Genomic DNA, 57671 nt, shown 5'->3' on the forward strand with positions numbered 1-57671 from the left:
CGTCTTCGACCGCGTGCAGTCGTTCTCGGCGCGTGAGGTGGGCCACTTCGGCGCGCCGTCGCTGATCACGCGCACCACCAATGACGTCCAGCAGGTGCAGATGCTCGCGCTGATGACGTTCACCCTGCTGGTGTCGGCGCCGATCATGTGTGTGGGCGGCATCATCCTCGCCCTCGGCCTGGACGTGCCGCTGTCCGCGGTGCTCGTCGCCGTGGTGCCGACGCTCGGCATCTGCGTGACGCTCATCGTGCGCCGGCTGCGCCCGCTGTTCCGGACCATGCAGGTGCGCCTGGACACCGTGAACCGGGTGCTGCGCGAGCAGATCACCGGCAACCGCGTGATCCGCGCGTTCGTGCGCGACGGCTACGAGAAGGACCGCTTCAAGGGCGCCAACACCGACCTCACGGAGACGTCGCTGGCCACCGGCCGGATGCTGGCCCTGATGTTCCCGATCGTCATGACGGTGGTGAACCTGTCGTCCATCGCGGTCGTCTGGTTCGGCGCCCACCGCATCGACAGCGGCGAGATGCAGATCGGCGATCTGACCGCGTTCCTGGCCTACCTGATGCAGATCGTGATGTCCGTGATGATGGCCACCTTCATGTTCATGATGGTGCCGCGCGCGGAGGTCTGCGCCGAGCGCATCCAGGAGGTCCTGGACACCGAGAGCAGCGTGGTCCCGCCGGTCGCGCCCGTCCTGGAGCTGCGCCGGCACGGCCACCTGGAGATCCGCGAGGCCGGGTTCCGCTACCCCGGCGCCGAGGAGCCGGTCCTGAGGTCCGTCGACCTGGTCGCGCGGCCCGGTGAGGTCACCGCGGTCATCGGTTCGACGGGCAGCGGCAAGTCGACGCTGCTCGGCATGATCCCCCGCCTGTTCGACGCCACCGACGGCCAGGTGCTCGTCGACGGCGTGGACGTCGCGACGATCGAGCCGAAGCTGCTGGCCAGGACGGTCGGACTGGTCCCGCAGAAGCCCTATCTGTTCGCGGGGACGGTCGCCACGAACCTGCGGTACGGCAACCCGGAGGCGACCGACGAGGAGCTGTGGCACGCGCTGGAGGTGGCGCAGGCCAAGGGCTTCGTGGAACAGCTCGAGAACGGGCTGGACTCGCCGATCGCGCAGGGCGGCACGAACGTGTCCGGCGGCCAGCGCCAGCGCCTGGCGATCGCCCGCACGCTCGTGCAGCGCCCCGAGATCTACCTGTTCGACGACTCCTTCTCGGCCCTCGACTACGCGACCGACGCGGCGCTGCGCGCGGCGCTCACCGAGGAGACCGCCGAGGCGACCGTGGTGATCGTGGCCCAGCGGGTGTCGACCATCAGGGAGGCCGACCGGATCGTGGTCCTCGACGAGGGCCGGGTCGTCGGCACCGGACGCCACCACGAACTGATGGCGGACAACGAGACCTATCGGGAGATCGTGCTCTCCCAGCTGACGGAAGCGGAGGCCGCCTGATGGCCGGGCCGATGGGGCGCATGATGGCCGGGGGCGGCCCTGACCAGCGCTCGATGGATTTCAAGGTGTCGGGCCGACGGCTCCTCACCCAGTTCAAGCCCGAGCGCGCCACGCTGTACGTGATGCTCGTCGCCGTCGTGCTGAGCGTCGGCCTCTCGGTGGTCGGCCCGAAGATCCTCGGCAGGGCCACCGACCTGGTCTTCGCGGGGATCGTCGGCCGCCAGATGCCGGCCGGGACCACCAAGGCCCAGGCTCTCGACTCGCTGCGCGCGAGCGGCAAGGGCGGCGTCGCCGACATGCTCTCGGGGACGGACTTCACCCCCGGCCAGGGCATCGACTTCACCGCCGTCGGGCACGTCCTGCTGTTCGCGCTCGGCACGTTCCTGCTGGCCGGACTGCTGATGGCGGTGGCCACACGGCTCGTGAACCGGGCCGTCAACAAGACGGTCTACCGCATGCGCGAGGACCTCCAGGCGAAGCTGTCGCGGCTGCCGCTGTCGTACTTCGACAAGCGCCAGCGCGGTGAGGTCCTCAGCCGCGCCACCAACGACATGGACAACATCCAGCAGACCCTCCAGCAGTCGATGGGCCAGCTCGTCAACTCGCTGCTGACCATCGTGGGTGTGCTCGCGATGATGTTCTGGGTGTCGCCGCTGCTGGCGCTCGTCGCGCTGGTCACGGTGCCGCTGTCGTTCGTCGTCGCCACTCGGATCGGCAAGCGCTCGCAGCCGCACTTCGTGCAGCAGTGGCGCACCACCGGCAAGCTCAACGCCCACATCGAGGAGATGTACACCGGCCACAACCTGGTGAAGGTGTTCGGTCGGGCGGAGGAGTCGGCGGCGCAGTTCGCCGAGCAGAACGACAAGCTGTACGAGGCCGGTTTCCGGGCCCAGTTCAACAGCGGCGTCATGCAGCCGCTGATGATGTTCGTGTCGAACCTGAACTACGTGCTGGTGGCGGTGGTCGGCGGGCTGCGGGTGGCCTCGGGCTCGCTGTCGATCGGTGACGTGCAGGCCTTCATCCAGTACTCCCGCCAGTTCTCGATGCCGCTGACGCAGGTCGCGTCGATGGCGAACCTGGTGCAGTCGGGTGTCGCGTCGGCGGAGCGGGTCTTCGAGGTCCTGGACGCGGACGAGCAGGAGGCGGACCCGAAGGTGTCGGCCCGTCCCGAGGAGCTGCGCGGGCGCGTGGCGCTGGAGCACGTCTCCTTCCGGTACGACCCGGAGAAGCCGCTCATCGAGGACCTCTCGCTGAAGGTGGAGCCGGGCCACACCGTGGCCATCGTCGGCCCGACCGGCGCCGGCAAGACGACCCTGGTGAACCTGCTCATGCGGTTCTACGACGTCACGGGCGGCCGGATCACCCTCGACGGGGTCGACGTGACCTCCATGTCCCGGGACGACCTGAGGTCGAGGATCGGCATGGTGCTCCAGGACACCTGGCTGTTCGGGGGCACGATCGCCGACAACATCGCGTACGGGGCCTCGCGGGACGTCACCCGCGGGGAGATCGAGGAGGCGGCGCGCGCGGCACACGCCGACCGGTTCGTCCGCACGCTGCCCGAGGGCTACGACACGGTGATCGACGACGAGGGATCGGGGGTCAGCGCGGGTGAGAAGCAGCTGATCACGATCGCCCGGGCGTTCCTGTCGGACCCGGTGATCCTGGTGCTCGACGAGGCGACCAGCTCCGTCGACACCCGCACCGAGGTGCTGATCCAGAAGGCGATGGCGAAGCTGGCGCACGGGCGGACGTCGTTCGTGATCGCCCACCGTCTGTCGACGATCCGGGACGCGGACACGATCCTCGTGATGGAGGACGGGTCCATCGTGGAACAGGGCGCCCACGCGGACCTGCTGGAGTCCGGCGGCGCCTACGCCCGCCTCTACCAGGCCCAGTTCGCGCAGGCGGTAGCCGAGGTCGACTAGGCCCCGCCTCCCCTTGGACCCCCGCTGGAATTCACCCGTCCGGCGAGAAATCAGCCCCTCCGGTGTTTGAGGAGCGGGGGTCCGGGGGCAGCGCCCCCGATACGGCCCCGGCGAGCCCCCTCAGTCCAGATAGCCCCGGAGCTGGTCGGCAAAAGCGTGGTCCCTGAGCTTGTTCAGGGTCTTGGACTCGATCTGCCGGATGCGCTCGCGCGTGACACCGAAGATGCGGCCGATCTCCTCCAGCGTGCGCGGACGCCCGTCCGCCAGCCCGTACCGGAGCTGGACCACCTTGCGCTCCCGCTCGCCGAGCGTGGAGAGCACCGCTTCCAGATGCTGCCGGAGCAGGAGGAACGCGGCGGACTCCACCGGAGACGTCGCGTCACCGTCCTCGATGAGGTCACCGAGGGCCACGTCGTCCTCCTCGCCCACGGGGGCGTGCAGGGACACCGGCTCCTGGGCCAGCCGCAGGACTTCGCTCACCCGTTCGCCGGGCAGGTCGAGCTGCGCCGCGACCTCTTCGGGCGTGGGTTCGTAGCCGCGTTCCTGGAGCATCCGCCGCTGGACGCGGACCACCCGGTTGATCAGCTCGACCACATGTACGGGGACGCGGATGGTGCGCGCCTGGTCGGCGAGCGCGCGCGACATGGCCTGCCGGATCCACCAGGTGGCGTACGTGGAGAACTTGTAGCCGCGGGCGTAGTCGAACTTCTCGACGGCCCTGATCAGGCCGAGGTTGCCCTCCTGGACCAGGTCGAGCATGGTCAGGCCGCGGCCCACGTACCTCTTGGCCACGGAGACGACGAGCCGCAGGTTCGCCTCGATGAGCCGGCGCTTCGCCATCCGGCCCATGACGACAATCTTGTCGAGGTCCAGGGCGAGCTGGCTGTCCAGGTCGGGCGTGAGCCGGAGCTTCTCCTCGGCGAACAGCCCGGCCTCGACGCGCCGGGCGAGGTCGACCTCCTCGGCCGCCGTGAGCAGCGGGATCCGCCCGATCTCCCGCAGATACTGGCGGAACAGGTCGGACGAGGGGCCACCGGTGTCGGCGGCGCGGCTCCGGGCCGGTTCCACGGGTTCGGGGGCCTCGGTCTCCACCTCCACCTCGGCCTCCACCTCGGCCTCCGGAGCCTCTCCGAGGGCCTCGGGAGGGCTTTCCGGGCCGCCCTCGGGATGGTGCGCGGCACGCCGCTGCGCGGGGACCGCCCCGACGACGCCGGGATCCGCGTCCGTGTCGGTGGCGTTGTCGGTCTGGGCGAGGGTCTGGGTCTGCACGGGGGCGACCTCCAGGAATGTCGCTGCTGAGGCGTGCGGCAGCGGTACGTCGGGGATGGGGTCGACGGCCTCGCCGCTGTCCATCCCGCAGTCGTTTGGCGGAACCGCGGGAATCGGGAACCCGTCGCGTGCGGGTCGGCCGCGCTCCGAGGACTCAGGCACCGGAACCCAGTGTGGAGTACGACACATCGCCGCCACGAGGGGCGTGCGGTGACTTTTTGCGTCCGGTCCGTGACCGCGCGGTTACTGTCCAGGACGAGTGCGCAGCTCAGCGGAGACGAAACCTTCAAAGGGGGATGCGGTATTGGCATGTGCGCCGACCGCTCCGGCCGCCCGTCACGCCCCGCCGGGCCGCTCGCGGACCCTCCCCGAAGGCCCGTGGTGCGGCCTCAGAGGGCTTCGGCGCCCCGCTCGCGCAGTGCCTGGCCGTACTGCTGAAGCACCCACAGCTCGTTCTGTACGGCGGCCAGTTGGGCCGGGTCGCCGCCCGCGCTGAGGCGGGACAGGGAGCCCTGGACGTCCCGGATGCGGCGGTCGACGGCGCGGCGGCGGACCGCGACGAGCTGGTCGCCCGCGTACATCTCGTCGACGGTCCTGCGCATGATCGCCTCGACGGCCAGCTCGGTGACCATCGCGCGCACCACGTCGTCCGGGGCGGCGTCGCGGACCCGGATCAGATACTCCTGGGGGTCCTGGACGCCGTACTCGGTGCCGCCCGCGTCCATGACGGCCTGGCGCACGGCCGCGTAGGGCGCGGCCGTGAACTCGTCCATGCCGTACGCGTCGAACGCCGGGGCGACCAGCTCCGGCCGCTGGAGGGCGAGTTTGAGCAGCTCGCGCTCGGTGGCGAAGACGGGGTTGCGCAGGGTGAGAGCAGGGCCGCCGCCGGTGGGCGCCTGGGTCGCGGTGTAGGTCTGCTGGGGGCGGCCGCCGGCCGGGGCCGGTCCCATGCCGCCTCGGTCACGGGCCCAACGGGCGAGCTGGGCAACCCTCTTGACGACGAACTGGGTGTCGAGGATGCCGAGCATGCCGGCGAGCTGCACGGCGACCTCGTGCTGTGCGCCGCTGTTCTTGATGCGGGCGACGACCGGGGCGGCCTCGTCGAGCGCGGCCGCGCGTCCGGCGGGGGTCTCCAGGTCGTAGCGCAGGACGATCTGGCGCAGTGCGAACTCGAAGAGGGGGGTGCGGGGTTCGACCAGGTCGGCGACCGCCGCGTCGCCCTTGGCGAGACGCAGCTCGCAGGGGTCCATGCCGTCGGGCGCGATGGCGATGTAGGTCTCGGCGGCGAACTTCTGGTCGTCCTCGAAGGCGCGCAGGGCGGCCTTCTGTCCGGCCGCGTCGCCGTCGAAGGTGAAGATCACCCGGGCCGAGCCATTGTCCATCAGGAGACGGCGGAGGATCTTGATGTGGTCGCCGCCGAACGCCGTGCCGCAGGTCGCGATGGCGGTGGTGATCCCGGCCAGGTGGCAGGCCATGACGTCGGTGTAGCCCTCGACGACGACCGCCCGGCTGCTCTTGGCGATGTCCTTCTTGGCGAGGTCGATGCCGTACAGCACCTGGGACTTCTTGTAGATCGCCGTGTCGGGCGTGTTCAGGTACTTCGGGCCGTTGTCGGACTCGTACAGCTTGCGGGCGCCGAAGCCGACGACCTCGCCGCCGATGTCGCGGATCGGCCACATGAGACGGCCGCGGAAGCGGTCGATGGGGCCGCGGCGGCCCTCCTGGGCGAGGCCGGAGAGGACCAGCTCCTTGTCGGTGAAGCCCTTGCCGCGCAGATGGCGGGTGAGGTGGTCCCAGCCCTGGGGGCTGTAGCCGACTCCGAAGTGGGCGGCGGCGGCCTGGTCGAAGCCGCGCTCGGCGAGGAACGTACGGCCGGTGTCGGCCTCGGAGCTGGTGCCGAGCTGCTCGATGTAGAACTGGGCGGCCGCCTTGTGCGCCTCGACCAGGCGGATGCGCTCGCCGCGCTGGTGGGCGGGGTTGTACCCGCCCTCCTCGTAGCGCAGGGTGATGCCGGCCTGGGCGGCGAGGCGCTCGACCGACTCCGAGAAGGTGAGGTGGTCGACCTTCATCACGAACGTGATGGTGTCGCCGCCCTCCTGGCAGCCGAAACAGTGGAAGAGGCCCTTGCTGGGGCTGACCTGGAACGACGGTGACTTCTCGTCGTGGAAGGGGCAGAGGCCCTTGAGGTTTCCGCCGCCCGCGTTGCGCAGCTGGAGGTACTCGGACACCACGGCGTCGATCGGGACCGCGTCCCGAACAGCCTTCACGTCCTCGTCATTGATCCTGCCTGCCACGTGGTGATTCTACGGGGCCGCGCCGACACTCCCGGGGCAGGTGGACGGCCACCGTGCCGGGGTCCGGGGCGCACCCCCGGAAATCCCGGCACGGCGGACGGCCCGCGAGCCGGCCGGCGCGGCCCTCGCGGAGCCGTCCGGCGGCGTCACGGGGCCAGGCTCTCCAGCGGGACGTGCGGGTCGGCGAGCGCCTCGATGTCCACCTGGGACCGGGAGCGGATGAGCCGCTGGATCGGATCGGTGACGTCCCACACGTTCACGTTCATCCCGGCGAGCAGTCTGCCGTCCTTCACCCAGAAGGCGATGAACTCCCGCTTGGCCGCGTCGCCGCGGATCACCACCTGGTCGTACGTCCCCGGGGGTGCCCAGCCCGAGTACTCCAGGCCCAGGTCGTACTGGTCGGAGAAGAAGTAGGGCACGCGGTCGTACACCGCCCCGCGGCCCAGCATCGAGCGGGCGGCGGCCGGTCCGCCGTTGAGGGCGTTGGCCCAGTGCTCGACGCGCAGCCGGGTGTCGAAGAGGCCGTGGTGGAAGGAGGCGACGTCACCGGCGGCGTACACGTCGGGGTCGGAGGTCCGCAGCTGCTCGTCGACGGCGATGCCGCCGCCGTGCGCGCGGTCGGCCATCTCCAGGCCGGCGGCCTCGGCGAGGCCGGTGCGCGGGGCGGCCCCGATGGCCGCGAGGACGTCGTGGGCGGGGTGCTCCTCTCCGTCGTCGGTGCGGGCGGCCAGGACCATGCCGTCCTGCCCGACGATCTCGGTGAGCTGGACGCCGAAGTGGAAACGCACCCCGTGCTCGCGGTGCAGTTCGGTGAAGAGCTCGCCCAGCTCCGGGCCGAGCACGTTGTGCAGCGGGGTCGGAGCGGGTTCGATGACGGTGACCTCGGCGCCGTACTCGCGGGCCGCGGCGGCGACCTCCAGGCCGATCCAGCCGGCTCCGGCGATGACGAGGTGGCCGTTGTCCCGGCCGAGCGCGGCGAGGACGCCCTTGAGGCGCTCGGCGTGGGCGAGGCGGCGCAGATGGTGGACGCCTGCGAGGCCGGTGCCCGGGATGTCGAGGCGGCGCGGCTCGGCGCCGGTCACGATGAGCAGTTTGTCGTAGTGGACGAGGGTGCCGTCGTCACCGAAGCGGACGGTCTTGGCCGCGCGGTCGATCGCGTCGACGGTCTGGCCGAGGTGCAGCTCGATGTCGTTCTGCGCGTACCACGCGGGTTCGTGCACGAAGACGCTGTCGCGTCCCTCCTTGCCGAGGAGGTAGCCCTTGGACAGCGGCGGACGTTCGTAGGGGTGGTCGCGCTCGTCGCAGATCAGTATCACGCGGCCGGTGAAGCCCTCCGCTCGGAGCGTCTCGGCCGCCTTGGCGCCTGCCAGGCCTCCTCCGACGATGACGAATGTCTGATCCGCGTCGACCACTTGATGCCTCCTCGTAAGGATGTCGCCATATGCGAGCCTCCCGCACGGAGCGTGATGCGGGAAGGGGTAGTGGCCCGATCAGGCCACGCAGGGTCACACTTGTCCGCCCCCATGGGAACGCGTGGTGAGTCTGAGGTGCAGGGAACGCGCCGAGGCATCGGTGAGCGATGCGATCTGGTCCACGATCACGCGCTTGCGGGCACGGTCGTCGGCCGCCTGGTCGAACAGCGCCCGGAACTGCGGATCCAGCACCTCGGGGGCGCGGGCGGTGAGCGCCTCGGCCAGTTCGGCGACGACGACCCGCTGGTCGGCGCGGAGCAGCTCCTGTTCGGCGCGCTGCATCACGTACCGGTCGGCGACCGCCTTGAGGACGGCGCACTCCAGCCTGGCGGCCCGCGGGACGACGAGTTCCGCCGCGTACCGGGTGAGGCGTCCGGAGCCGTACCGGGCGCGGGTGGCACCCTCCGCGGCCAGGCAGAACCGGCCGATGAGCTGGCTGGTGGCGTCCTTCAGGCGGGCCTGCGCGACGGCCGATCCGTCGTACCCGTGCGGCCACCACTCCTGGCCGAGGAGCCGGTCGAGGGCCTCGGCCAGCTCGGCGGGATCGGTGTCCGCGGGCACGTACCGCCCGACGGCCACGGCGAAGATCTCCCGGCGTTCCGGTCCGGCGTACAGGCTGGCGGGGTCGATGTGGCCCGCGTGCAGGCCGTCCTCGATGTCGTGCACCGAGTACGCGACGTCGTCGGCCCAGTCCATCACCTGGGCCTCGAAGCACGTACGGGTGCCGGGTGCGCCCTTGCGGACCCAGTCGAACACCGGCCGGTCGTCCTCGTAGACCCCGAACTTCGGCGACTTCGGATCGGCTGGACGGGCGCCTCTCGGCCACGGGTACTTGGTGGCGGCGTCGAGGGCGGCGCGGGTGAGGTTGAGGCCGACGCTGACGAGGTCGTCGCCCGCGCCGGCGAAGGCCGAGGTGACCATGCGGCTGCGCACGAAGCGCTTGGGCTCGATCCGGGTGAGCAGGCGCAGCGACTGGGCGTTGCCCTCGAATCCGCCGCAGTCCTCGGCGAATTCGTTGAGCGCCTGTTCGCCGTTGTGTCCGAAGGGAGGGTGGCCCAGGTCGTGCGAGAGGCAGGCCGCCTCGACCAGGTCCGGGTCGCAGCCCAGGGCGGCTCCCAGCTCGCGGCCCACCTGGGCGCACTCCAGGGAGTGGGTCAGCCGGGTGCGCGGGCTGGCATCCCACACCTGGATGGGCGCGCCGCCGGATCCGGAGGCGCCGAGCACCTGGGGAAGGGTTCCGGGCGTGACGACCTGGGTCTTGCCCGCGAGGCGGCGCAGGGCCGCGGAGTGCAGCACGCGTGCGCGGTCGCGCTGGAAGGCGGTGCGGCCCGGTCGTTTGTCGGGCTCGGCGGCCCAGCGCTCGACGGCCGACAGGTCGTACTCGTCGTGGGCCGTTTGGTTCTCATGGGCCGTTTGGTTCTCGTGGGCCGTGTGGTTCTCGTGGGCCTGTGGTGCGGTGTCTTCGGGTGTCTGCCGTGCGGTGTCTTCGGTCCTCGGTGCCATGCCTTCCATGCACCGACCCTAGACGCAGGCGGTGACAATCGGGGCGGGGGCGACGTCGGCGCGGTGCCGGGCGCGGGGAGACGCGCCGGGTTCAGGCCGGGACCAGGGTGCGCTCCGGGGAGGGCTCGGGGGCCGCTACGGCCTGGTCGTAGCGGTGCAGGACGAGGCGGGCCATCGCCGGGTGGTCGCCCAGCGGTCCGGCGCAGATCCAGGGGGCCTGCTCGGCGCACTGCGTGGCGAAGCGGCCGGGGGCGGTGAAGTACGAGGCGACGGCGATCCGGTGGCGGCCCCGGGCGGCCAGCGCGCGCATGGCGGCGGGGACGGTGGGCGCGGCGGCGGAGGCGTAGGCCGGGACGACCGGGACGCCGAGGCGTTCGGCGAGGAGCTGGGCGGTGCGGCGCGTGTCGGCGGCCGAGTCCGGGGCACGGGATCCGGCGGACGCGAGGACGACGGCGCTCGCGCGGCGGGCCGCGTCGCTCATCCGGGTGCGCCATCCGGCCTCCACGAGGCGGGCGTAGAGGGTTTCCACGAGCAGCGGGTGCGGACCGAGCGGGCCGGCGACACGGGCGTTCAGGCCGGGGACGGCGGCGGCGGTCTCGGGGATGTCGCGCCGGACGTGGTAGCCGCGGCCGAGCAGCAGCGGTACGAGGACGGTGTCCTGCCGGCCGGCCAGGGAGGCGAGCGTGTCGCCGAGGAGGGGCTCGTTGAGCTCGATGTGGCCGAGGTGCACGGGCAGGTGCGGGCGCAGCTCGCGGACGCGTTCCATCAGGGTGCGTACGGTGGCGAGCGCGCGCGGGTCACGGCTGCCGTGGGCGACCAGGACGAGGGCGGGCGGCGGCGGGCGGCGGGTGCCGTCGGGCGAGACGAGAGCGAGGCTGCTGCCGAGCTGGCCGGCGATCCGGTTCAGGAGCTGCGCCGCGTTGCCGAGGTGGCCTTCGAGGTCGGCGCCGCGGGGCGGCGGGCCGCCGAGGCCGTGGGAGAACGCGTCGCGAGCGGGGTTCGAGGCCGTCATACGTCGATCCTGGCGGGAGGAAGTTGCCGGGCCGTTGCGTGGGTATGTCGGACGTTTTCCAGCGTTCCACCGAACGGCGGAGGCGCGCTGTGAGGGTTCCCGCCTGCGGCTCTCTCCTGCGGGAAAGCCCAGGCCGGGGCATCCGGGCGAACCGAACGGTCCTACGATGCGTCTTCATCTGCTGAACGGGCACGCGGGCCCCGGCGCGGAATCCGGCGCCGGCCCTCCCGGGGACACGGGCCCGCGCCGTCGCGAGTGACGACACCTGGGGGACATCGATCATGCCGCGTCTGCCGCGCCCGAAGCGCCCGAGCTTCCGCAGGCCCCGTCTGCCGCGCCTGCCGCGTACGCACAGGGGGCAACGGCGGGCCGTGCAGGCGCTGATGCTCCTGTGCGTACTGGCGCTGCTCCCGGCGACCTGGCTGTACGTGTCGACGGGCGACCGGCTGCGGACGACGGCGGACGCCCCGCGCACCGAGGTCGCGATCGTGTTCGGCGCGGGCCTGTGGGACGGCGAGCCGTCCCCGTATCTCGCCCACCGCCTGGACGCCGCCGCGAAGCTGTACCGGGCCGGCCGGATCCAGGTCGTCCTCGTCACCGGCGACAACAGCCGCGAGGACTACGACGAGCCCGACGCGATGCGCGCCTACCTCACCGCGCACGGGGTGCCCGGCCGGCGGATCGTCAGCGACTACGCCGGCTTCGACACCTGGGACTCCTGCGTCCGTGCCCGGAAGATCTTCGGTGTCCACGAGGCCGTCCTGATCAGCCAGGACTTCCACATCCGCCGGGCTCTCGCCCTGTGCCGGGCGGCGGGGGTGCGCTCGTACGGCGTCGGCGTGGCCGCCAGGCACGACGCCACCTGGTACTACGGCAACACCCGGGAGATCTTCGCGGCGGGCAAGGCCGCGCTGGACGCGGTGTTCGAGCCGGATCCGCATTTCCTCGGCCCGAAGGAGCACGGGGTGACCCGGGCTCTGGCGGCGGCCCGCTAGGGCGTGTCCACCGGGAGATTCTCACCGCGGGCACGGCGCCGGCGGGAGGTCTCCGCCCCGGTGGCGTAACGCCTGCCTCCCCGGCGCGTAACACGCCCGCCGCAGGCTGGGGGCCATGACGGCCTCCGTGACGCCCACCCACTGCCCGTACTGCGCCCTGCAGTGCGGGATGAACCTGACGCCCGCGCCGGGCGGCGGCGTCACGGTGACCGAGCGTGCGGACTTCCCGGTGAACCGGGGCGCGCTGTGCGGCAAGGGGCGCACGGCGCCGGCGCTGCTGTCGTCCCGGGTGCGGCTCACCTCGCCGCTCGTGCGCACCGGGGGCGTCCTCAGGCCCGCGGGCTGGGACGAGGCCCTGTCCCGGATCGCCGGGGGCCTGGCCCGCACGCGCGCGGACCACGGGCCGGACGCCTGCGGGGTGTTCGGCGGCGGCGGACTGACGAACGAGAAGGCCTACGCCCTCGGGAAGTTCGCCCGCGTCGTCCTCGGCACCTCGCAGATCGACTACAACGGCCGCTTCTGCATGTCGTCCGCGGCGGCGGCCGGCATCAGGGCCTTCGGTCTCGACCGGGGACTGCCCTTTCCGCTGGAGGACGTTCCGCGGACCGGATGTGTGATCCTCGTCGGCTCCAACCTCGCCGAGACGATGCCGCCCGCGCTGCGGTTCGTCACCGAGCTGAAGGAGAACGGCGGCACGCTGATCGTCATCGACCCGCGCCGCACCCGCACGGCCGAACAGGCGGACCTGCACCTGGCACCGCGCCCGGGAACGGATCTGGCGCTCGCGCTCGGGATGCTGCATCTGGTCGTCGCCGAGGGACGTACGGACGAGGAGTACATCCGGGACCGTACGAGCGGCTGGGAGGAGGCGCGGGCGGCCGCGATGGTGCACTGGCCGGAGTACGTGGAACGGATCACGGGGGTGTCCGTTCCCCAGCTCCGCCACGCCGTGCGGATGTTCTGCGAGCCCGAGAACGCGATGGTCCTGACCGCGCGCGGGCCCGAGCAGCACTCCAAGGGCACCGACACGGTGGGCGCCTGGATCAACCTGTGCCTGGCCACCGGGCGTTCGGGCCGGCCGCTGTCGGGATACGGCTGTCTCACCGGGCAGGGCAACGGGCAGGGCGGGCGCGAACACGGCCAGAAGGCCGACCAGTTGCCCGGCTACCGCAAGCTCACCGATCCGGCCGCGCGGCGGCATGTGGCCGAGGTGTGGGGCATCGACCCCGCCACGCTGCCCGGACCCGGGCGCAGCGCGTACGAGCTCCTCGACGCGATGGGGACGGACATCCGCTCCCTGCTGCTGATGGGGTCGAACCCGGTGGTGTCCGCGCCCCGCGCCGCGCACATCGAGGAACGCCTGAAGTCGCTGGACTTCCTCGCGGTCGCCGATGTCGTCCTCTCCGAGACCGCCGCCCTCGCGGACGTCGTCCTGCCGGTCGCCCAGTGGGCCGAGGAGACCGGCACGACGACGAACCTGGAGGGCCGTGTGCTGCTCCGCCGGCGCGCGCTCACCCCTCCCGAGGGGGTGCGCAGCGATCTCGAGGTGCTGCACGGACTCGCCGCGCTCCTCGGCGTGGAGAAGGGTTTTCCCGCCGACCCGGAGGAGGTCTTCGAGGAACTGCGCCGGGCGAGTGCGGGTGGTCCGGCGGACTATTCGGGGATCACCTACCGCCGGCTGGCCGAGGAGAACGGGGTGTTCTGGCCCTGCCCGGCCCCGGGGATTCCGGACGCGGGCACGGAAGCCCGGGGCACGGGCCCAGGGGCCCCGGACGCCTTCCGGAAGACCCCGGACGGGACTCCGGCGGTCGCGGACACCTCGGCGGCGGGCGGTTCCGGCTCCAGCCCCAGCCCCAGTTCCGACCCCAGCCCCGGCTCCAGCCTCAGTTCCGACCCCAGCCCCAGGCAGCATCCGGGCACGCCGCGCCTCTTCCTCGAACGGTTCGCCACCGAGGACGGCCGGGCGCGGTTCGTCCCCGTGTCGCACCGGCCCGCCGCCGAGGAGCCGGACGACGAGTACCCGGTGCTGCTGACCACCGGGCGGGTGGTGGCCCAGTACCAGTCGGGGGCGCAGACGCGGCGCGTGGACGAACTGAACGCCGCCGCGCCCGGCCCGTACGTGGAGATGCATCCGCGGCTGGCCGAACGGCTCGGCGCGGCGGACGGGGACGCCGTGACGGTGGTGTCGCGGCGCGGCCGGGCCGTCGCACCGGCCCGGCTCACCACGGCCATCCGCCCCGACACCGTGTTCATGCCCTTCCACTGGCCCGGAGAGGGCCGCGCCAACACCCTCACCAACCCGGCCCTGGATCCGGTCTCCCGGATGCCGGAGTTCAAGGCGTGCGCGGTACGGGTGGAGGCGGCGCGGAAGGACTGACGGGGTGGGCGCTGCGCCGCCCGGGCCCGTCAGCGGGCGCTCGGGCCTTCCGGCCCGGACTTCCCGGCGGTCCCGGGTGCTTCCGTCGAGCCCGAGCCGGGGTGCTTGCCCGGTTTGGGAGCCTGCGTCGAGCAGGAGCTGATTCCGATGCCCAGGGTGGCGCCGACGGCCGCCCCGCTGAGCGCGAGGAGACGTCGTCGGGTCAAGTCGCGGTCGGCCATGGCCGCACCCTAGGGGCGGGACGGGCCACGGCTCCGGGGGCGCACGGAACGGCCACCCGCACGGGCGCACCCGGGGAGCAGCGGGCACACCCCGTCCCCGCCCAGCCGCACAGGTGCGTCAGGCGCGGCGAGCACGCCCCGGACCCTCTCCCCCGCCCACGCGCGCCGGGGCACGGTCGGCGCATCCCGCCCGCTCCCCCGCCGCACAGGCGCGCTTCAGCCGGCCCCGCCCGCCGAACCGTCTCCCCCGTCCCCGTCCCCGCCCTCCTGCCCGTGGCAGTCCCCGTCCCCGTCCCTGCCTCCGCGCCAGTCCCCGTCCTCGATCAGCTTGCCGCCGGACCGCAGGCGGGCCGCCACCGCGGGCGCGGCGACGTACACCCAGGCCCGCACGACCGTGACGCCGTCCGCCCGCACAGCGTCACGTGCGACGCGTTCGTACAGACTGCGCGCGTCGCCCGGCACGTACTCCTCCAACTCATCCAGCTCAAACAGCAGTTGCTCGTAGGCTTCGGCCCGGGCGGTCACGATCTCGCCGCACACCGCGCCACCGGGTTCGTCGACGGCGTACGGGTATCCGGGCCCCGCGTACAGCGCGAGCCCGCGCATCCGTCCGGGCTCCTCGGAGCGGGTACGGCCGCGCAGGAACAGGTCGTGGTTGTGCTCGCCGGGCCGCAGGGTGCCGTAGACGAAGAAGGGCAACTCCGCTTCGCCGCGGGGGCCGACCGGGCTCAAGGGGCCGTCTCCTCCTCCAGCCAGCGCAGATAGTCCGGGCTTCCCGCCGCGACCGGGGTCGCGATGATCTCGGGTGTGTCGTAGTCGTGGGCGTCCAGGAGATACGCCTCCAGCGCCGGGTAGCGCGCCACGGTCGTCTTGAACTGGATCCGCCATTCGGAGGCCGTCTCCACGGCGCCCTCCCAGCGGTAGACGGAGGTGACCGGCCCCGAGATCTGGGCACAGGCCGCGACCCGCGCCGCCACCGCGCCCCGGGCCAGCGCCTCGGCCTTCTCCGCCGCGTCCGTCGTGGTCAGGACGGCCAGGCAGGCCGGCAGTTCCATGATCGCCTCCATTCGTGAGGGTACGGAAACGATTCTCGCCGCATCCCGCACGCACTCGGCAATCTCTATGGACATGACATGTCATGCACCTTTAAATCGGTTCGGACTTCCAGCGCCTCCCCCACAGGCCCCTCCCCCCACACGCCCTCCCCAAGGCACCTTTCCAAGGAGACCGATGAGTCGAATACGGCACATCCGAGGTTCCTCTCTCGCCACCGCAGGCGCCGCCGTGACCGCGGCCACCCTGCTGGCCGCCGCGCTCGCCCCGGCCGCGAACGCCGACAGCGGGCCGACCCGGGCGACCGCCGTCGAGAACGCGGCCTCGGTACTGGCGGCCCACGCCGCGAACCTGGGTCTCACCGCGGCTCAGCACACCACCGTCCGGGATGTCGTCGTCGACAAGGACGGCACCCAGCACGTGCGCTACGACCGGACCTATCGCGAACTGCCCGTACTGGGCGGCGACTTCGTGGTCCACCTGGCTCCGGACGGCTCGTACCGAGGCGCGAACCGCGCGACGAGCAAGGCCATTTCGCTGGCCGACGTCACTCCGGAACTCTCCGGCGCCAAGGCGGCCGGCCTGGCGGTGAACGCGCTGCGCGCCGCCAACCCCGGTGAGGCACTGAAGAAAGTGACGGCGAGACCGCGGCTGATCGTCGACGCCCTGCACGGAACTCCGAGGCTGACCTGGCGCACCGACGCGGTGGGCCAGGACCGGCTCGGCAACCCGGTCGCGCGCACGGTGCTGACCGACGCCCGCACCGGCGCGCGGATCGACGCGTGGGACAGCGTCGAGACGGCGACGGGCGACGGCAACTCGCTCTACGGCGGCACGGTTCCGCTGGAGACGACGCAGTCCGGATCGACGTACCAGCTGAAGGACCCGACGCGCGGGAACACGTACACGGGCGACGCGGCGAACAAGACGGACCTGTGCATCTTCGGGATCTGCATCAGCCGGGCGCCCGCGACGCTCTTCACCGACGCCGACAACCACTGGGGCACGGGCGCGACTTCGGACCGCTCATCCGCCGCGGTGGACGCACAGTACGGCACGAACGAGACCTGGGACTACTACAAGAACGTCCACGGGCGGAACGGCATCGCGGGCGACGGCAAGGGCTCGTACAACCGCGTGCACTACGGCAACAACTACAACAACGCCTTCTGGGACGACAGTTGCTTCTGCATGACGTACGGGGACGGGGACGGCTCGACGTTCGGGCCGCTCGTCGCGCTGGACGTCGCCGGGCACGAGATGTCGCACGGCGTCACCTCGAAGACGGCCGCGCTGACCTACTCGGGCGAGTCCGGCGGCCTGAACGAGGCGACGTCCGACATCTTCGGCACCATGGTGGAGTGGTACGCGAACAACCCCTCGGACGCCGGTGACTACCTGATCGGCGAGGAGATCGTCCGCTCCGGCTTCGGCAAGCCCGCCCTCCGCTTCATGGACAAGCCCTCCAAGGACGGCAACTCGGCCGACTGCTGGAGCAGTTCGGTCGGCAACCTGGACGTCCACTACTCCTCCGGCGTCGCCAACCACTTCGCCTACCTCCTCTCGGAGGGCAGCGGGGCGAAGACCGTCAACGGCGTCGGCTACGACTCCCCCACCTGCAACGGCTCCACGGTGTCCGGCATCGGGCACGACAAGGTGGGCAGGATCTGGTACCGCGCGCTGACGGTCTACATGACCTCGTCGACGAAGTACGCGGGCGCGCGCACCGCCACACTGAACGCGGCCAAGGACCTCTACGGAGCGGGCAGCGCCGAGTACGCGGCCGTGGCGGCGGCCTGGTCGGCGGTCTCCGTGAGCTGACCCGCGCCGGACGTCTTCCGGCCGCGAAGAGTCGCGAAGGGTCCGGAGCTTCCCCGGTCGCCGTGGGCAGGCGCCGTCAGGTTCGCCTGCCCACGGCTCCCGGGGAGCATGTCCGTCCCCTGCGGCCGATAGTCCTCCCGCACCGACCCGTGCGCACTCACTTCCCCTCCCGTCTTCGCGGTGACGGTGGAAACGTGTTCGAGCGGGCGTTTCGTCCGGCCCTCGGGAAGATCATCCCCCTCGACCGACAGGCGGGCCGACGAGCGGGCCGCCGGGCCGAGGGCAGCTGCGGGCCGCCGACCGGGGCCACCCGCAGGCCGGCCCGTGGGTGCCGCCGGCGGACGATCCCGGACTCCTGACGGACAGGCCCGTACTCCCGGCGGACGAACTCGGACTCCCCGGCGAACGAGCCCGCACCCTCGCCGAACAGCCCCGGCGGACAACGCCTGGGTCACCCATTCACACCCCCGCCCCGGCTCCTTCGGATTCCCGTGCGCGGCACAAGGGGTTCACACCGGTGACCTGCCGGAATGCCGGGGCTCCCGCCCCGCCCGGCGTCCCGCCTGACACCCGTTCACATCATTTCTGACGACCCATCAGAGAGCGGTCGCGGTCATGTGCCACTTACCTCGGAAGCGCAGGGGTGCGACCGACGCTGCGGCACTTGGGGGTGCCGCGGGCCGCGCCCCCTCGGAGGAGCTGGCACGATGCGACGTACCGCCCGTCTGCTGACCGGTACCGCGCTCGCCGTCGCCGTCGCGGGGCTGGCCGCCGCGCCCGTGTACGGCGGGGACACCGGAAGTCTGGAAGTGTTCCCCTCCAGCGTCGTCCCCGGCGAGGACGTCACCGTCAACACGGCCGCGTGCGGCTCGGACGGCACCGCGAGCGGGGACGCGGGCGCGGTGGGCGGCGGTTCCTTCACGCTCGCCGCCAGCGCGCACGAGCACGACGCGATCGGCCAGTTCCAGGTGCCGCCGAGCGCGCAGCCGGGAACGTACGAGATCGTCGCGACGTGCTCCCACGGCCGGCGCGTCACCGGCGACCTCCTGGTGACCCTCGCCGCCACGCGCGAGCAGGTCCAGCCGCGCGGGCATGTGGACACGGGTGTCGGCGGCGCGCTGGGCCCCGACCCCGTTCAGACCGCGGCGGGAGTGGCGGCACTGGCCGTCGCCGCCGCGGGCGGTACCTGGCTCCTGCATCGCCGGGCGAGAGGCGACGGGATCTGACGGACACCCTCCGCTGTCCGTCCGCCGGTACCGCCGTCCCTCCCCCTCCGTGGCCCGACGCCCCTCGCGGCCCGGAGGGGGAAGGGACCGGCATCGTCGAACACCCCACGGCCGTCGCGGGCGCCGGCCGGTCCCACCCCGGAAGAGAACCCGTGAGGAGGGTCGCGTGCGCCGGGTCAGCAATGCCGTCATAGCGTCGGTCACGGTCGTCGCCCTGTGCTCGGGTGCCTGGCTGCTGGGCAGCGGCGCCGAGGCGCACCCGCCTCCCCAGCCGTCCGCGGCGCAGTCGGCGACCGCCGGAGACAGTGCGCGGTCCACCGGCCCCGCGATGCCCCACTCCCCGCCGGACCGCATCCGCATCCCCGCGATCGGCGTGGACGCCCCCCTGATCGGCCTCGGCCTCACCCCGCAGGGCAGCCTGGACGTGCCGCCCGCGCGGAAGAAGAACCTGGCGGGCTGGTACGAGGCCGGGACCAGTCCCGGTGAACGCGGCACCGCGATCGTGGCCGGCCACGTCGACAACGCGGAAGGCCCCGCCGTCTTCTACGACCTGGGCTCGCTCCGCACGGGCAGCAAGGTCGAGGTGGACCGGCTCGACGGCAGAACGGCCGTCTTCACCGTCGACGCGGTCAAGGTGTACGACTCCCGCTCCTTCCCCGACGCGAAGGTGTACGGCGCCGCGCGCCGGCCCGAACTGCGGGTCATCACCTGCGGCGGCGGCTACTCGCCGACGACGGGCTACCAGGGGAACGTGGTCGTCTTCGCCCATCTCACCGGCAGCAGCCGGTAGCCCGGGACGAGCCGCGAAGCGTCGCCGGGTGTCGCGCAGGCCGTGGGCCGCAGGCCGCCGTCGGCAGTCCGGGCGAACCACGGACTACCGCCGTGGGCTCGGGCGGGCCGCTGACGACTGCCGAGGCCGGGTTCGGGCGGGCCGCTGACAGCCGCCGAGGTCCGGGTTCAGCCGGGCCGCGAACGGCTGCCGAGGTCCCGGGTTCAGGCGAGCCACTGCTGGTACGCCATGTTCGCCACCAGCGCGAACACCACCGTCAGCAGGACCGCCCGGACGAACCCGCTGCCCTGCTTGAGCGCGGTCCGCGCCCCCACCATGCCGCCCGCCAGATTGAACACGGCCATCAGCGCGGCCAGCTCCCAGAACACCGTGCCCTTCCAGGCGAAGGTCGCGAGGGCGCCGGCGTTGGTGCAGCAGTTGACGATCTTTGCGGTGGCGGAGGCCGTCACCAGGTCGAGGTGGAGCAGCGCGGTGAGGGCGAGGACGAGGAACGTGCCCGTGCCGGGGCCGATGAGCCCGTCGTAGAAGCCGATGCCGAGGCCCGCCAGGCCGATCGCGGCGAGGACGCGGCGCGCGCTGACCGGGGTGGTCGGCGGCGCCGTGCCGAAGGCGGGCCGCAGGATCACGAAGGTACCGACGGCGAGCAGGACGACCATGACGACCGGCTTGAGCACGTCGGTGCTCAGCCCGGCCGCGACGAACGCGCCCCCGGTCGAACCGGCGAGGGCCGCGAGGCCGATCCGTACGGCCAGCCGCACGTCCACGGGTGTCTTGCGCGCGTACGTCACCGCGGCGCCCGCGGTGCCGACGATCGCGACCGCCTTGTTCGTGCCGAGCGCGTACGCCGCCGAGGTACCGGTGGGCAGTCCGAGCAGCATGGCGGGCAGCAGGAGCAGCCCTCCGCCGCCGACCACCGCGTCGATCCAGCCGGCCGCCAGAGCGGCGGCGCAGAGCACAAGAAGCATGGTCAGCGATATGTCGGGCATGATCGCGACACTAAGGGACGGGTGGATGTGCGATGCACGGACCCCGTGAAGCTTGAGCGATTCCTGAGGTTCGCGCGGCGGATCCCGCGTCCGCCGGCCCACTCCCCCGACACCTCCCCTGCCTCGCTCCGTACCCTCCCCCGCGGCCTCACACCGCCGCCCCGCCCCGGCTGAGGGCAGCGTTCCTCCCGGGAAACAGAGGTGATGCCACCGGGTAACACCGGCACCGCACGGTGTGGTCATGACCTCGAATACGCGTGTGGTGGTGATCGGCGCCGGCCTCGCGGGCGTCCGGCTCGCCCGGCGGCTCGGTGAGCTCGGCAGGTCCGCGCTGGTCGTCGGCGAGGAGGAACACCGGCCCTACAACCGGGTGCTGCTCGCCGAGGTGCTGGCCGGACGCTACGCGCCGGAGGTGATCTCGCTCCCGGCCCCGCCGGAGCTGGTCCGCGCCCGGGTCACCGGCATCGACCGCCTCGCGCGGACCGTGCGCTGCGCGGACGGTACGGAGATCGCATACGACACGCTGGTCCTGGCCACCGGCTCCAACCCGGTGCTGCCGCCGCTGCGCGGCCTGTTCACGGACCTGTACCTCGCATCGACACACGGGGCAGGCGATCCGGCCCGCTTTTCCGGCCGGGGGTCCGGGGGTTGTCCCCCGGGACCGCACAGCACCCCCGACCACGTACTGCCCGAGGGCGTCCACGCGTTCCGCACCATGGACGACTGCCTGGGCCTGTCGAAGGCGCTGCGGCCGGGGGTACGGGCGGTCGTCGTCGGCGGCGGTCTGCTGGGCGTCTCCGCCGCCCGGGCGCTCGCCGTGCGCGGCGCCCAGGTGGTCCTCACCCAGCAGGCCGAGCGGCTCATGGAGCGCCAGCTCGACCCGAGCGCCTCGAAGCTGGTGCTGCGGCATCTGCTCGGCCTCGGCGTCGAGGTGCACACCGAGTGCCGGGTACGGGACGTGCGCTGCCTGGGCGGCGCGGTCCGCTCGGTGGAACTGGCCGACGGCTACACGCTCGACGCCGACCTGGTGGTGCTGGCCTGCGGGGTGCGTCCGCGCGCGGGCCTGGCCGAGAAGGCCGGTCTCGCCGTCCACAAGGGCGTCCTCGTCGACGACGAACTGCGCACCAGCGACCCGCACATACGCGCCCTCGGTGACTGCGCCCAGCACGACGGCACGGTCTACGGTCTCGCCGCCCCCGCCCTCGAACAGGCGGACCTGCTGGCCGAACTGCTCGCGGGGGACGCGAACGCCCGCTACTCCGGCACCCGTTCCCTGACCCGGCTCACCCTGACCGGACGGGACGCCCCCTCCGGACGCACCCCCTCCGGCCTCGCCCCCTTCGACCTGGCCGCGTTCGGCGAGACCGAACCACGCCCGGGCGACGACGTCGTCCAGCTCACGGACGCCACCCGCGGCACCTACCGCAAGGTCGTCGTCCGCGACGACCGCCTGGTCGGCGGGGTTCTCGTCGGCGAACTCGGCACCGTCGGCGCGCTCGCCCGCGCCTGGGAGGGAGCCGAGCCGCTCCCCGCGGACGGCGCCCCCCTGCTCCACCTGCTCACCAACGATGGAGGCTCCTGATGTCCACGACCGCTACCGACGGGGGCGGGCCCCGCCCCACGATCGTGCTCGTCGGCCACGGCATGGTCGGCCAGCGCTTCCTCGAAGCGCTCGCCGAACGCGGTCTGACCGCCACACACCGCGTGGTCGTGCTGTGCGAGGAGCCGCGCCCCGCCTACGACCGCGTCGCCCTCACCTCGTACTTCTCCGGGAAGACCCCCGAGGACCTCTCCATGACCGACATGGAGTTCATCCGCGGGCACGGCATCGAGCTGCACGTCGGCGACCCGGCCGAGTCGGTCGACCGGGCCGCGCGCACCGTGACGGCCAGGTCCGGTCTGACGGTCGGCTACGACACCCTCGTTCTGGCCACCGGCTCGTTCCCGTTCGTCCCGCCGGTCCCCGGCAAGGACGCCGAGGGCTGTTTCGTCTACCGCACGATCGACGACCTGCTCGCCATCGAGGAGTACGCGAGGTCGCGGGCGACGACCGGAGCCGTCGTCGGCGGCGGTCTGCTGGGCCTGGAGGCCGCGGGTGCGCTCAAGGGCCTCGGACTCACCAGCCACATCGTGGAGTTCGCGCCCCGTCTGATGCCGGTGCAGGTCGACGAGGGCGGCGGGGCCGCGCTCCTGCGCACGATCGAGGACATGGGCCTGTCCGTCCACACGGGCGTGGGCACACAGGCGATCGTGGTCGGCGAGGACGGCGCTGTCACCGGAATGAAGCTGTCCGACGGCTCCGAACTCGCCACCGACCTGGTGGTGTTCTCCGCCGGTGTCCGCCCCCGCGACCAACTGGCCCGCGACTGCGGTCTGACGGTCGGCGAGCGCGGCGGCATCACCGTCGACGAGCAGTGCCGTACGGTCACCGATCCTCAGGTGTTCGCGATCGGCGAGTGCGCGCTGGCGGCGGACGGCCGGGTGTACGGCCTGGTGGCGCCCGGCTACGAGCAGGCGGAGACGGCCGCGGCGACCATCGCCGAGGACGAGAGGGCGTTCACGGGCGCGGACCTGTCCACCAAGCTCAAGCTGCTCGGCGTCGACGTGGCGTCCTTCGGCGACGCCCACGGCACCACCGAGGACTGCCTGGACGTCGTCTACTCCGACTCCCGCGCGGGCCTGTACAAGAAGCTGGTCATCGGCCGGGACGGCACACTGCTCGGCGGCATCCTGATCGGCGACGCGGAGGCGTACGGAACGCTGCGCGCCTTCACCGGCTCGGTCCCGCCGGTCTCCCCGGAGTCCCTGGTCCTGCCGGCGGGGGCGGGCGCCCCCGTGCAGCTCGGCCCGTCCGCGCTGCCGGACGAGGCGGTCGTCTGCTCCTGCCACAACGTCACCAAGGGCACGATCCGCGGCGCGGTGACCGAGCACTCCTGCACCACCGTGCCCGAGGTCAAGAAGTGCACCAAGGCCGGTACGGGCTGCGGCAGTTGCGTCAAGGTGCTCGGCCAGCTGGTCACCGCCGAGCTGGAGGCGAGCGGCGTCGAGGTCGACAAGGGCCTGTGCGGCTGCTTCGGACAGACCCGCGAGGAGCTGTACGAGATCGTCCTGGCGCTCAGGATCGCCTCGTACCGGACGCTGCTGGACCGGTACGGCCGCGAGGACGCCCGGGGCGGTGACGGCTGCGAGGTCTGCAAGCCCGCCGTGGGTTCGATCATCGCCTCCCTCGCCCCCACGATCGGCGCCGACGGCTACGTCCTGGACGGCGAACAGGCCGCGCTCCAGGACACCAACGACCACTTCCTCGCCAACCTCCAGAAGAACGGCTCGTACTCGATCGTGCCGCGCATCCCCGGCGGCGAGATCACTCCCGAGAAGCTCATCGTGATCGGCGAGGTGGCACGGGACTTCGGGCTCTACACGAAGATCACCGGCGGTCAGCGCATCGACCTGTTCGGTGCGCGGGTGGAGCAACTCCCGCTGATCTGGGCACGGCTGGTGGACGCCGGCTTCGAGTCCGGGCACGCGTACGGCAAGTCGCTGCGGACGGTGAAGTCCTGCGTCGGACAGACCTGGTGCCGGTACGGCGTGCAGGACTCGGTGCGGATGGCGATCGACCTGGAGCTGCGCTACCGGGGTCTGCGGTCCCCGCACAAGCTCAAGTCGGCGGTCTCCGGGTGCGCCCGCGAGTGCGCCGAGGCCCAGTCCAAGGACTTCGGCATCATCGCCACCTCCAACGGCTGGAACCTCTACGTCGGCGGCAACGGCGGCGCGACCCCACGCCACGCCGACCTGCTGGCCCAGGACCTGTCGGACGCCGAACTGGTCCGTCTGATCGACCGCTTCCTGATGTTCTACATCCGCACCGCGGACCGCCTGGAGCGCACCTCGACCTGGCTGGAGCGGATTCCCGGCGGCCTCGACCACGTCCGCGAGGTGGTCGTGGAGGACTCGCTCGGCATCTGCGAGGAGCTGGAGTCGCTGATGACCGCGCATGTCGCGAACTACCGGGACGAGTGGGCCGAGACCATCAACGACCCGGAGAAGCTGGGCCGGTTCGTGTCGTTCGTGAACGCCCCCGACACCCCGGACCCGGTCGTCGGCTTCGTTCCCGAGCGCGACCAGATCAAGCCCGACCTGCCGCTGCTGACCATCGGACACCGACCCCTGGAAGCCCTGGAAGGAAGTGCCCAGCGATGACCCTGGCACCCGAGACGACCCGGCCGACGACGGCCCTCACGCTCCAGCTCCTGCTGGAGGGCGGCTGGTTCACGGTCTGCGAGCTGTCCCTGCTGACCCCGGGGCGGGGCGTCGCCGCCCTCCTCCCGGACGGCCGCCAGGTCGCCCTGTTCACCGACCGCGCGGGACGGACGTACGCGATCGACAACCGTGATCCGTTCAGCGGGGCGGCGGTGCTCTCCCGCGGGCTGACCGGAACCCACCGGGGCCGCCCGTTCGTCGCCTCGCCGCTGCTCAAGCAGCGCTTCGACCTGGAGTCCGGGCGGTGCCTGGACGACGAGGAGGTACGGGTGGAGACGTACGAGGTGCGGGCCGCCTGAGCCGGGCCGGGCCAGGCCTGTCCGGGCCGGACAGCCTGACCCGGGCCGGGCCGGGTCTCCCGGGGTGCAGCCGCGCTGTCAGCCCTTGAGTCCCTCGTACGTGACGCCCGTCAGCCGCTCCGAGGCGGCCCAGAGCAGCTCCGCCCTGGTGTCGTCGCGGGTCCGGCCGGCCCGCCAGGACGTCGCGGGCGAGCCGCGCCACATCGCGAACGACGGTCCGACGAAGGTGTCGGGCCGCACACCGGGGGCGGTGGCCGCGTACAGCGACGGCAGGGCGCCGGACTCGGCGCTCTGTGCGAAGACACGGTTGCCGATCTCCATCAGCCGCTCGGCGCGCTTGCGTCCCTCCAGCCGGGGCCCGGCGGTCTGCAGGTTGGTGGAGGCGTACCCGGGGTGCGCCGCGGCCGCGACGACATCGGACCCGACGACGGACAGCCGCCGCGCGAGCTCGTGCGTGAAGAGGAGATTGGCGCTCTTGGACCGGCCGTAGGCGATCCACTTGCGATACGGCCCCTTCTCGCTGTCGAGGTCGTCGAGGTCGATGTCCGAGAGCGCGTGGACCATGCTCGACACGGTGACGATCCGCGCGCCGGGGGTCTTCACGATCATGGGGAACAGCAGCCCGGTGAGCGCGAAGTGCCCGAGGTGGTTCACACCGAACTGCGTCTCGAATCCGTCGGCCGTCGTTCCGTACGGCAGCGCCATCACGCCCGCGTTGTTCACGAGCAGGTCGAGGCGGTCGTAGGAGAAGGAGTCCGCGAACTCCCTTACGGACGCGAGGTCCCCGAGGTCGAGACGGCCGAACTCCACCTCGGCGCCGGGAACTTCGGCGGCGATCCGCTCGGCCGCTTCCCTGCCGCGGGTCTCGCTGCGGCAGGCGAGCACCACCCGGGCCCCGCCGCGCGCCAGCTCGCGCGCGGTGACGAGCCCCAGCCCGCTGTTGGCCCCGGTGACGACGGCGACCCGCCCCCGCTGCCCGGGCATGTCCTTCGCACCCCAACCACCCATGCGCCACTCCTCCCACTGTCTCACCGTCGGCCCCACCCTACGGACGCCGCTCCGCCCGGCGCACACCCCTCCGGATCCCGTACCGCGCGCCTGCCCCGATCACCTGCCAAGTCCCGCACTCCGTGAGGACGACACCGAGCGCGGCGCCCGCGTTGCGGGGGGCACCGACCAGGTGAAGAGTGGAATGTGGGCCCGGTCCGCAACGGATGAAGCAAGCACCCCGCGAAGCGCATCTGGAACCCCCATGGCCAGAACCTTCAGGCGACGCGCCGTCCACAGCGTCAACGCATCCCTCTTGGCGACGACGCTCGCATTTCCAGCCGGTCTGACAAGTGCGACAGCAGCGCTCCAGGCCCCCAGCGCGAGCAGGACGTCGGCAGTCGGGACAACACCGCCTCCTGAACCGGGGGACAGTCCGCCTCCCTCGTCGACGCCGAGTGGCACGCCGACGCCCAGCGGCACCACCTCCACACCGAGTGGGACGCCGACACCCAGCGGCACCACCTCCGCACCGACCGGCGCGTCGTCGGATCAGGAACACACACCGGACTCTGACCGGTCGTCACAGCCGCCGGGTTCCGGTGACACGGAGCAAGGGGATACCGACCCCCTCACGGAACAAAAGAAACAAATCGATGAAACCACGACGCGCCTGAACGAGACGAAGGGAATCGTTCCCGAGGAACTCACGCCGACTGTCGACGAATTGACCACCACGCTCGAAGCGGTCAAGGACCCCGAGACGTCGCTGCGGGACCGGCAAGGGGTCATCGAGAGCGTCGGACATCTGACCATCGCGCTGACGGCCACCGGTGACGACAGCACACCTCCGCAGCTCCGGAAACAGCTGACCGCGCTCGTGAAGCAGGTGTCCTCCGCCCTAAAGGTGGGGTACGACGCGCAGGTGCCGTCCGAGACGCGGTCCTCCGTTCTCCTGGTCATGATGCGCACGACGTCCGCGCTGGACATGATCTGCGACTCCCGGACACCCGCGGAGCTGCGAGGACAGCTGCTGGCGATTACGGGAGGGTTGAGCAGCGCGGTGACGGGGGGCCGTCAGACGGCCTCGCTCCGGGGGTTCGAGGAACAGATGGGCGTCGCGCAGGCGGACGCCACCGCCACCCCGGAAACGTCCCCGGCGAGCGCAGCCGCGGCGATGCCTCCGAAGCACCGGAACGAGCTCGTTCGGGCCGTGTACGAGCAGAACGAGAAGCTGCAGGTGTTCAACAATCCCGAGTCGTCGTCCAAGGACCGGGCCGAAGCCGAGAAGGACATGCGGGATCGGTCCGCTCGCATCAGCGACCAGCAGGAGGAGGCGGCCTCGGCCCAGGGACGGCCGAAGGACCCTCTCGGCAAGGCGGCCGAGACCTGCAGCACCGCCATATTCCAATCGTCGGCCGGGGACGAACTCCCCGAGGAGCTGAAGGACCTGGTTCCCGGCAGTTGGCGTCCGGAAGGAGTCAAGGACTTCTGGAAGAGCAAGGAAAAGAGCAACGTCCTGCTCGACGTCCTCGCCGAGTTGGAGAACAACGAGAACGTCCGCGCACCGATCAAGATCGCACCGCTCATCATGGAGCTCGCCAAGGTCGTTCCGAGGGACGATCTGTGGTCCACCATCGGCCAGCGGGCTTCTTACTGCCGGTCGACCGCCGCCTACCTCGACGAGGACTACGGGGTCGCCGTCGGCACCTGGCTCGAATAACCCGGTGGTAGCAGAACAGGGGGCGGAGCCAGCAGCTCGGCGAGGGAGACCTCGTAACTCATATGCGCCTCCGCAACCCCGTATCTTCCCAGCTCTCTCCTCTCCTTCCGGCCCAGACCCGTCTCCCCTTTGAAATCGAACGGAGAAATGAACGACTCAGGGTCGCGTTTCGGGGACCAGATCGCCGTCACGTAGCGCGGCTTGCGCGTCAGATTCACAAGGTTGTCGTTGTGCCGCACTCTCCCGTGGTAAATGATCTGCTGGAAACACCCCAATTCCGGGGCGCAGTAGTATCGCCCGGCATCCGGATCCCATGAATAATGAGGAGTTTTGAATTCCTCCACTCCGAGCTTCCCTCGATCCTTCCTCATGTACGAGATCGTGAGGTCGACGCTCAGGATGTCGTACTTGGCGTCCTTGGGAAGCTGGACCACATGCTTGCGCGTGTATTCCTCCCCGATTTCGAGCCGGTTGCCGGGACCGTAGAAATGCCCGCTGCTGATCGCGCTGTACACGAGGTGGTCGACATAGCGCTCCGCTTCCCCCGAGTCCTCGCCCCGCCGGCCCGCACTTTCCCGCCACTCCCGCATCAGGTCCCTGTCGGCAGGGTTTTTGGAGTACACACCCCCTCTGCCGGAGACTCTGTAGGTGTCGTTGAGGATGTACACCGGAATCCCTCCGGTGTTCTTCATGTACAGCGTCAGCGGGACCTGGAGAAACCCGAGCGAACGATCCACCCGCGACCTCCCGAATTCCGCCTTCAGAGTGAGGTGCATCGGGGCCGCCGCAGGCTGGTACATGGTCGAATACGCCAGGCTGACGCCTGTCAGGAGCGCGGTGGCGACCACTCCGGCCGCGAACCTCTTGGGCTGTGGGATTTCCTTCCACGACCTGTTCCGCACAAGAAGACACAGGGCCCACAGAGACCAACACCAAAGCGGCATGAACACCAGCACATAGGGCGTGAACTCCATCTCTTCGAGCCACATGAACAGCAGCAGGCTGTCGGTGGCCAGCGCGATGAGCACGCCGAGCAGGACGATCGCCCCGGAGGCACGGAACTGTCGTTTTCCCCCGTAGTCGAGTGCCGCGACGGCCGCCACGCCCTGCACCGCACCCGACAGGACGAACACGATCCCATTGAGCCGTTGCGCGAAGGTCAGGGCCCCGAAGGCGTCGGGCCCCCCGACGACCGCGCTGAGGGCCATGGACGCGAGCAGCCCGGCCACCATGAGCACGGTGACCGCGTGCCGTCTCCCCGCGCGGTCGGGCCACGTCCCGCTGTCGCCTCCGCGCCAGCAGACGGTAGCCGGATCCTCCAGATCCAGGTCCTCCGGATGACCGAGGCGCCCGAGGATCCTCCGCAGTCCGGCTGCCGACCAGGCATGGCCCACCGTCTCTCCGCCCACGACGACCCGCCGCAGCCCACGGCTGTCCGGCGGCTCGACAACGACCCAGGGACGGATGCTCATCATGGGCCCAGACTGGAACCCGCGATGGCCCGGTGCACGCGGAGCTACCCCGTTCGGCTCCCCGGAGCGCCCGGGGTGCGGCACGCGCGTCCGCCCGCTGTCAGCCGACGCACACGTTCTTGTCGGCATGCGACTGCGGGATGCCGGCCGGGGGCTTGGCCGCGCCGGTGAGAGGCACTCCGGGGCCTTGGAAGTCGCGTCCGAGGACAAGTGTCATGTCGGTGCCGGGTCCTGAGCCGTCCTTGCCGGGGTGGAGCGCCGAGGCGGGCAGGCCCACCATCGCGGCGAGGGCCCGGGCCTGGTCGGCCTGGTCGGGCCCGTAGGCCAGGGTCGTACGGTCCTGCCGCGCCCCGGGGGCGTTGCCGCCGTTGGTGGAGTGGGCGACGCCCTTGGTGTTCTGCAGCCACTGCAGGGTGGTCTGCGCCGCGCCCTGGGGGCCACCCCCGTTGTAGACGAGGACCCGCACCCGCGACGGGTCCGCCTTGGAGCCCTGGAGCTTGGCGTCCGAGGCCTTGGGCTTCTTCGTGACCTCGGTCAGCGAGACGTCGTTCTTGATCGCCGCGAGGAGCTCGGGCGCCCTGGTCCCGTCGGCCACCACGGTCCTGTGATTCTTCCCCTCGGCCGGATTGTCGACGACCGGGAACGTCGTGAAGGTGATGTGCTCGGAATCGACCCGGTTGAGATCCTTGGCGAGGTCGGTGAGCTTGCCGACGCCGCCGATCCCGGTGTCCACCGTGAGCGACTTGGTGGCCGCGTTCGCCAGTTTGAAGAGCTTCCCGGGATCGGTGAGGGTGTTGCGGGACTTCATCTGACGGATCATCGAACCCAGGAACTGCTTCTGCAGGTCGATGCGGTCCAGGTCGCTGCCGTTCTTCAGCGAGTGACGGGTCCTGACGAACTGCAGAGCCTGTTCGCCCTGGACCGTGTGCGGGCCGGCGGCCAGGCGCAGATGGGAGCCCTGGCCCTGGCGGTCCGTGTCGTCGATGGCGTGGGTGAGGCAGATCGGGACGCCTCCGACAGCCGTGGAGAGGGTCTTCACGGCCTCGAAGTCGACCAGGATGAAGTGGTCGACCGGCAGGCCGGTGAGCTGGCTGACGGTCCGCATGGTGCAGCCCGGGTCGCGGCCCGCCTGACCGAGACTCTCGTTGAAGCGCGGGCCGAACGGCGCTTCGGGCGTCCCCTTGATCGTCTTGGTGGAGCCGTCCTTCTGCTTGGTCGGGCAGTCCGGGATGCCGGTGACCATGTCGCGCGGAATGCTCATCGCCGTCGCGTTCGACCGGTCCTTCGCCACATGGAAGAGGATCGTGGTGTCGGCGTGGCCCGGGCTCCCGGCGTCTCCGTACTTCCCGCCCAGGCCTATTCGGCTGTCGGTGCCGATGACCAGGATGTTCACCGCGTCGTCGCTGGTCGCGTTCTTGCTTCCCGCCGTGCCGACGTCCACCGTGCTGATGTTGTCGTTGAAGTGCCGGTACAGCATGTAGGCCCCGGCACTGCCCGCCAGCAGTACGAAGCCCAGCGTCCCCGCGGTCCACGTCAGGACCTTCCGCTTCGTGGACCGCTTGGCTTTCCGGGATCTCACCGAGCCGCGGCGAGTGCCCTCGCCCGGCTCCGGGACGGGCCGCCGTTCCCCCTCGCGGCGCGCGCGCCTCCTTCGCTGCCCCGGCACCGTGGCGGCCGGAGCGCCATCGGCTCCTGTCTCCAGCCGGTACTCACCGGTCTCGGGGTCGAGGACCCACTGGTCCGCGGGGTCGATGTTGCTGCCGCCTTGCGTGTCCACGGTCCTCCGTCTGTGCTCCGCCGCCCCGGGGTCCTGCACCCGGCCCCTGCCGGATCCACCCCGCGGCCGACCTCGGGATGCCCGTTCAGACATTCGAATGCGGCCGATGGTTGCACACGGGCGACGCACAACAGCCCTGCCGGACAGAGAGCTTGACGGAACCCACGAGGTCTGCGGCGGCAACCCGAAACCGCGGTCCGCGTTGGAGGAGCGCGAGGTCGGCTACGTGCTCGCCGTCGCCGGCTCATCCCGGTCGGCAAGGATTTCATCCTCCGAGGTAGTCACTTTCCTCTAGGTACCTACTGCACCGAGCTTGTTAGCGTCGCCGTCATCGCGAGAAACCACAGGAAAGATAAGGGAGTTGAACATGATCGTGGTGACAGGTGCCACCGGGAACGTCGGGCGGTCGCTGGTGCAGGCCCTGGCGTTGGCCGGGGAACGGGTGACGGCGGTGTCGAGGGGGACAGCCCCGGTCGACCTGCCGAGGGGGACCGGACATGTGTTGGCCGACCTGACCGCGCCGGAGACCCTGCGGCCCGCCCTCGACGGCGCCGAAGCCCTGTTCCTGCACGACGGCGGCGCGGGTGGCCACGGGCTCGACCCGCGAGCCGTCCTGGACAAGACCAGGAACGCCGGGGTCCGGCGGGTGGTACTGCTGTCCTCGCAGGGCGTGGTGACCAGGCCGGAGTCGCCCTCGCACGGAGGCGTCATGCGGGCGATCGAGGAAGCGGTGCGAGAGTCGGGCCTGGCCTGGACGATCCTGCGGCCCGGCGGCTTCGCGTCCAACGCCTGTGCCTGGGTGGAGTCTGTACGCGCCGAGCGGATCGTCGCCGCGCCGTTCGGTGACGTCGCGATCCCGGTGATCGATCCGGCGGACATCGCGGAGGTCGCGGCCGTGGCCCTGCGCAAGGACGAACACACGGGTCACGTCTACGAGTTGAACGGGCCCGCGGCCGTCACGCCCCGGCAGCAGGCCGAGGCGATCGGCGCGGCCCTCGGCGAGCCGGTGCGGTTCGTGGAGCTGACCCGGGCCGAGGCGCACGCGCGGATGGCCGCGTTCATGCCGGAGCCGGTCGTAGAGACCACGCTGGCCGTACTCTCCGAGCCCAACGCCGCCGAGCTACGGCTCAGCCCGGACGTCGAGCGGGTACTCGGCCGCACGCCCCGCCCCTTCGCCGAATGGGCCCGCCGTAACGTCGAAGCCTTCCGGTGAGAAGTGACGCGTGCGCCTCTGCCCACCTCGGTCTCAGCGGGGGCGGAGGCCTTGCCGTTCCTTCTCGGACCACCACCAGCCGCCCCATTCAACGCCAACTTCCCTGGCCGGCGACGTAGCTCGACAGCCCCCGCAGACCATGCCCGAAAGGGCGGCACCCCCGCACAGGGTGCCGCCCTTTCTCGTGGGCCGGGGCCGCCGCCCATCGGTGTTGAGGGTCGGGGACGGGCGGCGGACCCGGGGTCCTGTGCTCGGGGGCTAGCGGTGGTCGCTGCCCTTCGAGCTGGAGGCCGCGCGGCCCGCTTCCAGGCGGGCGACCGGGATGCGGAACGGGGAGCAGGAGACGTAGTCGAGTCCCACCTCGTGGAAGAAGTGGACCGACTCGGGGTCACCGCCGTGCTCGCCGCAGACGCCGAGCTTCAGGTCGGGGCGCGTCTCGCGGCCGGCCTTCACCGCGGACTTGACCAGGGAGCCGACGCCGTCCTTGTCGATCGTCTCGAACGGGCTGACGCCGAAGATGCCCTTCTCCAGGTACGCCGTGAAGAAGGAGGCCTCCACGTCGTCGCGACTGAAGCCCCACACCGTCTGGGTGAGGTCGTTCGTGCCGAAGGAGAAGAACTCCGCCGCCTCGGCGATCTGCCCGGCCGTCAGCGCGGCGCGCGGCAGCTCGATCATCGTGCCGATCGCCAGCTTCAGGTGCACGCCGGTGGCCGCCTCGACCTCCGCGATGACCTGGTCGGCCTCCTCGCGGACGATCTCCAGCTCCTGGACGGTGCCCACGAGCGGGATCATGATCTCGGCGCGCGGGTCGCCCTTGGCGTTCTTGCGCTCGGCGGCCGCCTCCGCGATGGCCCGTACCTGCATGGTGAACAGACCGGGGATGACCAGGCCGAGACGCACACCGCGCAGGCCCAGCATCGGGTTCTGCTCGTGCAGGCGGTGCACGGCCTGGAGGAGACGGAGGTCGTTCTCGTTGGAGTCCTTGCGGGACTCGGCGAGCGCGACACGCACCGACAGCTCGGTGATGTCCGGCAGGAACTCGTGCAGCGGCGGGTCCAGGAGACGGACCGTGACCGGGAGGCCGTCCATCGCCGAGAACAGGTCCACGAAGTCCTGCTTCTGGAGCGGCAGGAGGGCCTTCAGCGACTCCTCGCGCTCGGTCTCGGTGTCCGCGAGGATCAGGCGCTCGACCAGCCCACGGCGGTCGCCCAGGAACATGTGCTCCGTACGGCACAGACCGATGCCCTGGGCGCCGAAGCGGCGGGCGCGCAGCGCGTCCTCGGCGTTGTCGGCGTTGGCGCGTACGCGCAGGCTGCGCTTGCGGTCGGCGAAGGCCATGATCCGGTGGACGGCCTCGACCAGCTCGTCGGCGTCGTCGGCGCCGGCATGCATCCGGCCCTCGAAGTACTCGACGACCGGGGACGGGACGACGGGGACCTCACCGAGGTACACCTTGCCGCTGGAGCCGTCGATCGAGATGAGGTCGCCCTCCTCGACGACGTGCCCGCCGGGCACGGTCATCCGGCGGCGCTTGGTGTCGACCTCCAGCTCCTCGGCACCGCAGACACAGGTCTTGCCCATGCCGCGGGCGACGACGGCCGCGTGGGAGGTCTTGCCGCCGCGCGAGGTGAGGATGCCCTCGGCCGCGATCATGCCGTCCAGGTCGTCGGGGTTCGTCTCGCGGCGGACCAGGATGACCTTCTCGCCGGAACGGGACCACTTCACCGCGGTGTACGAGTCGAAGACGGCCTTGCCGACGGCGGCGCCCGGCGACGCGGCGATGCCCCGGCCGACCTGCGCGACCTTCGCCTCCTCGTCGAAGCGCGGGAACATCAGCTGCGCGAGCTGGGCGCCCGTCACGCGCTGGAGCGCCTCGGCCTCGTCGATCAGGCCCTGGTCCACGAGCTGCGTGGCGATGCGGAAGGCCGCGCCCGCCGTGCGCTTGCCGACCCGGGTCTGGAGCATCCAGAGCTGGCCGCGCTCGATGGTGAACTCGATGTCGCAGAGATCCTTGTAGTGGTTCTCCAGGGTCTCCATGATCTGCATGAGCTGGTCGTACGACTTCTTGTCGATCGACTCCAGCTCGGCGAGCGGGACCGTGTTGCGGATACCCGCGACGACGTCCTCGCCCTGGGCGTTCTGGAGGTAGTCGCCGTAGACGCCCTGGTGGCCGGAGGCGGGGTCGCGGGTGAAGGCGACGCCGGTGCCGGAGTCGGGGCCGAGGTTGCCGAAGACCATCGAGCAGACGTTGACGGCCGTGCCGAGGTCGTGCGGGATGCGCTCCTGGCGGCGGTAGAGCTTGGCGCGCTCGGTGTTCCAGGAGTCGAAGACCGCGTGGATGGCGAGGTCCATCTGCTCGCGCGGGTCCTGCGGGAAGTCCCGGCCGGCCTCGGTCTTGACGATCTTCTTGAACTTGGTGACGAGCTTCTTGAGGTCGGCCGCCTCGAGGTCCGTGTCGACGGTGACCTTCTTGAGGTCCTTCGCCGCGTCCAGAGCCTCCTCGAAGAGCTCGCCGTCCACGCCGAGGACCGTCTTGCCGAACATCTGGATGAGACGGCGGTAGGAGTCCCACGCGAAGCGGTCGTCGCCGGACTGCCGGGACAGGCCCAGCACGGACTTGTCGGAGAGGCCGATGTTCAGGACGGTGTCCATCATGCCGGGCATGGAGAACTTGGCCCCGGAGCGGACGGAGACGAGCAGGGGGTCGTCGGCCTGGCCGAGCTTCTTGCCCATCTTGGCTTCGAGGGCCTCGAGGTGCGCACTCACCTCGTCACGCAGTGCCGCCGGCTCCTCGCCACTGTCGAGGTAGGTCTTGCACGCCTCGGTGGTGATGGTGAAGCCGGGCGGGACGGGAAGACCCAGGTTGGTCATTTCGGCGAGGTTGGCACCCTTGCCCCCGAGCAGGTCCTTGAGGTCCCTGTTGCCCTCGGTGAAGTCATAAACGAACTTCGCTCCACCAACGCCGCTTTCGGCTACGTGGGGATCTTTGTTTTCCGACACGAGTCTCGACTCCTCGACGTCGCGGTGGCTGCCCTGACGACGGGGAACATACCCAGATCGAAGGCACCTGGGTACGTCCACTTGTGCGTCATGTGCCTGTAACCAGTCGTCCGCCACCAGATCCAAAGTCAAGGCTTGGCAAGTCATCGATGCGGATGTTTTCAACTCTTGAACGAATCGGCGCCCACAGACCACCCTTTTCGCTCAAGTGAGCAGACTCGGGCGCGTTTGAGTTTAATCGATGAACGATCAGAGGGTGGCACTCAGTGCCACCCCTTAGGGAAGTGCAGTCGTGCAAGATCCGCTCATCTGAGCGTGACCCCTATCAAGGGTGGCGAGAATCACGCCACCAGGAGAAGTCAGATTTCATCATCCGGACCACGATCCGGGGCGCGACACACGGAGGTACGAGCACGGCCCACGGATGTCTCACACGGATGCCGCGCCGCGATCCCCGCACGGGTGACCCCGCGCCGCGATCCCCGCACGGGTGACCCCCGGCCGTGATGCCCGTACGAGTGACCCGGCCGCGATGCCCGCGCGAGTGACCCGGAACGGATCACCCCGGAACGCACGGCCCCGCCCGTCACACCCCGAGAGCCGCCAGCCGCTCCTCGGCCCGCTCCGGCGCGTACAGGTGCTCCACGACCAGCGCCCCCGCGCCCACGAGGCCGGCCCGCTCGCCGAGCCGGGAGGTCACCACGTCCAGGTGAGCGGTGGAACGGGGCAGCGCCCGCTGGTACAGCAGCTCCCGTACACCCGTGAGGAACGGGGTTCCGGCCAGATCCCCGGCGATCATCAGCACGCCCGGGTTGAGCAGCGTCACCACGGTGGCCAGGACGTCCCCGACCCGGCGGCCCGCCTCCCGCGCGAGCGCCGTCGCCTCGGGGTGGCCGGCCGCCAGCAGTTCGCGCACGTCCGAGCCGGACGCGGCCGGGATCCCGGACTCCGCGAGCCGGCGCGCCACCGCGCCGCCACTGGCGACGGCGGCGAGACAGCCGTACGAGCCGCACCGGCACAGCGCGTCGGCGCCGACCCGGATGTGCCCGATGTCGCCCGCGCCGCCGTCGACGCCCCGGTAGACGGTGCCGCCGACGACCATGCCGGCGCCTATACCCGTGGAAACCTTGACCAGCGCGAACGCCGAGCAGTCCGGATAGCCGGCGCGCTGCTCCCCGTACGCCATGAGGTTGGCGTCGTTGTCGACGAGCACGGGGACGCGGGCGGCGCCGGTGCCCGCGTGTTCGGCGAAGGCGCGGCCCAGCCGCCCCCTTATGTCGTAGCCGTCCCAGCCCGGCATGATCGGCGGCTGGACCACGCGGCCGGTCTCGCTGTCGACGGGGCCCGGCACCGCGAGCCCGATGCCGCAGACGGCGTCGGCCGGCCGGCCGGACTTCCCGACCAGGTCGGCGAACCAGCGTCCGAGCTCACCGAGGACCGCCTCGGGGCCGTCGTCGATCACCAGGGGTCCCGCGTGCTCGGCGAGGATCTCGCCGGTCAGGGTGAGGACGGCGGCCCGGCCGTGCCGGGTGTCGAGGTCGGCGGCGAGGACGACGGCGTGCTCGTCGTCGAACTCCAGGGTGATGGAGGGACGGCCGCCGAGGGGTGAGTCGACGGGGCCGCCGGCCCCCTCGCGGAGCCAGCCCGCGCGGAACAGCCGGTCCAGGCGCTGGCCGACCGTGGCCCGCGACAGACCGGTGGCCCGCTGGAGCGCCCCGCGCGTGGTGGCCCGGCCGCTGCGCACCAGTTCGAGCAGTTCTCCGGCGCTTGCCTGGTTCCCGGTCCTCACGGTCACTCCCCGCCTTTCTGTCATGCGCACCCTCTTGCGTTCCCCAACTCTGCATTACATATTGAGTTTTGCGTGTTAAATAGACGTAACCCTACGGCAGACACTGCCGAACCGGCCGGCCGGACGTCTTCGGGGAGACCTGAGTGGACAGCACAACCCAGCTCACCGCCCTGCACAGGGGCCCCATGGCTCCTGTGAGCACCACCGGGATTCCCTCGCGCGCCTCCGGCCCGCCCTCCCCGCCGCATGCGGCCGAGATCGTCCGGAGCGGAGCACCCGTATACGATCCCGGCGGACCGCCGGGGTCGCTGCACCTCAGGGCTTCCCGGGTGCTGGACGGCAACTGGACCGGAACGTCCACGGTGCCCTCCCGCGGTCTGTACCCGCACCAGTGGTCCTGGGACTCCGCGTTCATCGCGATCGGCCTGCGCCATCTGTCCCCGCTGCGGGCGCAGACGGAGCTGGAGACCCTGCTCGGCGCGCAGTGGGCCGACGGGCGTGTGCCGCACATCGTGTTCAACCCCTCCGTCCCGCTCGACGCGTACTTCCCGAGCCCCGACTTCTGGCGCTCCTCCACCGCCGGGCGCGCCGCGGGCGCCCCGCGCACGGTACAGACGTCGGGCATCGTGCAGCCACCGGTGCACGCGCTCGCGGTGTGGCTGGTGCACCGGGCGGACCCGGGACTGTCCAGGGCCCGCTCGTTCCTCTCCCGGATGTATCCCCGCCTGGCGGCCTGGCACCGCTATCTCCTGCACCGCCGGGACCTGGGCGGCGGCGGCCTCGCCAGCGTGGTCCACCCCTGGGAGCAGGGCATGGACAACAGCCCCTGCTGGGACGCCCCGCTCAGCCGCGTCACCCCGGCGCCGGCCCGCTCCTTCCGGCGCGCCGACCTCGACCACGGCGCTCCCGAGGACCGGCCGACGGATCTCGACTACGGGCGGTACGTACGGCTGGCCGCGGACTACCGGGACCGGGGATACACCGACGGCGGCGGCGAGTTCGCCGTCGAGGACCCGCTGTTCAACGCCCTGCTGATCGCCTCGGAGCACGCGCTGGCCGAGATCGCGCGGGAACTGGGCGCGACGGGGACGGCCCGGCACGCGCGCGCGGAGCGGCTGACGGCGGCCCTGGTGGAGCGGCTGTGGGACCCGGCGGAGGGCATGTTCTTCTGCCGCGACGAGCGGAGCGGGGCGAGCGGCGGCGACGGCGACAGGGCCGGCGCGGGCAGCGGGAGGGGCGGGCCGGGCGGGCGTGGGGTGCTGATTCCCGAGCGCAGTGTCGCCGGGCTGCTGCCCCTCATCCTGCCCGCGCTGCCGCGCGACATCGCCGCCACGCTCGTACGGACCGCGGGCGGGCCGCACTTCGGGCTGGGCGGCGCGACGCGCCTCGTGCCCAGCTACGACCTGACCGGCGAGGCGTTCGATCCGCACCGCTACTGGCGGGGGCCGGCCTGGTTCAACACCAACTGGCTGCTGGAGCGCGGGATGCGGCTGCACGGAGAACACGGACGGGCGGACGCGCTGCGGACCGCCCTGCTGGACACCGCCGGGGAGTCCGGGTTCGCGGAGTACGTGGACCCGTTCACCGGCGAGGCCTGCGGAGCACTCGGGTTCAGCTGGACGGCGGCACTGACGCTCGATCTGCTGCACGAGCCCTCCGGGGCACCATCGGTCGTGTCCCCGCAGGGGCGCGACGCGTTGACCGACACGGCACTCGGCACCGACGCCGGCGCCGACGGTGCGGGACAGCGCGCATGCGAGTTCGGGACGGACGCCAAGGGAGGGGACCGGGGATGACGGACCGGCATCATCTGCTCGTGCACGGTGGAACGTTCGCCGCCGTGGGCGACGGAGGGGACATCAGCGGAGTACGGGGCGGCAGCTCGCCGGACGGGTTATTCGTACGGGACGCCCGGCACCTGAGCCGCTGGCAGCTCACCGTGGACGGCGCGGTGCCCGAGGCACTGACGCCGGTCGCGGACGGTGACACGGCACGCTGCGTACTGGTTCCGCGCGGCGGCCGCAACGAGCCGCCCGCCTACACGCTCTTCCGTGAACAGGCCGTCGCCGAGGGTTCGTTCGTGGAGGCGCTGCGCGTCACCAGCAATCGTCCGACGGCCACGACGGTCCGGATCGCGGTCACCGCGGACGCCGACTTCACGGATCAGTTCGAACTGCGTTCCGACCACCGGACGTACGCCAAGACAGGTGTCGTACGCCAGCGCCAGGTCCTGGACGACGGGGTCGAGTTCAGCTACCGGCGCGGGGAGTGGCAGTCCCGTACGACGGTCACCTCCGAGCCCGCGCCGGACGGGGTGGAGGAGACGGGCACGGGCGCGCGTCGCCTCGTATGGACCCTCGACCTCGAACCGCACGGCTCGGCGGAGCTGGCGCTGCGCGTCGCGGCCCGTCCGCACGGCGCCACGCACGAGCCACGGGTTCCCGCCTCGCCGGCCGCGGCGGGCGAGCGACTCCTCGCCCTGGAGGGCGAGTTCGCGCAGGGGGTGCCGTTCCCGACCGGCTGGCCCGAGCTGGCCGCGGCCTGTGCGCGCGGCCTGTCCGATCTGGCCGTCCTCCAGGTGTCGGCGACGGGCCTGGACGGCGAGGAGCTGCGGGTGCCCGCGGCCGGGGTCCCCTGGTTCCTCACCCTGCTGGGCCGCGACGCCCTGCTCACCTCGCTGTTCGCGCTGCCCTACCGGCCTCAGCTCGCCGCCGCTACCCTGCCCGCGCTGGCCGCCACCCAGGCGGTCGAGGTGGGAGCGGGCGCGGTCGCCCAGCCCGGCAAGATCGTGCACGAGGTGCGGCACGGCGAGCTGGCGCACTTCGGGCAGGTGCCGTACGGGCGGTACTACGGTTCGGTGGACGCGACTCCGCTGTTCCTGGTGCTGCTCGGCGCCTACACCGAGCACACCGGCGACATGGCCCTGGCCCGTCGGCTGGAGCCCAACGCCCGTGCGGCGATCGGCTGGATGCTGGACCACGGCGGGCTGACCTCGCGCGGCTATCTCGTCTACCGCGCGGACGGTGGCGGCCTCGCCAACCAGAACTGGAAGGACTCCCCGGGCGCCATCTGCTCGGCCGACGGCAGCCGCCCCACCGGGCCGGTGATGGCGGCGGGCGCGCAGGGGTACGCGTACGACGCGCTGCGCCGCACCGCCCAACTGGCCCGCACGGTCTGGGACGACGAGGTCTACGCGGCGCTCCTGGAACAGGCCGCCGCCGATCTGCGCGACCGTTTCCAGCGGGACTTCTGGATGAACGAGCACGCCTTCCCCGCGCTGGCGCTCGACGGCGACGGCCGGCATGTCGACGCGCTCGCCTCGGACGCGGGGCATCTGCTGTGGTCCGGTCTGCTGGACAAGGAGTACGGCGAACTGGTCGGCCGGCGGCTGCTCGAACCGGACTTCTTCTCCGGCTGGGGAGTGCGCACGCTCGCTTCGGGCCAGCCCGCGTACCACCCGCTGTCGTACCACCGCGGTTCCGTCTGGCCGCACGACAACGCCCTGATCACCTTGGGGCTGGCGCGGTACGGACTGCACGACGAGGCCCGTACGGTGGCGCACGGGCTCGTGGACGCGGCCACGGCCGCGGGGCACCGCCTCCCCGAGGTCATCGCGGGCTACGGCAGGGACACCCATGCCGAGCCGGTGCCCTACCCGCACGCCTGCGTACGGGAGTCCCGTTCGGCGGCGGCACCGCTGGCCCTGCTCGCGGCGGTGGGCGGGGCCTAGGGCGGACACGCCCTGGGCCTGTCCGCGCCGGGAAGACGGGCGTCGGGGGGCGGCGCCCGGGCCGTTCGGTGCGCGCGTGGGCGGCGCGCACCGAACGGCCGGCGGGTCAGCCGCCGGAGGTGTCCAGTTCGGCGTCCTCGGACACGCCCGCGCAGTCGTAGGGGTCCTTGAGCCAGCCGTCCGGCAGCACGACCCGGTTGTTGCCGGAGGTACGGCCGCGCGGCCCGTCGGCGCCCGACGGCCACGGCTGGTCCTGGTCCAGCTCGGCCAGCCCGTCGGAGAGTTCGGCGAGCGAGGAGGTGATCGCGAGGCGCTTGCGCATCTCCGAGCCGACGGAGAAGCCCTTGAGGTACCAGGCGACGTGCTTGCGGAAGTCGATGACACCGCGCGCCTCGTCGCCGATCCACTCGCCGAGCAGGGTGGCGTGGCGGACCATGACGGCCGCGACCTCGCGGAGCGTCGGCCGCGCGTAGGCGTCGGGGCGGCCCTCGAAGGCGGCCACCAGGTCGCCGAACAGCCACGGCCGGCCGAGGCAGCCGCGCCCGACGACGACCCCGTCGCACCCGGTCTCGCGCATCATGCGCAGCGCGTCGTCCGCCGACCAGATGTCGCCGTTGCCGAGGACGGGGATCTCGGGCACGTGCTCCTTCAGCCGGGCGATGGCGTCCCAGTCGGCCGTGCCGCCGTAGTGCTGGGCCGCGGTACGGCCGTGCAGCGCGATGGCCGTCACGCCCTCCTCGACCGCGATCCGTCCCGCGTCGAGGAAGGTGATGTGGTCGTCGTCGATGCCCTTGCGCATCTTCATGGTGACGGGCAGGTCCCCGGCACCGCTGACGGCCTCGCGCAGGATCGCGCGCAGCAGGTTGCGCTTGTACGGGAGGGCGGAGCCGCCGCCCTTGCGGGTGACCTTGGGGACCGGGCAGCCGAAGTTGAGGTCGATGTGGTCGGCGAGGTCCTCTTCCGCGATCATGCGGACGGCCTTGCCGACGGTGGCGGGGTCGACCCCGTAGAGCTGGATCGAGCGCGGCTTCTCGGTCGCGTCGAAGTGGATCAGCTGCATGGTCTTCTCGTTGCGCTCGACCAGCGCCCGCGTGGTGATCATCTCGCTGACGAACAGACCCTTGCCGCCGCTGAACTCGCGGCACAGCGTGCGGAACGGCGCGTTCGTGATCCCGGCCATGGGGGCCAGGACGACGGGCGGCTGCGCCTTGTGGGGGCCGATCGAGAGCGAGGAGTTCAGCGTGGAGTCCACCGTGGACGTGGGCGTGGGCATTACCCCATTGTGGCGTACCGCGCCGGATGCTCGCACGGAAGATCGTGTAGCGGTCATTAGTTAGACACACTATCGACAACGACGTACCCTGACCGCATGCCTGAGCTCAGCCACCGTCACCGGATGCTGGTGCTCGCGATCTGCTGCATGAGTCTGCTGATCGTGAGCCTCGACGTCACGGTTCTGAACGTCGCCCTGCCCTCGATGCAGCAGGAGCTGCACGCGAGCGTCGCGGGGATGCAGTGGACCATCGACGCGTACACCCTGGTGCTGGCGTCCCTGCTGATGCTCGCGGGCTCCACCGCCGACCGCATCGGCCGGCGCAAGGTGTTCATGACGGGCCTGGTCCTGTTCACCATCGGCTCGGTGCTCTGCTCGCTGGCCCCGAACCTCGACACGCTCATCGTCTTCCGGATGGTCCAGGCCGTCGGCGGCTCGATGCTCAACCCGGTGGCGATGTCGATCATCACCAACACCTTCACGGACCCGCGCGAACGGGCCCGCGCGATCGGCGTCTGGGGCGCCGTGGTCGGCATCTCGATGGCCGCGGGACCGCTGGTGGGCGGACTGCTCGTCGACACCGTGGGCTGGCGCTCCATCTTCTGGATCAACCTCCCCGTAGGCCTCGCCGCGCTCCTGCTGACCCTGCGCTTCGTCCCCGAGTCCCGCGCCCCGAAGGCCCGCCGCCCCGACCCGGTCGGCCAGCTCCTCGTCATCGCCCTGCTCGGCTCCCTGACGTACGCGATCATCGAGGCGCCCACCTCCGGGACCGTCCACACCCTGTCCTTCGGCGCGGTCGCCCTCGCCGCGCTGCTGGGCCTCCTGTGGTACGAGCCCCGGCGCGACGAACCCCTCATCGACCTGCGCTTCTTCCGCTCGGTGCCGTTCAGCGGAGCCACCGTCATCGCGGTGAGCGCGTTCGCCGCGCTCAGCGGCTTCCTGTTCCTGTCGACGCTGTACCTCCAGAACGTGCGCGGCCTGAACGCCCTGCACGCGGGTCTGTGGATGCTGCCCATGGCGTTCCTGTGCTTCGTCTGCGCGCCCGTGTCGGGACGCCTGGTCGGCAACCGCGGTTCCCGGCCGTCGCTGCTGATCGCCGGTGTCGCGATGACCGTGAGCGGGGTGCTGTTCGCCGCGTTCGAGGCGGAGACGTCGAACGTCACGCTCGTCGTCGGCTACGTCTTCTTCGGCATCGGCTTCGGCTTCGTGAACGCGCCCATCACCAACACGGCCGTCTCCGGCATGCCCCGCGCCCAGGCGGGCGTGGCCGCCGCCGTCGCCTCGACCAGCCGGCAGATCGGCGGCACCCTCGGGGTCGCCGTCATCGGCGCGGCGCTCGCCTCCGGCATCCGGGCCTCCGCCTACCGGGACACCTTCGTCGCGGCCTCCCGCCCCGGCTGGTGGATCATCACCGCCTGCGGTGTCGCCGTCCTCGTCCTCGGCTGGCTCAGCAGCGGGCGCCGGGCCCGCGCCTCGGCCGAGGAAACGGCCCGCCTGCTGGAGTCCCCGGAGATCCGGGACACGGCGGGCGTACGCGCCCAGGACCCCTCCGCCGCCTGACCGGACCGGCGGCGTCTGGACCGGTTGCGCCTGGACCGGCGGTGCGGGGCCGTCCCCGGATCAGACCGCCCCCGCCGCCTCCACCCGGGACCGCGCTCCGGCCCGGTCCTCGTTCTCCGCTCGCGCCTCGGCCTCGGCCTCGGCCTCCAGGGCGATCGCGTGCAGCTTCTCCAGCCGTGCGCGGCTCTCCTCGTCGTGAGGCGGGTACGCCACCATCCGGGCGCCCAGGTCGGGGGCGAGCCACAGGTCCGTGTGATCGACGGTGACCAGGCCGACGTACGGGTTCGCGAACTTCTTGGTCTTGCCTCGGGTGGCGGCCACCTCGTACCGGTCCCAGTTCTCGCGGAACTCGGCCGACTCGGCCCGCAGCCGCTTCAGCAGCGTCTTCCAGGCGGGCTCCCCCAGGTGCCCGGCCATCGACGCGCGCAGCTTCGCGGCCATCAGCCTCGTGGTCTCGTCGAGCAGGACGATCGAGGCGCGCCACTCCGCGTTGGTGTAGGCGAGCAGGACGCAGTTGCGGTCGGCGGGCGGGACCGTGTCGAGGTCGCGCATCATCAGCCGGGCGTAGGTGCGGTTGTACGCCAGGATGTCGTACCGGCTGTTCTGGATGCAGGCCGGAACCGGCTCCAGCTGCGTCAGGACCTGGCGGAGCGCCGGGGTGATCACCGCGCACTGCGCGGCGGGCGTGGGGTCGACCGCGCCGGCGAGCTGGAAGAGGTGGGCCCGCTCACTGGTGTCCAGCAGCAGGGTGCGGGCCAGGGCGTCGAGAACCTGCTCGGAGACCTGGATGTCGCGCCCTTGCTCGATCCACGTGTACCAGGTGACGCCCACCGCGGAGAGCTGGGCGACCTCCTCGCGGCGCAGGCCCGGCGTGCGCCGTCGGCGGCCACGGGGAAGCTGGACCTGCTCGGGCGTGATGCGTTCGCGGCGGCTGCGCAGGAAGGTGGCCAGCTCGTGCCGCCGGACCTCCCCCGCACGGGACGCCGCACCGGCGCCCGGCGCCACCCCACCGCCGGCCGGAGGCACCGGGTCCGGACCCCTGACCGTGGCCGCCGGTCGCGCGGGCACCGCGCTCGTGGCCGTCTCGCGTGCCATCGTCGTCATGCCTCCAGCCTGCCGCTCGGCGCAGCCTGTTGCCAGGTAGTGCTTGTACCAGGATAAGAAGACTCTGGTACCCGTCTGAGTACGGGAGAAGTCTGGAGGACGTGACCGACACCGGAACTCTCACGACCACCGTCCGCGCCCCCACGGCGCCACCCGCGCTCAGCGGCCTCGGACTCTTCACCGTGCTGCTCGGCGCGGCGCTCCCCCTGATCGACTTCTTCATCGTCAACGTAGCCCTTCCGACCATCGGGCATGACCTGAACGCGAGCGAGGCGGTCCTCGAACTCGTCGTCGCCGGCTACGGGGTCGCGTACGCCGTCCTGCTCGTCCTCGGCGGACGGCTCGGCGACCTGTTCGGGCGCCGCCGGCTCTTCCTCGGCGGCATGGCGGCCTTCGGCCTGACCTCGCTCGCCTGCGGCCTCGCGCCCACCGCCTGGACCCTGGTGGCGGCGCGGGTCGCGCAGGGCGCGGCGTCCGCGGCGATGCTGCCGCAGGTCCTCGCCACCATCCAGTCGGCGACCTCCGGACCCCGCCGGGCCAAGGCGATGAGCCTGTACGGCGCCACGGCCGGGCTGTCCATGGTGACCGGGCAGATCCTCGGCGGCCTGCTGGTCGCGGCCGACATCGCGGGCACCGGCTGGCGCTCGGTCTTCCTCGTGAACGTGCCCGTCGTCGTGCTCGGCCTGGTCCTGGCCCGCCGTGCCGTCCCCGAGACGCGCTCGCAGCGCCCGGAGCCGATCGACACCCCCGGCACGATCCTGCTCGCGGTCGCCCTGCTGGCCCTGCTCGCCCCGCTCACCGAGGGCCGGGCCGCGGGCTGGCCGCTGTGGACCTGGATGTCCCTCGCCCTGTTCCCGCTCGCGGCCGCAACCTTCTACCTCGTCGAACGCCGGGCGGACCGCCGCGGCCGCACCCCGCTGGTCCCGCCGAGCCTGTTCGAGCTGACCTCGCTGCGCCGGGGCCTGATCATGATCGTGCCGTTCTCCATCGGCTTCAGCGGCTTCATGTTCGTGATCGCGGTGGCGCTGCAGCGCGGCGAGGGGCTCGGTCCCGTCCCGGCGGGGCTGGCCCTCGCGCCGATGGCGTTCGTCTTCTTCGTCACGTCCCTGTGCGGACCCCGGCTGATCGCCCGGTACGGCACCCGGGTGGTCACCGCGGGCGGGCTGATCCAAGGGGTGGGTCTGGCCCTGATCGCGCTGGCCGCCCGGCACTCCTGGCCGGACCTCGGGGTGGCGGAACTGCTGCCCGGAGCGGCCGTCGCCGGCGCGGGCCAGGCGCTCCAGCTGCCCGTCCTGATCCGGATCATCCTGTCCGAGGTGCCGCCCGCGCGGGCGGGCGTGGGCAGCGGCGTGATGGCCACCACCCAGCAGGCGGCGCTCGCCGTCGGGGTGGCCACGCTCGGCACCCTGTTCCTGTCCCTCGTCCCGTCCCACGGGATGCGGGACGCCCTGGTGACGACCCTCCTGGTCCAGCTGGCCGGCGTGGCCCTGACCACCACGCTGAGTCTGCGGCTGCCGCGCACGATCGGCTGAGGGGCCGACCCGCGGCGAAGGCCTGCCGCGGGCCTTCGCGGGTCCTCGCCGGACGTTCCGCCGCGCCGGGCGCACCGGCCGCGCCGGCCCGTCGTCCGGCGCCCGACCTCCTTGCGGCCACCGGCATATGCACTGGCCATGAGCCTGCCGCCTTCCCCTCGGGGGCTGTTGACACCAGTGGTGCGTCATGTCGTACTGAGTCGCACCGAAGTCGAACGGAGCGCGCCCGGCGATGGCCCGGCGCGTTCCGTCCGGCCGACCCGCGATCCACGATCCACGATCCGAGGAGACTCCGTGGCCGAGATCAAGATCCGCGCGCTGGACCGGAGAACGGCCCGGGACGACAGCGGTTCCGGACACTGAGCTATCCCACGCCCGCCGACGTCACCCGCACCGCCGAGGCCCTGACCGCCCGGCATCCCGGCCTGTGCCGACTGAGCACGATCGGCCACTCCCGGCACGGCGTCCCGCTGCGGATGCTGAGCGTCGGAAGAGGGGCACGGCACGCCCTCGTGGTCGCGGGCGCACACCCCAACGAGTACGTCGGCGGAGGCACCCTTCTGGAGCTGGCCCACCGGGCACTGGGCGGCGAACGGCCGGGCACCGTATGGCACTTGGTGCTGTGCCTCGATCCAGACGGGGCACGCCTCAACGAAGGCGGGCACGGGGCCGACACCCTCTTCGGCCACTACCGGTCCTTCTTCCGCCCCACCGCCGACGAACAGCCCGAATGGGCCCCCGCTCTTCCCCGCCCGCGGTTCCTGCCGGAGAGCCGCGCCCTGCTCGACGTCATCCACCGGCTGCGGCCCTACATCCAGATCTCCCTGCACGGCACGGACATCGGCGGCACCTTCGCCCAGCTCACCCGGGACGTCCCCGGCCTCGACCGGACCCTCGCGGCCTCCGCCGAACGGCTCGGCATCCCGGTCGAGAGGGCCCCGCTGGACGCCCTGCACTGGCCCACGAGCGCTCCCGGCGTCTTCGTCCTGCCGCCGCCCGGAGCGCCCGAACGCCCCACCGCCTTCCCGGAGAACGCCCACCGCTCCACCTGGCTCGCCCCGCACGCCCACGGTGGCGTCACCGCGGTGCTGGAGGTACCGGTCTGGGCCGCCACCGGATTCGCCGACCTCGCGCCCCATCCCGCTCCGGAACAACGGCTGCGGCACTGGGCGGAACGGCTGCGGGACTACGCCCACACCGTCCGCGGCCACTACGAACGGGCCCGCCCCCATCTCCCGGACCCCGGCCCGGACCCCGGCTTCAGCATGCGCAGGGCCGTGGCCGAAACGCTGCGTGTGTGCGGCCCGTTGGCCGACAGCTGGGACCCCGCGCACCCGTCGTTCACCCCGCTCCCCGGCCTCACCCGCGCCCGCACGGCCAGCATCGAGGGTTTCGCCCGGCGAACCCCGCTCCGGGCCGCGGCCATGCTGCTGCGCCTGCTGGAGGAGTACGCGCCCGCTCCGGGGACCGCGTCCCAGCGCACCGAGCTGGAAGCCCTCGTCGCGCGCTGGTGCGCCGCCTATGCGGCGAGTTTCACGGCGACCTGGGTACCGGTGGACCGGCAGATAGAACACCAGGTCAACGTCACCACGGCCGCCGTGGAGGCCGCCGAGGGTCACCTCGCCCCGTCCTGACCGCGACGGCACCCGTGCCGGGCTCGGCGAACTCACCTCCGAAGAACCCCCGTTGATCTTCGCCATGCTGCACACTCCTTGCTGCGCAGACGAAGCGGGAGAACCAGGAGGCGTCATGCTTCAGATGAACACGAGCAAAGTGAGCCGCTGGGACCAGCACGGCCGCGAGCACACCGTTCACGTGCAACGGGCGGGCGTCCAGCGCACCATCCGGTGCGAGACGTGCGGCTGGCGCAAGAACACCCAGTTCCTGCCCTGGCTGAAGGCGGAGGAGCACCTGGCCGAGGAACACCAGGCGACGGTCGACCCCAAAGAGGGGTGAGAGCGGCGCCGAAGAGGCGTGAGGACGGCGCCGAAGGGGCGCGAGGGCGACCCCGTAGAGGCCTGAGGGCGGCGCCGAAGGGGACGTGAGGCCCGCCATCACTTTGGTCCAGACCTATTGACGAAAGGTCTGGACCGCGCGACTGTCATGCCTACGACACCTCACCGCACCCCCACCGGGAGGCCTCGCATGATCCGTCGGAAACTGCGTCTGCTCGCCGTCGCGCTGGCCGCGGCCGTCCTCACCCCTCTGTCGATCGCGGGCGCCCCCGGCGCCCACGCCGCGGACACCTGCGCGGTGAAGTCCCGTCCCGCCGGAAAGGTCCTCCAGGGCTACTGGGAGAACTGGGACGGTTCGGCCAACGGTGTGCACCCGCCCTTCGGGTGGACGCCGATCACCGACTCCCGTATCGCCGCCCACGGCTACAACGTGATCAACGCGGCGTTCCCCGTCATCCGCTCGGACGGCACCGCGCTGTGGGAGGACGGGATGGACGCGGGCGTGAAGGTCGCCACGCCCGCCGAGATGTGCGCGGCCAAGGCGTCGGGGCAGACGGTCCTGCTGTCCATCGGCGGAGCTGCCGCCGGTATCGACCTGAACTCGACCGCGGTCGCCGACCGTTTCGTCGCGACGATCGTGCCCCTCCTGAAGAAGTACAACTTCGACGGCATCGACATCGACATCGAGACCGGTCTCGTCGGCAGCGGCAGCATCGGGCAGCTCTCCACGTCGCAGGCCAACCTGATCCGGATCATCGACGGGGTGCTGTCCCGGATGCCGTCGAACTTCGGGCTGACGATGGCACCGGAGACCGCCTACGTCACGGGCGGAAGCATCACGTACGGGTCGATCTGGGGCGCCTACCTGCCCATCGTGAAGAAGTACGCGGACAACGGGCGCCTGTGGTGGCTGAACATGCAGTACTACAACGGCAGCATGTACGGCTGCTCCGGTGACTCCTACTCCGCGGGCACCGTGCAGGGCTTCACCGCCCAGACCGACTGTCTCGACAAGGGGCTTGTAGTGCAGGGGACCACCGTCAAGGTCCCCTACGACAAGCAGGTCCCGGGGCTGCCCGCCCAGTCCGGCGCGGGCGGCGGCTACATGACGCCAAGCCTGGTCTCCCAGGCCTGGCGCCACTACGGCACCTCCCTCAAGGGCCTGATGACGTGGTCGGTCAACTGGGACGGCTCGAAGAACTGGACCTTCGGCGACAACGTGAAGGCGCTGCAGGGCCGCTGAGGCCCGCCGGGCCACAGGACGGCGCTCCGCCGCCGGCCGCACCGACGCCCGGACACCCCATGGTCCGGGACAACGCGAAGCCCCCGGTTCCCTGCTCGGGAACCGGGGGCTTCGTGAGCGCGCAGGCGCAGGTCAGCAGCCGACGAGGCGGCCGGCCAGGTAGCCCTCGATCTGGTCGAGCGAGACACGCTCCTGCTTCATGGAGTCGCGCTCGCGCACCGTGACGGCGTTGTCGTCCAGGGTGTCGAAGTCGACGGTGACGCAGAACGGGGTGCCGATCTCGTCCTGACGGCGGTAGCGGCGGCCGATGGCACCGGCGTCGTCGAACTCGATGTTCCAGTTCTGGCGCAGGGCCGCGGCCAGGCCCTTGGCCTTCGGGGACAGCTCCGGGTTGCGGGACAGCGGCAGCACCGCGACCTTCACCGGGGCGAGACGGTGGTCGAGGCGCAGCACCGTGCGCTTCTCCATCTTGCCCTTGGCGTTCGGGGCCTCGTCCTCGATGTAGGCGTCGAGGAGGAACGCGAGCATGGCGCGGCCGACACCGGCGGCGGGCTCGATGACGTACGGGGTCCAGCGCTCTCCGGCTTCCTGGTCGAAGTAGGAGAGGTCCTGGCCGGAGGCCTTGGAGTGCGCGCCGAGGTCGTAGTCGGTGCGGTTGGCGACGCCTTCCAGCTCACCCCACTCGTTGCCGCCGAACTGGAAGCGGTACTCGATGTCGGCGGTGCGCTTGGAGTAGTGGGAGAGCTTCTCCTTCGGGTGGTCGAACCACCGCATGTTCTCCTCGCGCATGCCGAGACCGGTGTACCAGTTCCAGCGCTGCTCCATCCAGTACTCCTGCCACTGCTCGTCCTCGCCCGGCTTGACGAAGAACTCCATCTCCATCTGCTCGAACTCGCGGGTGCGGAAGATGAAGTTGCCGGGCGTGATCTCGTTGCGGAAGGACTTGCCCATCTGGGCGATACCGAACGGCGGCTTCTTGCGCGAGGCGGTCTGCACCTGGGCGAAGTTGGTGAAGATGCCCTGGGCGGTCTCGGGGCGCAGGTAGGCGACGGAGCCGCTGTCCTGGGTCGGGCCGAGGTGGGTGGAGAGCAGGCCCGAGAACTGCTTGGGCTCGGTGAAGGTGCCCTTGTTGCCGCAGTGCGGGCAGTTCAGGTCGGCCAGGCCGTTCTCCGGGAGGCGGCCGTGCTTGGCCTCGTAGTGCTCCTCCAGGTGGTCGGCGCGGAACCGCTTGTGGCACGAGGTGCACTCGGTCAGCGGGTCCGTGAAGGTGGCGACGTGACCGGAGGCGACCCACACCTCGGGGGCCAGGATCACGGACGAATCGAGACCGACCACGTCCTCGCGCGACGTGACCATGTAACGCCACCACTGGCGCTTCAGGTTCTCCTTGAGTTCCACGCCGTGCGGGCCGTAGTCCCAGGCGGCACGCTGTCCGCCGTAGATCTCACTACAGGGGAAAACGAAGCCACGGCGCTTGCTCAGGCTGACGATGGAATCGATCTTGTCGGCGGCCACGGTGCTCTCTTCATTACGAACGGACGGCAGCGAATGCTTCAGGTTACCGGCGCCAGCCACCCCCGCATCAAATCGGTTCCCGCGGTAGGCCGCTTCCTGCCGATTGGATCCGCTTGATACCCGTTGCCGGAGAGCGCGCGGGCACCCCCACGAGGGCTTGTTGACAATCGTTTCCAAATTTGTTGAAAATGACTGTCATGAACGTACGACGACGCCTCATAACAGGGGCCGCCGCCGTGGCGGCCACCGCCCTCGGCCTCGGCGCCCTCACGGCCTGCTCGGGTTCCGCCTCGGCCGACGCCCGCAACGACGGCAGACTCGACGTCGTCGCGTCGTTCTACCCGCTCCAGTACCTCGCCGAGGAGATCGGCGGGTCGCACGTGAGCGTCACGACTCTGACCCGGCCCGGCCAGGAACCGCACGACCTGGAGATCAGCGCCCGGGAGACCGCGCGGCTCCAGGACGCCGACGCCGTCCTCTACCTCAAGAACCTCCAGCCGGCCGTCGACGACGCGGTGGCCCAGTCCGGCGTGAAGACCAAGGTCGACGCGGCCTCGCTGACGACCCTGGAGAAGCACGGCAACGAGGTCGGCGGGCACGCCGCCGCCCACGACCACAGCGAGGGCGAGGACACCGGCGCCGCCGACCCGCACGTCTGGCTCGACCCCGTGCGCTTCGGCCAGGTGGCCGAGGGCGTGTCGGCCGCGCTGAAGAAGGCCGACCCGAAGCACGCCGCGGACTACGAGAAGAACACGGCGGCGCTGCGGACGAAGTTCACCGCGCTGGACAAGGACTTCCGCGACGGGCTCGCGAACACGAAGACCAAGACCTTCATCACCACCCACGCCGCGTTCGGCTACCTCGCCGAGCGCTACGGGCTCACCGAGGAGGCCGTCAACGGCCTCGACCCCGAGTCGGAGCCCAGCGCGAACCGGGTGAAGGCCCTGGAGAACATGGCGAAGGCCGACGGCGTCACGACGGTGTTCTACGAGACGCTCGTCAGCGACCGGACCGCCGGCACCATCGCCCGGGACGTGGGACTGCGGACGGACGTCCTCGACCCCCTCGAAGGCATCACCGACAAGTCCAGGGGCAGCGACTACATGCAGGTCATGCGGTCGAACCTGAAGGCCCTCCAGACGGCTCTCGGAACGAAGTGATCACTGTGGAGGACGTCGTGAGCGAGTCCGTCGTAACCCTGCGCGGTGTCCGGGCGGAGCTGGGTTCACGCCCGGTCCTGCGCGGCGTGGACCTGACCGTGCGCCGCGGGGAGGTCGTCGCGCTGCTCGGCGCCAACGGCTCCGGCAAGTCGACCGCCGTGCGCAGCGTCATCGGCCAGGTCGCCGTCAGCGCCGGCGAGATCGAGATCTTCGGCGTTGCGCGCCGCCGCTTCCGCGACTGGCACAAGGTGGGCTACGTCCCGCAGCGGACCACGGCCGCGGGCGGCGTGCCGGCGACGGTCACCGAGATCGTCGCCTCGGGACGGCTGTCCCGTACCCGCCTCGGCATCCTGCGCAAGGCCGATCACGCGGCCGTACGACGGGCCCTGGAGCTCGTCGGGATGGCGGACCGCGCCAAGGACTCCGTGAACGCCCTGTCGGGCGGACAGCACCAGCGGGTCCTCATCGCCCGCGCGCTGGCCTCCGAACCCGAACTGCTGATCATGGACGAGCCGATGGCGGGCGTGGACCTCGCCAGCCAGGAGGTGCTGGCCGCGACCCTGCGCGACCAGGTCGCCCAGGGCACGTCCGTGCTGCTCGTCCTGCACGAGCTGGGCCCCCTGGAGCCGCTGATCGACCGCGCCGTCGTCCTGCGGGACGGCTGCGTCCTGCACGACGGCCCGCCACCGCGGGCGGTCGGCCAGCACGCCCTGCCGGGCCACGACCACGTACACCCGCACGCGGCCCATGACGCCGAACCCCACCGGACGGGACTGCTGAGCTGATGGACATCCTCGACTACGCCTTCATGCAGCGGGCACTGCTCGCCGCCGTCCTGGTGGGCGTCATCGCGCCCGCCGTCGGCATCTACCTCGTCCAGCGCCGTCAGGCCCTGATGGGCGACGGCATCGGCCATGTGGCGATGACGGGCGTCGGCCTCGGCTTCCTGCTCAACACGTCACCGGTGTGGATGGCGACGGCCGTCTCCGTGCTGGGCGCCGTGCTCATGGAGCTGATCCGCTGGTACGGCAGGACGCGCGGCGACATCGCCCTGGCCATGCTCTTCTACGGGGGCATGGCGGGCGGCGTGATGTTCACCAGCCTCGCGGGCGGCTCGACCGCCAATCTGACCTCGTACCTCTTCGGCTCGCTGTCGACGGTGAGCGAGTCCGACGTGACGGCGATCTTCCTGCTGGCCGCCTTCGTCCTGGTGGTCACGCTCGGACTGCGCCGGCAGTTGTTCGCGGTCAGCCAGGACGAGGAGTTCGCGCGGGTGACCGGTCTTCCGGTGCGGGCCCTGAACCTGCTGACGGCGGTCACGGCGGCGGTCACGGTCACCGTCGCGATGCGCGTGGTCGGCCTGCTGCTGGTGAGCGCGCTGATGGTCGTGCCGGTCGCGGCGGCCCAGCAGCTCACCCGGAGCTTCGCGGCGACGTTCGCCGTCGCGGTGGCGATCGGGGTGAGCGTGACGATCGGCGGCACGGTGACGTCGTTCTACCAGGACGTGCCGCCCGGCTCGACGATCGTCCTGCTGACGATCGGCGCGTTCATCGCGCTGACGGCGCTGGCGACACCGCTGGCCCGGCGCCGGGCCCGTGCGCTGGCCGCCGCCCAGGCCGCCGGGGATCCGGCGGAGTGCGCGATTCCGGCCACCCGCGAACCGGAGAGCACCGTCGGCGTCTGACCGGGCACAGCCCGGACTGGCACAATGGCCGGGCAAGTGCAGACGTGAGGAGGCAACGGTGACAACCGCTGGATCGCCCGTCCGGGGCCGCTCCACCCGGCAGCGTGCCGCCGTGGCGGCCGCGCTCGACGAGGTGACCGAGTTCCGCAGCGCGCAGGAGCTCCACGACATGCTCAAGCACAAGGGCGACTCGGTCGGACTCACCACGGTCTACCGCACGCTCCAGTCCCTCGCCGACGCCGGCGAGGTCGACGTCCTGCGCACCTCGGAGGGCGAGTCCGTCTACCGGCGCTGCTCCACCGGCGAGCACCACCACCACCTCGTCTGCCGCGTCTGCGGCAAGGCCGTGGAGGTGGAGGGCCCCGCGGTGGAGAAGTGGGCCGAGGCCATCGCCGCGGAGCACGGCTACGTGAACGTGGCCCACACCGTGGAGATCTTCGGCACGTGCGCGGAGTGCGCGGCGGCGAAGGGCTGAGCCCCTCGACGCGTCAGGCGCGCGTCAGGTTGCGGTCGAGGATCGCCCGCAACCTGTCCACGTCCTCGGGAGTGCGCGCGGCGCGCTCGGGCAGCACGGTGAAGCCGACGGCGTTCTTGTCGGGGCTGAACATGACGAAGGCGTCCGCATCCGCCCCGTACCCCTGCGGCTGCCCCGACAACTCCTGCTGCGGCGCAGCACCCTGGCCCTCGACCACGACCCCTCCCCGGTTCGGTGGTGACGCGCCATGATCGTAAGGCCGGGTTCGGACAACGCCCCGGGCTGCGGGTGTTACGAGCCGTCGCCCCGCATGGCCTTCTCCATCGCGAGCAGTTGCTCGTTCGGGACGGCGCCGCCGAAGCGGCGGTCGCGCTGCGCGTACTCGACGCAGGCCCGCCACAGGTCACGGCGGTCGAAGTCGGGCCACAGCACGTCCTGGAAGACCATCTCGGCGTAGGCGCTCTGCCAGAGAAGGTAGTTGGAGGTGCGCTGCTCGCCACTCGGGCGCAGGAACAGGTCCACGTCCGGCATGTCCGGGAAGTACATGTACTTCTGGAGGGTCTTCTCGTTGACCTTGGACGGGTCGAGGCGGCCGGCCTTCACGTCCTCGGCCAGCGCCTGCGCCGCGTCGGCGATCTCGGCGCGGCCGCCGTAGTTCATGCAGAAGTACAGCGTGAGCGCGTCGTTGTCCTTGGTCTGCTCCTGGGCGATCTGGAGCTCCTTGGCGACCGACTTCCACAGCTTGGGCATGCGTCCCACCCAGCGCACCCGGATGCCGAGCCCGTCGAGGGTGTCGCGGGTCTTGCGGATGAAGTCGCGGTTGAAGTTCATCAGGAAGCGCACCTCGTCGGGCGAGCGCTTCCAGTTCTCGGTGGAGAAGGCGTACAGGGAGATGCTGCCGACGCCGACCTCGACCGCGCCCTGGAGCACGTCGAGGACGCGCTCGGCACCGACCTTGTGCCCCTCGGTCCGGGGCAGCCCGCGCTCCTTGGCCCAGCGGCCGTTCCCGTCCATGACGATCGCGACATGGTTCGGGACGAGCTCGCCGGGGAGTTTGGGCGCGCGGGCACCGGAGGGGTGCGGTTCCGGCGCCTTGTACTCGCGGCGCCGGCTGCCCAGGATCCCGCGTACGACCATGTGCTTCTCGTCTCCCTCTTGCTCGCGTGCGCCTGGCGCTCGTCTCGCTCTGCTTGCTTGTCTGTGCTGTTGTGCCGCGCCGGTGCGCTGTCGCCACCCTGGCCTGCCGGACGGCGCCTACTTCTCCACGTACCGCAGGGAGCGCAGTCCGCGCTCCAGATGCCAGTGGAGATAGGCCGACACCAGCCCGCTGCCCTCCCGGACGTGCCGCGGCTCGCACGCGTCCGCGGTCTCCCAGTCTCCCGTGAGCAGCGCGCCGAGAAGTTCGAGGGCCTGAGGCGAGGGTACGACGCTGCCGGGCACCCGGCAGTCGACGCAGACGGTTCCTCCCGCGGCGACCGAGAAGAAGGGGTTCGGTCCCGGCATGCCGCATTTGGCACAGTCGCTGAAGCTGGGCGCGTAGCCGTTGACCGCGAGGGAGCGCAGCAGGAAGGCGTCGAGGACGAGGTGCGGCTCGTGCTCACCCCGGGCGAGCGTGCGCAGCCCGCCGACCAGCAGCAGGTACTGCTGCACCGCGGGCTCCCCCTCGTGGTCGGTGAACCGCTCGGCGGTCTCCAGCATCGCGGTGCCCGCGGTGTACCGCGGGTAGTCGGTGACGATCCCGCTACCGTACGGAGCGATCGTCTCGCTCTGTGTGCACAGGGGCAGTCCGCGGCCGATGAGTTCACCGCCCCGCGCGAAGAACTGCACGTCCACGTGGGAGAAGGGTTCGAGGCGCGCCCCGAACTTCGACTTGGTCCGCCGGACCCCGCGCGCCACCGCCCGTACGCGGCCGTGACCGCGCGTGAGCAACGTGATGATCCGGTCCGCCTCACCCAGCTTCTGGGTGCGCAGCACGATGCCGTCGTCGCGGAACAGACTCATGCGGCCCATTCTCGCCTACGGCGCACGCGGCCCGGCCCGGATGGGTCGCTTTGCGCCCGGGGCCTTCTCCGGAGCGCCGCCCGGGACACCTCACCGCGCCCCGGGAGCGCCCCGGGGACACCCCTGCGCTTCGCTGCGCCCCGACTGGTTCACAGCACCTCGCCGCGGCTGCGGGCGTTGACGTACGCGGTCGCCGCGCTGATCCGCTCCGCCGAGGTCGCCTGCCGGACCGCCTCCGGCACGCAGTCCCACTCCCTGCCGCCGCCGAGCGGCCTGAGCTGTACGTACGGCCCTTCGTACCCCATGACCACGCCGACCCTCCCGGTAAGCGTGTCGACGGCACAGGAGCCGGTCGGCGGCTGTACCGCCTTCATCGCAGGGCCGCCGCGAGCCGGGCCGCGACCTCGACGGAGCAGCCGCCCAGGACGATCAGCGGACAGGGTGTGTCGCGCGCCACGCTCGCCGGGTCGACCCGTAGGGACGGCAAGGTGATCCCGGCCCGTGCGAGCGCCGTCCGTAAGTCCTGCACAGTTTCCTCCGCCTCTTCGACGCGGTGCGCCGAGTCCCGCCGACCGTCAGGTGGCGCGTGTACGTGCGTCCGTCCGTGCGTTCGTCCCTGCGTTGGCGCTTGTCCTCGTGCGTGCTCTTCCTTCACCTGTTCCACCGGCCCTTGTCGATTTCACGCTTCGCATCCTTATCGTGACGCTCCGCATCTAAAATCGGCAGGGTCCCGCTCGCTACAAGCACGGTGCAGTGCAAGGGGGGTTGACCCATGGCCAACGGTTCGCGGCAGGCTGCCTGGGAATTTTTCGGTTCAGAACTGAAACGACGCAGGGAGGGCGCGGGTTTCACCCAAGCGGAACTCGGGGCTCGGGTCTTCGTCTCCGGCGGCTATATCGGCCAGTTCGAACAGGCCATCCGCAAACCTCAGTTGGACGTGGCTCAGCGCATCGACACGCTGCTGCACAGCGACGGCTTCTTCGAGCGCATGTGGCACAAGCTCATCGACGACAAGCGGTACGCGGGGTATTTCGCGGCGGTGGTCGAACTGGAGCGGACGGCCACGAAGATCGCGGAGTTCGCGCCCGCGCTGGTGCCGGGTCTGTTGCAGACGGCGGGGTATGCGCGGGCCGTGACCCTGGCCGGCAATCCCCTCGTCGCCGACGAATACGTCGAGGAGAAGGTGACCGCCCGCCGCGAACGGGCGCGGATCCTGGACGTCGCCGCGCTGCCCGGCTACTGGGTGATCCTGCACGAGCAGGTGCTGCGGATTCCGGTCGGCGGCCACGCGGCGATGGCCGAGCAACTGGAGCACATCGTCGGCCTCGTACGCCGACGGCGCGTGCTCGTTCAGGTGCTGCCGTGCTCGGTGGGGGCGTACCCCCTGATAGGCCGGATGGTCCAGCTCATGGAGTTCGCCGACGCCCCGCCGACCGCCTATACAGAGGCCGTGTATTCGGGCAACCTGCTGGACGAACCCGCCCTGGTTAAGCGGGTGCAGGACGCATACGATCTG

At 71.4% G+C, this 57671-nt stretch carries 46 protein-coding genes (2 of these 46 cut by a window edge); 24 read left to right on the forward strand and 22 right to left on the reverse strand.

Translation table 11 applies throughout. The annotated features are described in order from the left end of the window. Both OG410_RS14440 and OG410_RS14445 read left to right on the forward strand, forming a co-directional pair. On the forward strand, window positions 1-1456 hold the 3' portion of the coding sequence (locus OG410_RS14440) for an ABC transporter ATP-binding protein (protein ID WP_329299510.1). The gene continues 278 nt to the left of window position 1, outside the view; the window shows 1456 of its 1734 coding nt (coding positions 279-1734); the start codon falls outside the window, past its left edge; its stop codon occupies window positions 1454-1456. Next, window positions 1456-3384 (forward strand): ABC transporter ATP-binding protein, encoded by a 1929-nt coding sequence (locus OG410_RS14445; RefSeq protein ID WP_329299511.1) that lies wholly within the window; start codon window positions 1456-1458, stop codon window positions 3382-3384. Before OG410_RS14440 ends, OG410_RS14445 begins: the two co-directional genes overlap by 1 nt. 120 nt (window positions 3385-3504) lie before the next feature. Here the strand turns inward: OG410_RS14445 and OG410_RS14450 are convergent, their stop codons facing one another. The 5 genes from OG410_RS14450 to OG410_RS14470 form a co-directional block, all read right to left on the reverse strand. Beyond that, a complete protein-coding gene (locus tag OG410_RS14450; RefSeq protein ID WP_329299512.1) occupies window positions 3505-4815 on the reverse strand; it encodes an RNA polymerase sigma factor in 1311 nt (436 codons plus the stop codon). Window positions 4816-5042: 227 nt separating this feature from the next. Beyond that, window positions 5043-6947: a DNA primase gene (dnaG, locus tag OG410_RS14455; RefSeq protein WP_329299513.1), complete on the reverse strand. Its 1905-nt coding sequence runs from the start codon at window positions 6945-6947 to the stop codon at window positions 5043-5045. 146 nt (window positions 6948-7093) lie between these two features. Continuing rightward, window positions 7094-8359: an NAD(P)/FAD-dependent oxidoreductase gene (locus OG410_RS14460; protein ID WP_329299514.1), complete on the reverse strand. Its 1266-nt coding sequence runs from the start codon at window positions 8357-8359 to the stop codon at window positions 7094-7096. A 93-nt stretch (window positions 8360-8452) separates the two neighbouring features. Beyond that, window positions 8453-9931 (reverse strand): deoxyguanosinetriphosphate triphosphohydrolase, encoded by a 1479-nt coding sequence (locus OG410_RS14465; RefSeq protein ID WP_329299515.1) that lies wholly within the window; start codon window positions 9929-9931, stop codon window positions 8453-8455. A gap of 82 nt (window positions 9932-10013) precedes the next feature. Beyond that, the gene (locus OG410_RS14470) at window positions 10014-10934 is read right to left on the reverse strand and encodes a sirohydrochlorin chelatase (protein WP_329299516.1); all 921 of its coding nucleotides are present in this window, start codon (window positions 10932-10934) and stop codon (window positions 10014-10016) included. A 281-nt stretch (window positions 10935-11215) separates the two neighbouring features. Between OG410_RS14470 and OG410_RS14475 the strand changes: the two genes are divergently transcribed. Both OG410_RS14475 and OG410_RS14480 read left to right on the forward strand, forming a co-directional pair. Then, a complete protein-coding gene (locus OG410_RS14475; protein WP_329299517.1) occupies window positions 11216-11929 on the forward strand; it encodes a SanA/YdcF family protein in 714 nt (237 codons plus the stop codon). Window positions 11930-12044: 115 nt separating this feature from the next. Further along, a complete protein-coding gene (locus OG410_RS14480; protein ID WP_329299518.1) occupies window positions 12045-14306 on the forward strand; it encodes a molybdopterin oxidoreductase family protein in 2262 nt (753 codons plus the stop codon). A gap of 29 nt (window positions 14307-14335) precedes the next feature. Here the strand turns inward: OG410_RS14480 and OG410_RS14485 are convergent, their stop codons facing one another. From OG410_RS14485 to cutA, 3 genes are all read right to left on the reverse strand, one after another. Then, window positions 14336-14527 carry a twin-arginine translocation signal domain-containing protein gene (locus OG410_RS14485; protein WP_329299519.1) on the reverse strand — a complete coding sequence of 64 codons (192 nt, stop codon included), beginning with the start codon at window positions 14525-14527 and terminating at the stop codon, window positions 14336-14338. 216 nt (window positions 14528-14743) lie between these two features. Next, on the reverse strand, window positions 14744-15226 hold the full coding sequence (locus tag OG410_RS14490) for a gamma-glutamylcyclotransferase family protein (protein WP_329304124.1): 483 nt from the start codon (window positions 15224-15226) through the stop codon (window positions 14744-14746). Window positions 15227-15255: 29 nt separating this feature from the next. Further along, entirely contained in the window at window positions 15256-15582 is a 327-nt protein-coding gene (gene cutA / locus OG410_RS14495) for a divalent-cation tolerance protein CutA (RefSeq protein ID WP_329299520.1), read from the reverse strand. 175 nt (window positions 15583-15757) lie between these two features. Between cutA and OG410_RS14500 the strand changes: the two genes are divergently transcribed. The 3 genes from OG410_RS14500 to OG410_RS14510 all read left to right on the forward strand — a co-directional run bounded on the left by OG410_RS14500 (window position 15758) and on the right by OG410_RS14510 (window position 19417). Next, entirely contained in the window at window positions 15758-17401 is a 1644-nt protein-coding gene (locus tag OG410_RS14500; RefSeq protein ID WP_329299521.1) for a M4 family metallopeptidase, read from the forward strand. A gap of 707 nt (window positions 17402-18108) precedes the next feature. Further along, entirely contained in the window at window positions 18109-18627 is a 519-nt protein-coding gene (locus tag OG410_RS14505) for a hypothetical protein (RefSeq protein WP_326787963.1), read from the forward strand. Window positions 18628-18793: 166 nt separating this feature from the next. Continuing rightward, complete coding sequence (locus OG410_RS14510) at window positions 18794-19417, forward strand: class F sortase (protein WP_329299522.1); 624 nt, start codon at window positions 18794-18796, stop codon at window positions 19415-19417. 203 nt (window positions 19418-19620) lie between these two features. Here OG410_RS14510 and OG410_RS14515 read toward each other — a convergent pair whose 3' ends face one another. Further along, complete coding sequence (locus OG410_RS14515; protein ID WP_329299523.1) at window positions 19621-20403, reverse strand: sulfite exporter TauE/SafE family protein; 783 nt, start codon at window positions 20401-20403, stop codon at window positions 19621-19623. Window positions 20404-20644: 241 nt separating this feature from the next. Here OG410_RS14515 and OG410_RS14520 point away from each other — a divergent pair, with 241 nt between their 5' ends. From OG410_RS14520 to nirD, 3 genes are read left to right on the forward strand one after another with little or no spacing between them, the layout of a single operon-like run. Beyond that, complete coding sequence (locus OG410_RS14520) at window positions 20645-21985, forward strand: NAD(P)/FAD-dependent oxidoreductase (protein WP_329299524.1); 1341 nt, start codon at window positions 20645-20647, stop codon at window positions 21983-21985. After that, on the forward strand, window positions 21985-24603 hold the full coding sequence (gene nirB / locus OG410_RS14525; protein ID WP_329299525.1) for a nitrite reductase large subunit NirB: 2619 nt from the start codon (window positions 21985-21987) through the stop codon (window positions 24601-24603). Before OG410_RS14520 ends, nirB begins: the two co-directional genes overlap by 1 nt. Then, window positions 24600-24962, forward strand: coding sequence for a nitrite reductase small subunit NirD (nirD, locus tag OG410_RS14530; protein WP_329299526.1), 363 nt, complete (start codon window positions 24600-24602; stop codon window positions 24960-24962). Before nirB ends, nirD begins: the two co-directional genes overlap by 4 nt. A 78-nt stretch (window positions 24963-25040) precedes the next feature. On the opposite strand, the gene OG410_RS14535 is transcribed toward nirD, so the two are convergent. After that, window positions 25041-25970: an oxidoreductase gene (locus tag OG410_RS14535; protein WP_329299527.1), complete on the reverse strand. Its 930-nt coding sequence runs from the start codon at window positions 25968-25970 to the stop codon at window positions 25041-25043. Window positions 25971-26676: 706 nt separating this feature from the next. On the opposite strand from OG410_RS14535, the gene OG410_RS14540 reads away from it, so the two are divergent. Next, window positions 26677-27672 carry a hypothetical protein gene (locus OG410_RS14540; protein WP_329299528.1) on the forward strand — a complete coding sequence of 332 codons (996 nt, stop codon included), beginning with the start codon at window positions 26677-26679 and terminating at the stop codon, window positions 27670-27672. Here the strand turns inward: OG410_RS14540 and OG410_RS14545 are convergent. After that, a complete protein-coding gene (locus OG410_RS14545) occupies window positions 27639-29147 on the reverse strand; it encodes a hypothetical protein (RefSeq protein ID WP_329299529.1) in 1509 nt (502 codons plus the stop codon). The two genes, OG410_RS14540 and OG410_RS14545, sit on opposite strands and share 34 nt — an antisense overlap. 97 nt (window positions 29148-29244) lie before the next feature. Then, window positions 29245-30921, reverse strand: a complete 1677-nt coding sequence (locus OG410_RS14550) for an LCP family protein (protein ID WP_329299530.1) — start codon at window positions 30919-30921, stop codon at window positions 29245-29247. A gap of 367 nt (window positions 30922-31288) precedes the next feature. Between OG410_RS14550 and OG410_RS14555 the strand changes: the two genes are divergently transcribed. After that, window positions 31289-32134 (forward strand): NAD(P)H-binding protein, encoded by an 846-nt coding sequence (locus tag OG410_RS14555; protein WP_329299531.1) that lies wholly within the window; start codon window positions 31289-31291, stop codon window positions 32132-32134. A gap of 258 nt (window positions 32135-32392) precedes the next feature. Here the strand turns inward: OG410_RS14555 and ppdK are convergent, their stop codons facing one another. Both ppdK and OG410_RS14565 read right to left on the reverse strand, forming a co-directional pair. Beyond that, window positions 32393-35134, reverse strand: coding sequence for a pyruvate, phosphate dikinase (gene ppdK, locus OG410_RS14560; protein ID WP_329299532.1), 2742 nt, complete (start codon window positions 35132-35134; stop codon window positions 32393-32395). Window positions 35135-35720: 586 nt separating this feature from the next. Next, a complete protein-coding gene (locus OG410_RS14565) occupies window positions 35721-36947 on the reverse strand; it encodes an ROK family transcriptional regulator (RefSeq protein ID WP_329299533.1) in 1227 nt (408 codons plus the stop codon). Window positions 36948-37108: 161 nt separating this feature from the next. Between OG410_RS14565 and OG410_RS14570 the strand changes: the two genes are divergently transcribed. Together OG410_RS14570 and OG410_RS14575 are read left to right on the forward strand one after the other, a co-directional pair. Next, a complete protein-coding gene (locus tag OG410_RS14570) occupies window positions 37109-38719 on the forward strand; it encodes an MGH1-like glycoside hydrolase domain-containing protein (protein WP_329304125.1) in 1611 nt (536 codons plus the stop codon). Further along, window positions 38716-40653: an amylo-alpha-1,6-glucosidase gene (locus OG410_RS14575; RefSeq protein ID WP_329299534.1), complete on the forward strand. Its 1938-nt coding sequence runs from the start codon at window positions 38716-38718 to the stop codon at window positions 40651-40653. The genes OG410_RS14570 and OG410_RS14575 overlap by 4 nt, the downstream gene beginning before the upstream one ends. Window positions 40654-40759: 106 nt before the next feature. On the opposite strand, the gene dusB is transcribed toward OG410_RS14575, so the two are convergent. After that, entirely contained in the window at window positions 40760-41926 is a 1167-nt protein-coding gene (gene dusB / locus OG410_RS14580; protein ID WP_326787951.1) for a tRNA dihydrouridine synthase DusB, read from the reverse strand. Between the two features lie 96 nt (window positions 41927-42022). Here dusB and OG410_RS14585 point away from each other — a divergent pair, with 96 nt between their 5' ends. Further along, entirely contained in the window at window positions 42023-43486 is a 1464-nt protein-coding gene (locus OG410_RS14585; RefSeq protein WP_329299535.1) for an MFS transporter, read from the forward strand. Between the two features lie 60 nt (window positions 43487-43546). On the opposite strand, the gene OG410_RS14590 is transcribed toward OG410_RS14585, so the two are convergent. After that, complete coding sequence (locus OG410_RS14590; RefSeq protein WP_329299536.1) at window positions 43547-44590, reverse strand: helix-turn-helix transcriptional regulator; 1044 nt, start codon at window positions 44588-44590, stop codon at window positions 43547-43549. A 101-nt stretch (window positions 44591-44691) separates the two neighbouring features. Here OG410_RS14590 and OG410_RS14595 point away from each other — a divergent pair, with 101 nt between their 5' ends. The 4 genes from OG410_RS14595 (at window position 44692) to OG410_RS14610 (ending at window position 49320) form a co-directional block, all read left to right on the forward strand. Continuing rightward, a complete protein-coding gene (locus OG410_RS14595) occupies window positions 44692-46122 on the forward strand; it encodes an MFS transporter (protein WP_329299537.1) in 1431 nt (476 codons plus the stop codon). A gap of 404 nt (window positions 46123-46526) precedes the next feature. Beyond that, a complete protein-coding gene (locus OG410_RS14600; RefSeq protein WP_329304126.1) occupies window positions 46527-47756 on the forward strand; it encodes a M14 family zinc carboxypeptidase in 1230 nt (409 codons plus the stop codon). Between the two features lie 115 nt (window positions 47757-47871). Next, window positions 47872-48078: a hypothetical protein gene (locus OG410_RS14605; protein ID WP_329299538.1), complete on the forward strand. Its 207-nt coding sequence runs from the start codon at window positions 47872-47874 to the stop codon at window positions 48076-48078. A 189-nt stretch (window positions 48079-48267) separates the two neighbouring features. Next, window positions 48268-49320, forward strand: a complete 1053-nt coding sequence (locus OG410_RS14610; RefSeq protein WP_329299539.1) for a chitinase — start codon at window positions 48268-48270, stop codon at window positions 49318-49320. A gap of 132 nt (window positions 49321-49452) precedes the next feature. Here OG410_RS14610 and OG410_RS14615 read toward each other — a convergent pair whose 3' ends face one another. Continuing rightward, window positions 49453-50835: a glycine--tRNA ligase gene (locus OG410_RS14615; protein ID WP_326787942.1), complete on the reverse strand. Its 1383-nt coding sequence runs from the start codon at window positions 50833-50835 to the stop codon at window positions 49453-49455. Between the two features lie 197 nt (window positions 50836-51032). On the opposite strand from OG410_RS14615, the gene OG410_RS14620 reads away from it, so the two are divergent. From OG410_RS14620 to OG410_RS14635, 4 genes are read left to right on the forward strand one after another with little or no spacing between them, the layout of a single operon-like run. After that, a complete protein-coding gene (locus OG410_RS14620) occupies window positions 51033-51995 on the forward strand; it encodes a metal ABC transporter substrate-binding protein (RefSeq protein ID WP_329299540.1) in 963 nt (320 codons plus the stop codon). After that, on the forward strand, window positions 51995-52780 hold the full coding sequence (locus OG410_RS14625; protein ID WP_329304127.1) for a metal ABC transporter ATP-binding protein: 786 nt from the start codon (window positions 51995-51997) through the stop codon (window positions 52778-52780). Before OG410_RS14620 ends, OG410_RS14625 begins: the two co-directional genes overlap by 1 nt. Continuing rightward, entirely contained in the window at window positions 52780-53679 is a 900-nt protein-coding gene (locus OG410_RS14630; RefSeq protein WP_329299541.1) for a metal ABC transporter permease, read from the forward strand. Before OG410_RS14625 ends, OG410_RS14630 begins: the two co-directional genes overlap by 1 nt. Before the next feature lie 58 nt (window positions 53680-53737). Next, window positions 53738-54154, forward strand: a complete 417-nt coding sequence (locus OG410_RS14635; protein WP_326787939.1) for a Fur family transcriptional regulator — start codon at window positions 53738-53740, stop codon at window positions 54152-54154. A 13-nt stretch (window positions 54155-54167) separates the two neighbouring features. Here OG410_RS14635 and OG410_RS14640 read toward each other — a convergent pair whose 3' ends face one another. From OG410_RS14640 to OG410_RS14660, 5 genes are all read right to left on the reverse strand, one after another. Continuing rightward, the gene (locus OG410_RS14640) at window positions 54168-54371 is read right to left on the reverse strand and encodes a hypothetical protein (protein WP_329299542.1); all 204 of its coding nucleotides are present in this window, start codon (window positions 54369-54371) and stop codon (window positions 54168-54170) included. A gap of 74 nt (window positions 54372-54445) precedes the next feature. Further along, complete coding sequence (locus OG410_RS14645) at window positions 54446-55291, reverse strand: isoprenyl transferase (protein WP_329299543.1); 846 nt, start codon at window positions 55289-55291, stop codon at window positions 54446-54448. Window positions 55292-55408: 117 nt separating this feature from the next. Next, window positions 55409-56155, reverse strand: coding sequence for a DNA repair protein RecO (gene recO / locus OG410_RS14650; RefSeq protein WP_326787936.1), 747 nt, complete (start codon window positions 56153-56155; stop codon window positions 55409-55411). A gap of 149 nt (window positions 56156-56304) precedes the next feature. Beyond that, window positions 56305-56529, reverse strand: coding sequence for a hypothetical protein (locus OG410_RS14655; RefSeq protein WP_329299544.1), 225 nt, complete (start codon window positions 56527-56529; stop codon window positions 56305-56307). Then, window positions 56526-56684 carry a hypothetical protein gene (locus OG410_RS14660; protein ID WP_326787934.1) on the reverse strand — a complete coding sequence of 53 codons (159 nt, stop codon included), beginning with the start codon at window positions 56682-56684 and terminating at the stop codon, window positions 56526-56528. The genes OG410_RS14655 and OG410_RS14660 overlap by 4 nt, the downstream gene beginning before the upstream one ends. 243 nt (window positions 56685-56927) lie before the next feature. Between OG410_RS14660 and OG410_RS14665 the strand changes: the two genes are divergently transcribed. Further along, a protein-coding gene (locus tag OG410_RS14665; protein WP_329299545.1) for a helix-turn-helix domain-containing protein crosses the window boundary here: on the forward strand, window positions 56928-57671 show its 5' portion. The gene runs 90 nt beyond the window's last position; only the first 744 of its 834 coding nucleotides appear in the window; the start codon lies at window positions 56928-56930; its stop codon lies off the right edge, out of view.

It is taken from the genome of Streptomyces sp. NBC_00659 (assembly GCF_036226925.1).
Taxonomy (GTDB): Bacteria; Actinomycetota; Actinomycetes; order Streptomycetales; family Streptomycetaceae; genus Streptomyces.

Coding starts and splice junctions, on each gene's coding strand:
- OG410_RS14445 (WP_329299511.1), top strand. CDS start 1,456: ATGGCCGGGCCGATGGGGCGCATGATGGCCGGGGGCGGCCCTGACCAG.
- OG410_RS14465 (WP_329299515.1), bottom strand. CDS start 9,931: ATGGAAGGCATGGCACCGAGGACCGAAGACACCGCACGGCAGACACCC.
- OG410_RS14470 (WP_329299516.1), bottom strand. CDS start 10,934: ATGACGGCCTCGAACCCCGCTCGCGACGCGTTCTCCCACGGCCTCGGC.
- OG410_RS14475 (WP_329299517.1), top strand. CDS start 11,216: ATGCCGCGTCTGCCGCGCCCGAAGCGCCCGAGCTTCCGCAGGCCCCGT.
- OG410_RS14480 (WP_329299518.1), top strand. CDS start 12,045: ATGACGGCCTCCGTGACGCCCACCCACTGCCCGTACTGCGCCCTGCAG.
- OG410_RS14485 (WP_329299519.1), bottom strand. CDS start 14,527: ATGGCCGACCGCGACTTGACCCGACGACGTCTCCTCGCGCTCAGCGGG.
- cutA (WP_329299520.1), bottom strand. CDS start 15,582: ATGGAACTGCCGGCCTGCCTGGCCGTCCTGACCACGACGGACGCGGCG.
- OG410_RS14500 (WP_329299521.1), top strand. CDS start 15,758: ATGAGTCGAATACGGCACATCCGAGGTTCCTCTCTCGCCACCGCAGGC.
- OG410_RS14505 (WP_326787963.1), top strand. CDS start 18,109: ATGCGACGTACCGCCCGTCTGCTGACCGGTACCGCGCTCGCCGTCGCC.
- OG410_RS14515 (WP_329299523.1), bottom strand. CDS start 20,403: ATGCCCGACATATCGCTGACCATGCTTCTTGTGCTCTGCGCCGCCGCT.
- OG410_RS14520 (WP_329299524.1), top strand. CDS start 20,645: ATGACCTCGAATACGCGTGTGGTGGTGATCGGCGCCGGCCTCGCGGGC.
- nirB (WP_329299525.1), top strand. CDS start 21,985: ATGTCCACGACCGCTACCGACGGGGGCGGGCCCCGCCCCACGATCGTG.
- nirD (WP_329299526.1), top strand. CDS start 24,600: ATGACCCTGGCACCCGAGACGACCCGGCCGACGACGGCCCTCACGCTC.
- OG410_RS14535 (WP_329299527.1), bottom strand. CDS start 25,970: ATGGGTGGTTGGGGTGCGAAGGACATGCCCGGGCAGCGGGGGCGGGTC.
- OG410_RS14545 (WP_329299529.1), bottom strand. CDS start 29,147: ATGATGAGCATCCGTCCCTGGGTCGTTGTCGAGCCGCCGGACAGCCGT.
- OG410_RS14555 (WP_329299531.1), top strand. CDS start 31,289: ATGATCGTGGTGACAGGTGCCACCGGGAACGTCGGGCGGTCGCTGGTG.
- OG410_RS14565 (WP_329299533.1), bottom strand. CDS start 36,947: ATGACAGAAAGGCGGGGAGTGACCGTGAGGACCGGGAACCAGGCAAGC.
- OG410_RS14570 (WP_329304125.1), top strand. CDS start 37,109: ATGGCTCCTGTGAGCACCACCGGGATTCCCTCGCGCGCCTCCGGCCCG.
- OG410_RS14575 (WP_329299534.1), top strand. CDS start 38,716: ATGACGGACCGGCATCATCTGCTCGTGCACGGTGGAACGTTCGCCGCC.
- dusB (WP_326787951.1), bottom strand. CDS start 41,926: ATGCCCACGCCCACGTCCACGGTGGACTCCACGCTGAACTCCTCGCTC.
- OG410_RS14585 (WP_329299535.1), top strand. CDS start 42,023: ATGCCTGAGCTCAGCCACCGTCACCGGATGCTGGTGCTCGCGATCTGC.
- OG410_RS14590 (WP_329299536.1), bottom strand. CDS start 44,590: ATGACGACGATGGCACGCGAGACGGCCACGAGCGCGGTGCCCGCGCGA.
- OG410_RS14605 (WP_329299538.1), top strand. CDS start 47,872: ATGCTTCAGATGAACACGAGCAAAGTGAGCCGCTGGGACCAGCACGGC.
- OG410_RS14610 (WP_329299539.1), top strand. CDS start 48,268: ATGATCCGTCGGAAACTGCGTCTGCTCGCCGTCGCGCTGGCCGCGGCC.
- OG410_RS14620 (WP_329299540.1), top strand. CDS start 51,033: ATGAACGTACGACGACGCCTCATAACAGGGGCCGCCGCCGTGGCGGCC.
- OG410_RS14630 (WP_329299541.1), top strand. CDS start 52,780: ATGGACATCCTCGACTACGCCTTCATGCAGCGGGCACTGCTCGCCGCC.
- OG410_RS14645 (WP_329299543.1), bottom strand. CDS start 55,291: ATGGTCGTACGCGGGATCCTGGGCAGCCGGCGCCGCGAGTACAAGGCG.
- recO (WP_326787936.1), bottom strand. CDS start 56,155: ATGAGTCTGTTCCGCGACGACGGCATCGTGCTGCGCACCCAGAAGCTG.
- OG410_RS14655 (WP_329299544.1), bottom strand. CDS start 56,529: ATGAAGGCGGTACAGCCGCCGACCGGCTCCTGTGCCGTCGACACGCTT.